The organism is Polyangiaceae bacterium (assembly GCA_020633235.1).
Lineage (GTDB): Bacteria > Myxococcota_A > Polyangia > Polyangiales > Polyangiaceae > JACKEA01.
Genome location: JACKEA010000001.1, coordinates 1,659,959 through 1,717,629 on the forward strand (window position 1 = coordinate 1,659,959; position 57,671 = coordinate 1,717,629).

Here is a 57,671-nt window from a genome sequence, read left to right on the forward strand (position 1 = left end):
CGCCCGGCGGGCGCTTGAGGAACAGCGCCGCGGAGCCGCCGCGGGAGAGGGCGTCGCGTAGCTCGTCGGAGGACGTGATGCCTTTGGGCGGGAGCACGGCATTCAGCCAGCCCTTGCCCATCGGATTCAGGATCCACAGGCCCAGATCGTTGGCAAAGCGGATCTGCGGCAGGCCGTAGCGCTTGGTCAGGTGATCGAGGGCAAAGAAGTCGATGAAGTTCAGGTTGCGCAGGACGTAGACGACGCTGCCTTCAGCAGCGAGACGTCGCACCTCGCGTACCCACGCATCGTCGACTTGGATCCGATCGAAGAACCGGGTGTAGAGCGCGCGTAGCGCGGGGTTCGGTTCGTAGGGCTTGGTGAGCTCGCGCTTGGACATACGGCGGGGCCGGCCATCATAGCTCCCCCTCGAAAGCGGCACCCAGCTGCGCCTGTGGTGAATTTCTACAGGTTGGCAGGAATCGTGGGTGGGCGTCGTACAAGGAGGACCGAGTGAGGGCTCGGCCCCCGCGGAGGGGTTTCCGCGGGATTGGGGACCAGAGGAGAAACTGTATGAATCTCAAGCACTTGATGCCGCTGTGTGCGGCTCTTGGCGCGACCGCCTTGGCAGTCACGCCGCTCGCCTGCAGCGGCAGCAGCGACAGCAACGCCGGCCTGGGGACCGGTGGCAGCACGCAGGATGGGGGCGGGGGCTTCGGCAACGTGTCCGGAACCGGCGGCACCGGCGGCACCGGGGGGCTCGCTGGCACTGGGGGAACCGGCGGCGGGGATCCGTGCCCCGGCGCCACCTTGTGCAACGGCGTCTGCACGCAGACGAGCTTCGACCCGATGAACTGCGGCAGCTGCGGCAACGAGTGTGCGAGCGGTGAGGTGTGCTCGGCGGGCCAGTGCGGGCTCAACTGCTCGGGCGGCACCACCCAGTGCGGCAACCTGTGCGTGAACACCGACAGCGACGCTCAGAACTGCGGCAGCTGCGGCAATGCCTGCGCTGCGGGCGAGGTGTGCTCGGCGGGCCAGTGCGGACTCAGCTGTGTCGGCGGCTCAACGCAGTGCGGAACCTCCTGCGTGGACGTCACTTCGGATCCCGCCAACTGCGGAACCTGCGGCACCGCGTGTGCGACGGGCGAGGTGTGCTCGGCGGGTCAGTGCGGGCTCAACTGCTCGGGCGGCACCACCCAGTGCGGCAGCTTGTGCGTGAACACCGACGGCGATCCGCTGAACTGTGGCGCGTGTGGCAACGCCTGCGCCGCGGGCGAGGTGTGCTCCAGCGGTCAGTGCGGGCTCACCTGCGTGGGCGGCAGCACCAAGTGCGGCACTGCCTGCGTCAACACCCAGAGCGACGCGGCGAACTGCGGCAGCTGCGGAAACGCCTGTGCCGCAGGCGAGGTCTGCTCCGGCGGCAGCTGCGGGCTGGTTTGCTCCGGTGGGACGACCAAGTGCGGCACGGCGTGCGTCAATACCCAGACCGATCCGCAAAACTGCGGCACGTGCGGCAACGCGTGCGCTGCGGGTCAAGCGTGCTCCGGCGGCAGCTGCAGCCTGGTGTGCGGTGGCGGCAGCACGAAGTGTGGCTCCACCTGCGTGGACACCAACACGGATCCTGCGAACTGCGGCAGCTGCGGCAACGCCTGCAACAGCGGCGAGGTGTGCTCCGCCGGCACCTGCACCGGCATCTGCGGGGGCGGCCTGACCAAGTGCGGGAACTCCTGCGTGAACACCCAGACGGATCCCGGAAACTGCGGCAGCTGTGGCAACGCCTGCGCGCCGGGCGCGTTCTGCAGTGCCGGCACCTGTCAGCAGTGCAACAGCGCGACCACGGACTGCGACGGTGACGGCTGGCTCGTCAGTGAAGGCGATTGCTGCGACAAGCCCGGCCTGTGCGGCAACGAGCCGGCGCTGGTGAATCCCGGTGCCATCGAGGTGCTCGGCAACGGCATCGACGACAACTGCAACGGCAAGCCGGACTTGTTCGACACCGAGGACACCGTCGCTTGCGACACCGGTCTTGCGTCTTCCTCCAGCACCGGGGCGGACTACGCCAAGGCCATGGGCATTTGTCGGACCACTCAGGAGAATCCGGCATCCAAGAAGGACAAGACCTGGGGTCTCATCGACGCGGAAATCCTGCGGGCCGACGGTACGGCTCTGGGCGACGCGCGCGCGCGCTCGATCCGCGGTGCCTTCGGCAGCGTGTCGCCGAAGACGACGGAAGGCAGCTCCGTGGCGGTGCTGTCGAGCGGCATCGCTTCGGACGCGACCCAGACCAATCCCGGTCCCAACGGGGGTGCGCCCGGCGGCTCCAACGTCAGCAACTCGCACACGCCCTCGAGCCAGGTGAGCATTTCGAGCTGTACTTCGAGCAAGTGCATCAAGGATTGGTTCGCCGCGGCGAATCCCCCCCTGAAGGCCGCCAACGCGTTGCCGGTAGCGCCCAATTGCGGCTCCGGCACCGCCGGCGGGCCGTCAACCGCGCGAGACTCCGTCATGCTGCGCTTCCGGCTGCGGGCGCCCACCAACGCGCGCGCGTTCTCCTTCAACTCCTACTTCCTCAGCGCGGAGTATCCGGAGTTCGTGTGCTCGAGCTATAACGATCAGTTCGTGGCGCTGGTGGACACGCCGAACGGAACGCCCTCTCCCATCGCCAACCCGGTGGACAAGAACCTGATGACGTTCGTCGACGCCTCCCAGAAGAAGTGGCCCATCGGCATCAACATCGCGAAGGGCACCAACCTGTTCGCGGTGTGCGATCCGGCGGTGAGCCAGTCCGGCAGCAGCTGCTACGACTCTGACGTGAACGCCGCTTCCTGCTCGCTGGGCATCTCCCAGCTCACGGGGACGGGGTTCGAGAAGTCGACGGGTGGGACTTGCGTCATTGGCGGCGGCACCCACTGGCTCACGACGGCGGGCAACGTCATCCCCGGTGACATCGTGGAGCTTCGCATCGTGATCTGGGACGTGGGCGACACCGCCTACGACTCGACGGCGCTGCTCGATGGCTTCAAGTGGCTGTCGAACGCGACGCTGCCGGGAACCGGCTGACCGGAGCCAGCGCACAATCTGCCGCGGGACGCTCGCTTCGGGCGTCCCGCGGCGTTTTTGTCGGTGGCGAGCCGTCGGGGCCCTTGGTATGGCCTGGGTCGTGAGAGCCGCTCCGCTACTGCTCGCGCTGTTCGCCGTCACGGCTGTCGGCTGCAAGAAGGACAAGCCCGCCGCGGCCGACGCGGATGCGGCCCAGAGCTCGGACGCACCCAAGCCTCCGCCTCCACCCCGCTGCGCGGAGGTCACGCCGGGCGCGAGCTTCACCATCGGAAAGCGCTCGGTGAAGAAGGGCGACGACGAAGACGAAGACACGGACGAGCCCGCGCTTCCCTTCGCCGTGGAGATCGGGGGCGCAGTCCCCACACCAACCGGTTTCGCCGTCAGCGCGATGTCCGCGAAGGGGCAGGGGACCACGGTGTTGGTAGCGCTGATCGCCTCCGATGCCGGCAGCGGGCGCATCGTGGAGCTGGGGCAAACACACGGCGACGTGGATCCGCCGCGCCTCGCCGCCCTAGGCGGCCGTGTCTTCGCCGCAGTGCCCGACAGCGACGCCGGGGGCAGCACGTTGCGCCTCGCGCAGATCACGACCGGGTCTTCTCCGGGCGTGACCTGGGGCCCCACCTTCTCGGAGGGGCGCGACGAGTCTCGCGTGTTTGCCATCGAGCTCGGCGACAAGCGCGGCGTCATGGTGTGGGACGAGGTCGACAAGAAGTCGTCGCGGGGTGTGCTGCGGGCCGTGAGCTTTGCAGTCGAGAACATCGCTTCGGCGACCAAGCCGAAGACCATCTCGCGAGAAGACGACGATGCCGAGGCGCCCCACGTGGTGCGCCGGCCCGGCGGATTCTGGATGGCGTGGATCCACCACCCGCCGCGGGGGGACGCCAAGGACAAGAAGGCGCCCGCGCCCACCGCGTCCGCGGAGCCGGTGGACGACCCGTTGGTGGAGCTCGGCAACCGCGTGCTGCGCATCGCGCCGCTGGACGAAAACGGCGTGCTCGCCGGCGAGCCCAAGGACGTGACGGGCAAGTCGTCCCACGTGCTGGTGTTCGATTTGTCCCCCGGCCCCGACGGCAGCGCGTTGCTCTCCTGGAGGGACGACGACACCTCTCCCGGCGTGGAAGGCCGCAGCGTGCACCTGGCCCGGGTCAAGACCGGCGGCTCGGTGGAGGAGAGCGTGATCCAGGACGAGGCCATCGGCGCCGGCGTGCCCACGCTGCTCGAAGACGCGGCGCCCAAGCCCGGGCAGCCGCGCACCTGGCTCGGGCTCAGCGGCGTGACGGACGCCACCCGCATGGGCGTCCTGAAGGACGACGGCACCCTGGCGGATCGCTTGGACGTGGAGCCCGCGATTCGCAGCGCAGAGCTCTTGGCGCTCTCTGGCGGCCGGCTCCTCGTGGCTCATCCGCGGGGTCTCGCCGTGGAGCTGTCGGCGGTGAGCTGCAAGCAAGGTCCGGCACCCGAGCCGGATCAGTGATGGAGGCGAGATGGCGAAGGTGGTCGTAGTGTTGCAGGACGGCTTCGAGGAGATCGAAGCCGTGACCGTGATCGACGTATTGCGCCGCGCCGACGTGAACGTGGTGGTCGCGCGCGCAGCGAGCGAGCCGGCGCTGGGCAGCCACGGGATCCGCATCGCAACGGACGCGAACCTCGACGGCGTCTCCGCCACGGATTTCGACGCTGTCGTGCTGCCCGGCGGCATGCCCGGCGCCGCCAACCTGCGAGACGACGCGCGCGTGCGCGTGCTCTTGCGGGAGGCCCACGACGCCGGCAAGCTGGTCGCCGCCATCTGCGCCGGCCCCATCGCCCTCGAGGCCGCGGGTGTGCTCGAAGGCAAGCGCGCCACCTGCTACCCGGGCTTCGAGCTGCCGAGCGCCACGCAGGTCGAAGAGCCCGTGGTGATCGACGGCAACGTGATCACCAGCCGCGGCGTCGGCAGCGCGCTCTCGTTCGCCCTCGCGTTGGTGTCGCGCCTCGCCGGCCCCGCCAAAGCCGCGGATCTCGCCGAGCGCATGCTGGTTTCCGCTTGATTGTCGGTCCGGCGCGGAAGCGACGGGCATCGCACCGCGAAAACAAGAAGAAACGTCAGGGGGGCAGGATGTCGATGCGGAAACGCTCCGGTGCGCTGCCGGACCACTCGTGACCGAGGGCTTGGGCGACGGCCAGGGCCTGCTTCTCGCCGAGCACGCGGGAGAGCGCCAGCAGACCGACGTCGAGGCTGGCGGCGCCGCTCTGACCCGACACCAGCTTGTCGGCGGAGTGGGCGCGCACGTCGGTGAGCACCCGCGCACCGGGGGCTGCTTCGGCCATGGCCGCGGCGGCTTCCTTCGGCGCCGCGATCTCCAAGCCGTCCGCCAAGCCCGCGCGGGCGGCGAGCAGGGCGCCCCAGCCGAGGGTGAGCACCAGCTCCGCGCGGGTGCCCCGTTCCCGAGCGAAGTCGACCCAACGCGCGTCGTCGGCGGCGCGGCGTGCGCCGTAGCCGCCCGGGATCACGAGCAGCTCGCCTTCGGGACAGCCATCGCGATCGTGGTCCACGGCGATGCCGAGCTGGCTCACGCTGCGGATGGCGCCGCGCGCCGCGCCCACGGTGTCGATCTTGAACGGGCGCCAGTTCCAGTGTCGACCGGCTTGCGTGAGCACCTGCAGCACGGCGGCGAAGTCGAGGGCCTCGACCTCGTCGAACAGCACCAGGGTGACGTTTCGAGCGCTGGTGCGCATCAGACGACGAGCACGCTGCTGCCCGTGGTCTCCCGCGCTTCCAGGGCGCGGTGAGCCTTCTCGGCCTCGGCCAAGGGCCAGCGCTGATTCACTTCGATGCGCACGACGCCCCGGCGCACGACGTCGAACAGGGCATTGGCGCTCGCGAGCAGGTCCTCGCGCTTGGCGGTGTAGGTCATCAGCGTGGGCCGGGTGAGATACAGCGATCCCTTCTGCGCCAGGATGCCCATGTCGAAGGGATCGGGTTTGCCGGACGCGTTGCCGAAGCCCACCATCATGCCCAGGGGCTCGAGGCAATCCAGCGAACCGGCGAAGGTGGAGCGGCCTACGGAATCGAACACCACGGGTACGCCGCGGCCGCCCGTGAGCTCGCGCACGCGCGCCGGAAACTCTTCTTTCGTGTAGACGATCGTGTGCGTCGCGCCGTGCGCGCGCGCCAGCTCGGCCTTTTCGTCGGAGCCCACGGTGCCGATCACCGTGACGCCCAGCGAGGAGAGCCACTGACACGCGATCAACCCCACGCCGCCCGCCGCCGCGTGCCACAGTACGGTCTGCCCGCGTTTCACCGGGAAGCAGCGCTGTATCAGGTACTCCGCCGTCATGCCCTTGAGCATCATCGCGGCTGCCGTCACGTCGTCGATGTCGTCCGGCAGCGGCACCAGGCGATCCGCCGCCATCACCCGCGCCTCGGCGTAGGCGCCGGGTGCGCCGGAGCCATAGGCCACGCGCTGCCCCGCGCGCAGATCCGCCACGCCGCTGCCCACGGCTTCCACGACGCCCGCCGCCTCCATGCCGATGCCGTGGGGCAGGCTGGGCAGCGCGTAGAGCCCACTCCGGTGGTAAGTGTCGATGTAGTTGATGCCGATCGCCGTGTGGCGCACCCGCGCTTGTCCCGGCCCCGGCTCGCCGACCTCCACGGGCTCGTAGCGGAGCTTTTCCGGACCACCGGTTTCGTGCACGAGGATCGCGTTGGGCATGGCCGCAGCGTAGTGCCGCAAAGTGGCGCTGAGAAGGCCGGGCCGGGTTTCGCGTCGTGCCCGCGCCGCCCCGACAAAATCAATCAGGCCATTCGGCTGATGCGGCCGAACCCTGGGCCCGGGCAGAAGTTTGTTGGTCCGCCGCGGAACCTCAAGTGTGCGGGTGCCAGCACGCCACGCGATGGTGACTGCCCTTTTCGAGCTCCTCGAGGGGCGGCGTTTCCACGTCGCATTTGCCCTTCTCGGCGCGGGGACAGCGCGGGTGAAAGCTGCAACCCGAGGGCGGATCGATGGGGCTCGGGACGTCTCCCTCGAGCAGCACGCGCAGGCGGCGGCGCTCGGGATCCGGCACCGGGATCGCGCTGAGCAGAGCGCGCGTGTACGGGTGATGCCGCTTCTCGTAGAGCGATGCGGCGGGTGCCACCTCCACGATCTTGCCGAGGTACATCACCGCTACGCGGTGGCTGACGTACTCGACCACTTTCAAGTCGTGGGAGATGAACAGGTAGGAGAGGTTGTACTCTTCTTGCAGGTCGAGGAGCAGGTTCACGATCTGCGCTTGGATGGATACGTCCAACGCGCTGATGGGCTCGTCGCACACGATGAAATCGGGCTGAACCGCGAGGGCGCGGGCGATGCCGATGCGCTGGCGCTGGCCGCCGCTGAACTCGTGGGGGTAGCGGTGCATCGCTTCTGGCCGGAGGCCCACGCGTTCCAGGAGCGCCTTGACCTTGGCCTCTTCTTCGTCCGCGGAGCTCGCGAGCTTGTGGATGGTGAGCGCCTCTCCCACGATGGCGCGCACGGTCATGCGCGGATTGAGCGACGAATAGGGGTCCTGAAAGATGATCTGCATGCGCCGCCGCAGGGGGCGGAGCTGGCGCTGGCTGAGGGGAGTGATGTCCTTGCCGTCGAACATCACGCGGCCGTAGGTCGGCTCGATGAGCTTGAGGATGGTGCGACCCAGGGTGCTCTTGCCGCAGCCGCTCTCGCCCACCAGGCCCAGCGTTTCCGCGTGACGGACGTACAGCGACACGCCGTCGACGGCGCGCACGAACTTGGTCTTGCCCAGCAAACCCCGGCGAACCGGGAACAGCTTGCTGAGGCGTTCGACCTGGAGCAGCGGGCGGCGCCGCGGATCCGGCGCCTTCTTCTTCTCCTGCGGGGGCCGCTCTGAGGCGGGCGCCGGCTCTTCCGATGGGCGCTCCGAGGCGGGCGCTTCTTCCGAGCGCTGTGAGGACGGCGCCGGCGGGTCCCAATAGGCGGCGCTCTCGTGGTCGTCGCCGTTCGGCTTGTCGCGTGCGTCCTTCATGACACCTGCTCCGCGAAGTGACAGCGGGAACGGTTGCCGTCCCCGAAGTCGCGGAGCTCGGGCTCCTCCTCGGTGCAGCGCTGGTAGCCCTCGGGCCTGGCTGCGTAAAGGGCGCAACGGTCGGCGAAGCGACAGCCCTTGGGCAGGGCCGTGAGGTCCGGCACCACGCCCTCGATGGTGGGCAGCCGGTTGGGGCGCGCGAGATCGCGGGAGGCGTCCATCGGTGGAACGCTGGCCAAGAGCCCCCGGGTGTAGGGGTGGAGCGGCGCATCGAAGATGCGCTTCACGTTGCCCGTTTCCACCACGCGGCCCGCGTACATCACCGCCACGTCGCTCGCGAACTCAGCGACGACACCTAGATCGTGCGTGATGAACAGGATGCTCATACCGAGCTCTTCCTGCAGGCGCCGGAGCAGGTCCAAGATCTGGGCTTGGATGGTGACGTCCAGCGCGGTGGTGGGCTCGTCTGCGATGAGCAACGACGGATCGCACGACAGCGCCATCGCGATCATCACGCGTTGGCGCATGCCGCCGGAAAGCTGGTGGGGATAGGCGTCCACTCGCTCGGCGGGGGAGGGGATGCCCACCAGGCGCAGCATCTCGATGGCGCGGGCGCGCGCTTCCTTGCGGCTCGAATCGCGGTGGATGCGGATAGCCTCGATGATCTGCGACCCCACGCTGTACACGGGATTGAGCGAGGTCATCGGCTCTTGGAAAATCATGGAGATGGCGTCGCCCCGCAAGGCGCGCATCTGCTTTTCCGGCAAGCCGAGGAGGTTCTTGTCCTTGAAACGGATTTCGCCGTTGGTGATCTCCCCAGGGGGGGAGGGGACCAGGCGCATGATGGACAGGGCCGTGACGCTCTTGCCGCAGCCGCTCTCGCCCACCACCGCCAGCGTCTGGCCCTCGGGGACGTCGAAGGACACGTCGTCCACGGCGCGCAGCACACCCCGATCGGTGGAGAAGGCGGTCGTCAGGTGACGCACGCTGAGCAGCGGCTCCGGCATCGGCCGCGACGTTAGCATGTCTAGCGCAGGTAGACCTCGAGGCGCGGGGCGCGTCCGCCCGCGGCGCCGGTGGCGAAACCGACGCCCGGGCCGGCACCGGAGCTGGCGATCAGCGCAAAGCCGCGATCGCTCCCGGGGTGCTTTGCGAGGTATTGCACGATGCGAGTCACGTCGATCCGGAGCGGCAGCGGCGGCGCTCCCCGCGCGATGCCGTCGGCGCTGGGCGGAGCGAGCTCGGGCTGCTCGAGCCAGTGCAGGCGCTCGGGTGACCAGCGCCCGCGCACGCGCCAGGCGGTGACGGTCACGTCCGCGTTCGGAGCGCGACCTTCGGCGGGGTCGAGGAGCAGGAAGGCGCTGTCGATCTTGCCGCCACCGCGCCATATCGGGTTGAAGCGCAGGTACAGCGCGGTCTTGCCCCGCGCGCTGCCTCCGAAGGTGGCGACGGCGGGCAGCTCCCGGCTGGACTGAGCGTGGGCGCTGACGACGGCGATGGCGATGGGCTCGGACACCCGTCGGTTCGAGTCCGACGTCACCGGCTCGCCGCCAGCGGGCACGCAACGATTCGCGAGGCACTCACTGCCCTTGGGACAGGTCCCCGGAGAGCTGCACGGCTCGGGCGACGCACGGCAGGCCGCGAGGGCGAGACACGCCGCTCCGAGAAGATGAGCTCTGATCGCCACGAAGGTCAGGTAGCCGATGTCAGCTCTTACGTCCACGCCGGCGCGCCAGGAGGATCTCCGCTGCGGAGAGCTGGCGCGACGACGGCGGACCTGCGGCAGCGCCGGCCGCGGGAGGCGGAGACGCGGCCGGCGGAGGCGGCTGCCCCGGGGGCGGGACCGGCGCGCGGGCGAAGCGCGGGACGCTCGCGGGAGCGATGTCGTCCCTCACCACGGGCGGGGCGTGGACGGTCGTGCGCTGCTTGGCAGACTGGAGTGCCTCCAGCGTCTGGGTCTGGGCCTCCGCCTCCCGCGCCTGTTCCGCGGCCTTTTGCGCACGGCGTTCCCGCGGTCGGGATAGGCCGCCCGCCACGCGTGCTTTGAGTCGCGACAGCGCTTCGGGCATGGCCAGGCGGCGCGCGGCGACCCCGGAGAGCAGCAAGAACGCTGCCAGGAACAGCAGCGGCACGGTCAGGTTTCGGTAGGAGAAGCGCTTCGCTTCCCGGTCCGTGAAGATGCCCGCCAGCGTATCGCGGACCTTGCCTCCGGTGAGCTCGGAGACGCGGCTGAGCAGCGCGCGGTCCGAGCCCGTGGGGCGCAGCTCCTCACCCGCCGTGAGCACTGCACCCGTGGTGGCGACCGGCTGCTTCGAAAGCTCGTCGAGGGCGGTGGCGACGTAGGCGCCGGGGCGCGAGAGCGGGATCGTGGCCGCGTAGGCCCCGGCTCCTACGGCTTCGAGGGGGACGTCGCGTCGGTATCCATCCGGACCGCCCACGCGCACGGTGAGACGGCGGAAGCTCTCGGTGCGGCCGTCGTCATCCACCACCGTGGCCCGCACATGGAGCTGTCCTCCGGCGGCATCCGCTTCCAGCCGCACCCGCGGGTCGTCGCCTCGGCGCGTGATGTCCCGCGCGAGCTGGGCAAACATGCGCGCGGCGGGAGACCAGCTGGTCCAAGCGGCGCCCCAGCGGTCCTTGTAGTCGCTGGTGAAGGCCGCCGCGCGGCCGATGCCCACCGACCACGTGGCGAGGGTGGGGTCGCCTTCGGGTCCGCGGAGATGCACCTGCGCGCGACCCTTGGGAATGGTGACGACGTAGCCGGTGAGGGCCGGCTCCCCGGAGAAGTCGATGCCTCGAATGGCGGGGCCCATGGTGGAAGGCTGCGGCTTGAAGGTCGTTTCGTTGATGGAGCTTCGAGCCGCGAGGATCGTTTCCTGGGCGAACACGGCGGGAAGGCGCGACGCGTCTTCCACCAGATAGAAACGCCCGCTGCCGAGCTTGCTCATCGTTTCCAGATCCGACACGTCGCTGCCGCGCCCCAGAGCCACCACGCTGGTGGTGATGCCTCGCGCCTTTGCGGCTCGGACCAGCGAGAAGGAGTCCGTTCGCTCTTCTGCGTCGGCGCCATCCGAGAACAGCAGCACGTGCTTGAGATTCACCTTCTCGCGATCGAGGGCCGCGTAGGCGTTCTGAAGCGACAGATCGACGTAGATGCCACCGCCACCGGGGCCGACGCCCCGGATGGCCTTCTGGATCTTCTGCTTGTCGGTGACCGGGCCCAGCGGGACCGTCCACTCCACTCGGGTGTCGACGTGCATCACTCCGAGGCGATCCCCGGAGCCCAAAAGCTCTGCGGAGCGGGCGGCGGCCTCGTTGGCGAGCTCCAGCTTGGTGTTCTTACCCACCCGCATGGCCATGGAGCCGGAGTAGTCGATGGCGATCACCTCGGCGAGGCTTGCGCGACGGCGCTCCTGCTTGAGATCGAAGGAGACGGGGCTGACCTCTTCCACGGGCGTCTTGCCGTAGCCGCCGGGGCCCATGCTCTTGTCGCCACCCATCAGCAGCAGCCCGCCGCCGAGGTCGCGCACGTAGGTGGCCAGGGCATCGAGCTGGGTGGGGGAGAGGTCGCTGGCCGGGATGTCGCTCAGCACGACCACGTCGTAGGCGGCGAAGCCGGCGACGTCCGCTGGGACGCCCGCCGGGCCCGAGACGTCCACTCGGAACGCGCCGCCCTCCAGGGCGCGGCGGAGCGGCTCGGCGAGCTTGGGCTGGCCTTCGAGCACCAAGGCCGCGGCCTGGCCGCGCACCCGCACGAAGGTGGAACCGGCGTTGTCCTCCGGCGCTTCGTCGAGCTTGGGGTCCAAGCTCGAGATCTGGACGTCGTAGCGGTGGAGTCCCGGGCCGGGGGCCTCTTCTCGCAGACGCAGCACGTCTTCCCCTGCGCTGACCTTGGCGTTGCCTTTGCGAAGCAGCTCGCCGTCGCGGTACACGCGCACCTCCACCGGAGCGGGTGACGTGGAGGACGTCACGATGCGCATCTCCAGCGTCTCTTTCTCGCTGGCGCGACTCGGCATACGTACCGCGACCAAGCGCACGTCGGGCAGCTTGGCCTGATCCAGAGGCACCACGTCCACGGGAACGCCGGCGGCGACGGCGGCCGCCGCCGCCTCCACGGCGTCTCCGCGGGTGGAAACGCCGTCGGATAGCAGCACGATGCGCGCGGCGGCGTCCGAGGGCACTTCCGCCAGCGCTCGTCGGATGGCAGCGCCGATGTCGGTGCCGTCGCGGCCGAGCTCCACCTTCTGGGGAGCGGGCAGGCGGGTGCGCGGCCGCAGTGGGTCTTCGATCTGCGCCTCGGCGGCGAAGGCGATGGTGCCGATGCGATCGTCGTCGCGCATACCGAGCTCCGCGACCTGGAGCTCCGCTCGAATGCGCGAGTCGGCGTCCGGAACCAGATCGATGCTGCGACTGCGGTCGATGGCCACCAGGACCGCGAGGCGGTCGAGGGGCTTACCGATCTCGGTGCCGATGGTGGCCAGGGCGGCCGTGATGGCCGCCAGCGTCACCAGCAGCTCCGTGACGGTGCGGCGCAGGCGGCTCTGGCGCCCGGGGAGTCGCAGCAAGCGATGCGCGACGAAAGCGACGGCGATGGCGCAGGGCAGAGCGAGCAGTGGCCGTTCCAGCCGCAGATAACGCTCGGGGATCAGCCGAGTCCAGACCAAGGCCATGTACAGCGCCGGGATCGCTCCCAGGATGGAGGCCGCGAGCAACACCGGGCGCTTCGCGAGGCGCTCCTTTTGGATGGCCCAGGTCAGGTAGCTGAACCAGGCCACGCCGCCGAGCGCGCTGGCCACGATCGGGATGTAGCGTTGGACCTCCGGGCTCATGCCGCTCTCCGGGTCGGCAGCGGTGGACGCGTGTCCGCCGCCGAGGGGGCGCGCACCAAGGGCTTTCGAGTCAGCCACCAGACGTCGAACACCACGAACAACAACGCCAAGGCGGCGAGGAGCCAGGTCCAGTCGGTGTAGGCATCCGCTACGTCCGCGGCGGCGGCCACGTGGACTGGGCCATCGTCCTTCGCCAGCTCCTTCTCTCGCACGTCGCTTTCGAGGTCACTGGTGAGGTTCGCTGGGACCAGCACGCTTCCCGGCCGAGCGCCCTGCCAGCTCACGAAGTAGAAGCCGGCCCGGGCGACCTCCGGCACCACGGCCAGCCCAGCGCGCGCGACGACCTCCGACTTCTTTTCGTCGGGCCCCTCGACCTCGACCTTTTCGGCGCCGGGCGGCACACGCACACGCATCGGCGCGCCGGTTTGTGCGGGACCCGTGACGCCCCGAGCTCGATGGGTGCGGGCCAGCTCCACGATGTTGCGGATGAAGAGCACGAAGGAGGCTCGGAGCGGCCAGTTGCTCTCTCCGACGTCGAACGACACCAGGGTGCCGGTGCGGCCCGGGATGGAGATGTCGCTGACGAGGGTGCCCTCCCGGCTGCGTACCAGGGCGTCGGCGGGGCCTTCGGTCTCGATGTCGTGGGCTTCCGTGATCTGCACGCCATCCAGCGTGAGGAAGCGGAGTCGAGCATCGGCGTCCGCCCACGACGTGATCTGGGGGGTCTTCAGTGATTTGCCGACGACCGCGGTGCGACAGCGTCCCGGCGGCGGGTTGAGGATGAGGACGTCGCCACCCGGCAGGGCGGCGGGACAGGCGCCGTCGACGACCACCAGGGCGTCGGGAGCCACGCCCGCGCTGGGTAGCTCGGCCACGGTGGTTCCCGCCAAGTCGACGTCGGGGTCGGCGGACAGTGCGCGCTTCACCCACGGGTTACCGTCCCCCGGCGCCAGCACCACCGGGAGCCTTCGGCCCACGGGCACCCTGCCGAAAGCGCGGTCATCCGCGGCCAGGGCGTCGGGTGGGGAGACCTCGACGATGAGGCCCATGCCGCGATCGGCTGGGGCGGGTTCGAAGGTCAGCACCACCGGGGCCCGCTCCCCGGGCTTGAGCGTCACCTTGCGGGATGCGAGGGGCTCCTTCACGTTCCGCATTCGCAGGGTGACGAACACGTCCCGGGGCTGGGTCCCGTAGTGAGCCACCAGCGCGAAGGCCTGGACTTGGGGCTGCTTGCTCACGGGATCCCGGCCGTCCCGCACGTCGAGGCGGACCACCGCGGTGTTCTCCACCGGGGTGCCGACCTTTACTACGTCCAAGGGGACCGTGACGCCGAGGAGCGCCTTGGGATCCGCCAGGGCGCCATCAGTAATGACGACGATGCGCTTGTCGCCCGTGAGCTGGCGGAGGCGATCCGCCGCGATGGCGACGGCCCGGCCCAAATGCCCCTCCACGTCCTGCTCTCGGATGCGGTCCACGGCCGCTTCGAGGCGTCGAGCGTCGCGATCCAGGGGGGAGGCGATGTTGGCGTCGCTTCCGGCTTCCACCAGCATCGCGTCGGCTCCGGGACCCAGGGCTGCGATGACGTTCTTGGCCGCGGCACGCGCGGCCTCCATGCGCGTGGTGCCGTCTGCGGTCTTGGCGCCCATCGACGCGCTGGTGTCCACGATGATGGCCACGTGGTCCCCGATGATGGCGCCTCCTCGGGTGGCGGGGCGCGCCAGCGCCAGGGCGAGCAGGATCAGGGCCAGCGCCTGCAGCACGAGGGGTACCTGCATGATGAGCCGCTTGAAGGGGCTCTTCGCCATCAGATCCCGTTGTGCTTGCGCCCACAGCCAGGTGGAGGCCACCCGCAGCCGCTGCCGGCGCACCTTCAGTATGTAGAGGAGCACGAGCGGGACGAGCAGGCCGAGCAGCCATAGGCCCCCGGGGCTCTTGAGCTCGACGGGCATGCGGGGGGCAGCTTAGCTTGGATCCACCGTCAAGTCCCCGCCTGCGAAGGCCATCTTTGGCTGAGCTCCGCGTAGGCCCGGTCTCGGTCCTGGCGGATGTCCGCGAGCAGCGCCTCGACGGCCTCCACCCCCTTCGATTGGACGGTCTCGAGGTTGGTTCGCGCGATCACCACCCGAAGGTCCTCCGGCGCGCTCAAGGCCGCGTCGAGCGCTGCCAGATCCAACTGGCTCACGTCCACGAAGGCAGTGCCTTGCGATCGCCGTCCCCGCACGCGTTCGAGCACGCTGCGCCGCACCAGCTGAATGGTGGGGTCCGGCGTGCGCCGCAGAAACGGGATGAGGCGCTCTGGATCCGCCAGAACTGCCGGGGAATCCGGGTGAAAAGCGGCCATCGCGAAGGGGATTTCGCCGAGGGGATGGCGCTCGCCATCGCGCTCCCGAACGTGGCGCACGAAGCCTTCGAACGCCTTCTGAGCCAAGGCGAGGCGCGGGTAGATGGCGAGGATGATTTCGATCTCCGGACGCTGGTCGAGCTCCTCGATCAAGGCGAGCGTCGCGTCCAAGTCCGTGGCCTCGTGCGTGAGCACCACGCGTTCTGCCACGTGTCCCTCTTGGCGCGCGCGCTCGGCCCAGGGGCACAGCCCCAGTTGCTCCACGACCTCCACCGCGTAGCGTCGGTACACGCGCAACGCCTCGCGGGTGAGCGCCTCCTCGTAAGGGGTCATCGCTTGGAAGGTAGCAGGTCGAATGCAACAGCGTGCTTGACGAGAAGCATGGGTTTGAAAGAAATTGTGTTTCGACATTGCTCTTGGAGCTGTCACGAAGGGAATCAACTAATGGCAGTACGTAAGCGTAAAGCGAAGAAGGCAAAGGCTGCAGCGGCGCCCGAGGCGGCTCCCGCGGCCGAGGCCGCACCGAAGAAGAAGGCGAAGAAGAAGGCAAAGCGCAAGGCCAAGAAGAAGGCCGCTGCGGCTGCGCCCGCTGCGCCGAAGAAGAAGGCAAAGAAGAAGGCGAAGAAGAAGGCAAAGGCTGCCGCAGCTCCTGCGAAGCGCGCTGCCAAGAAGCGTCGTCGTCGCGCCAAGAAGGCGTGAGCCAAGGCGCGTTGAATCGAGAGCGTGTCGGCTATCTTGCCGGCACGCTCTCGCGCGTTTGTGGGCCGCGAAAACCCCTAAAAATCAGTCGATCGTGCGACCTACGAAGCGCCGCACGACGCCTTCGAGGGGCTCGTCCGTGGTGACGCGCAGGTAGCTCGCGCCGTGCTTCTTGGACCACGCGCGAAGCTCTTCGACGAGACCTGCGAATCGCATCACGTACGCTTCCACGGCCGACGCGTCCATGGTCACGTCCACCGTTGCGCCGGTCTCCGCGTCCACCAACGCGTAGTCGCCTTCGAAGTCCGGTTCGACCTCGCTGCGAGTCACGATCTGGATCAGGAATACGTCGTGACCTGCGGCCGCGGCGCGAGTGAGCGCGGCGGTCACGGGACCCGCGTCGAAGAAGTCGCTGAGCACCACGAGCATGCCGGGGCGGGTCGCCCGCTGGACGGTCTGGTCCACGGCCCGGGCCAGGTCCACGCTCCCCCCGGGGCTGGCACTCGTCAGGTCCCGGAGCAGCGCCGCGAGTCCTCCGCGACCTCGACGTGGCGTCGCGATGCGCGTGACCCCGACCGGGTCCGGACGCCCATCGTGACCCTGGGCGAGCAGCACCTGGGCGCGCTGGGACCCGGCGAGGGCCATGTAGCCCAAGGCCGCAGCCAGCCGTCGCGCGACCTCGCTCTTGGGAGGGTCACCGAAGTCCAAGGACGCCGACGAATCCACGAGCAGACGCACGATCACGTCTTCTTCCGCGCGAAACAGCTTGATCACCGGTTCGCCGGTGCGCGCGAAGGCGAGCCAGTCGACGCGACGCATGTCGTCACCCGCGACGTAGCCGCGGTGTTCCGAGAACTCCGCGGAGCCACCGCGGCGTCGCGCGGTGTGCTCGCCAGCGGCGCCAGAGCGCGCTCGGACCTCGAGTCGTCGCCGCAGCGCCTCCAGCTCCCGGACGAAGGCCGGGTCCAAAAGCTGATTGTCTTCAGCCATTTGCGGTCTCGACGGGAGGCTCCTCCTCGGATCGGAGCAGAGCCTCGACGCGCTCCAGGGAGCGCTCGTGGCTGGCGATCACCCGCCGCGATCGAACCCCGGCGGCCGCCATCAGGCCTGCACCCAAGAAGCCCCAGCCGGCGGCGCACACCGCCGCCGCCGTCAGCGCCAATTCACGCTCCGAGCCGCTCTTGCCAATCGCGTTCATGAGCACGAACACGTACGTGGGCGAGGGCGACGCCACGAGCAGTGCTTCGTCGCTCCCATCCGTGAGGATCCCGGCGATGGCCATCGCCAGCCACGGCCCCAACGTGGCCAGGAACAGGACCCCGACCAGGAGCACCCGGGGCACCGTCGCGCTCATGGAGCGGGCTCGGGTCCACGCCACGAAGCCGACGACGAAGACGAGGAAGGCGGCGGCGTAGAGGCCGAAGCTTACGACGCGGGTCGCGTCGTCACCGACGGAGCTGCCGCCCTTGCCCATCACGATCAGCACCCCGGCCACCAGCTGGATGCCGATGGCGCCCAGGCTCAGCATCAGCAAGAGGGAGCTGGCGCGCATCACCCCCGGGCCCAGATAGCGCCGCAGGCGCCCGACGCCGGTGCGATCCCAGTGAACCTGAACCCGCCGCGAGGGCCCCAGAGGCTCTCCCGCGAACACAAAAGCCACGAAGACGGCGAACAGGAACGTGACTCCCATGGACAGCGTGACGGCCGCCCACTCGTCGCTCGGAACCGCGAAGGCTGGGATCAGGCTGGCGAGGGCGAAGGCCGGCAGGCTCACCAGCGCCCAACGGCGGATGCCGGTGGAGCGGTCGTCGCTCATGCTGGCCATGTTGGCGACGGTGACCTCGTAGAAGAACCACGCCGGAATGGTCACGCACAGGAGCGGCGTCACCACCAGGAAAGCCACGTATTCCAGGCCGAAATCCGCGCGGGCGTAGGCCGTGGGGAGCCACACCGGCGGGCCCTTGGGCACTTGCGGCCAGAGCTCGTGGGCCGCGAAGGAAAGCGCCACGCCCCCCAGCAGGTACAAGAGCAACGACAGGGGAATGGCGACCAACAGAGTGACCACGATGGCCACCGCGGAGCTCGAGAACTGGCTGCTGATGCTCAGCCCGAAAGCGACCGAGAGGGCGCCCAACAGGAACAGCAGCGCGAAGGCGGTGATGACCTCCGTGGCCGTCACTCCGCCGAACAAGAAGGGCAGCACCCCGACGGGCGCCAGCATCACGATGTAGAGGGAGATGTAGCTGAGGGACGCCAAAAACTTCCCCCGAGCGATGGTCGGCGCCCCGAGCCCCGTCAGTAGCAGGGCCTCCCAGGTGCGGCCGCTGCGTTCGCTGGCGATGGTGCTCGCCGCGACCGCCGGCGCTACCCAGGTGACCACCGCGAAAGCCAGCGAGAAAAACACGTGGAACAGCACCACGCCGACCTTGGCCGGCTCCGTGCTGACCGAGGCCACGCCGCCGACCGAGCACATGAGCAGGGCCATGACGCCCGTGATCACCGCGAGGATGATGGGGGTGCGGCCGAGGCGGGCAGCCTGACGAAGCTCTCGCATCCACACCGGGTTCGGATCGTTCTGCATCCGCGAGATACCGATGCGAGCGCGATCGAAGCGGCGCGAGGAGGGGGGAGCCGCGGCTACCCCGGGTCGACCCGTCTGTGCGCTCATCCCAGCTCTCCTCGGGTGACCTCGAGGAAGATGCGCTCGAGCTCGTTGCGCTCGGGTTCCACGCCCACCACCCCCACGCCGTGGGCCACCAGGTGCCGCACGACGTCGGCGACGAAGCGCTCGTCCCCCGTGTAGTAGACGGAAAGCTGGCCGCCCGGGCCGGGCTCCACGCCCATCACGCCGGAGCCCCCCGCGATGAGCGGCATGACCGGGCGGGAATCGCCGAGCACGCGGAGCTTGAGGCGCTTGCGCGCCGCTCCGGGGATGGCCGCGCCTCCAGCGGTGATGCTGGGGGCGGCGGGGGCGGGCGCTGGAGTCTCGCTGCCGAGGGGCTGGGTCTTGGGGGCCTCTTCCTCGGCTGCCGTGGGCGGCACGAAAGTGCGCGACGGCGGCGGAGCGTTGGCAGCGTTCGGGTCGACGCCCACTGCCTCCGCCATGCGCTGGGCTTCCAGGCGCTCGGCGATCTCGCCGATGGGTCCCGCCACCACCAGACGCCCGCGCTCGAGGATGCCGATGGACGTGCACACGTCGGACAGCTCCGTGAGGATGTGGCTGGACAAGAAGATGGTCTTGCCGAGCTCGCGAAGCTCCAACAGGAGATCCCGGATCTCGATGCGGGCACGGGGGTCGAGGTCGCTGGCGGGCTCGTCCAGGATCAGCACCTTGGGGTCGTGCAGCAGGATGCGCGCCAGCCCCAAGCGTTGCTTCATGCCCTTGCTCAGGGCCGCGACCAATCGATGCTGCAGGTTTCCGAGGTCCGTGAGCTCGATCACGGCGTCCACCACGCCGATGTTCAAGACTCCGTAGGAATCTGCGAAGAATTCGAGATATTCGCGGACCGTGATGCGCTCGTACACGCCGGCGTGGTCCGGCATGTAGCCGATGATCTTGCGGACGTCGTCCGGATCCACGGCCACGTCGATGCCGTCGATCTCCACGCGGCCGGCCATGGGCTCGAGCAGCGTGGCCATGATGCGGATGGTCGTGGTCTTGCCGGCGCCGTTGGGCCCGATGAAGCCGAAGATCTCGCCGTGGCCGACCTCGAAGCTCACGTCTCGCAGCACGTCCATGTTGCCGTAGCGATGCCACAGGTGCCGCACGCGAATCGCCGGTGCGGGCACCACCTGGGGTGCGGGCACGAACAGGTCCGGAGCTGCAGTCACGGCACGCCTCCGTAGCCCACGACCCGCACCAGCACGCGGTCGATGTCCATTCTCAGGCCCGAGTCGCTGCTGCGGCCCTCGCCGCCTTCCAGCTGTGCGAGCACCACGGGGACGTCGTCGGGCCACCAGTCCGTGTCGTTGTCCGCCACGAAAGAGAGCGCCGTCCAGGCGGCGCCCGCGCCGCGGGCGGCGCTGTCGACCTTCTGGGAGAAGAGCGAGGCGTCCAGCTGATGCGAGCGACCGCCGCCGGCGGTGACCCGCACGCGCCCCAGCTTCTTGCCGAGCTTCTCGCCGGCGGTAGCGCGGACGCTGTCGCCGTCCGCGATACGGGGAAAGAAGTAGGCGTCGCCCGCGGGCACCTTCACCAGCACGGCGACGAGGTCGCGAGCGGCGCGGTTCTTCACTTCCACGTCGCCGCCCTTGTCGACGACGCTGATGCCGCCGCCGAGGCCCACGAAGCCGTCTTCCCTCACGACCACGGTTTGCCAGGGCTTGGACTGCAGCTGCTCGATCCGCGCGCCGTCGCGATCGACGACGATCACCCGCCCGGTGTCGTCGGTGGGACCGGCAACGTCCAAGACGCTGCCTCTCTCGGTGGCCCGCACCAGAAGCTCCCCCGCGCTGGAGGCGTAGAACCCACGGAAGCGCGTGATGGCTCCGCGCGGCATCCCCGCTCCAACCTCTATCATGGAGAGGTGGCGCACGCGTCCGACGAAACCCTTGGCTGCCGCGCCCAGAACCACGATCAACGCCATGGTGCCTCCCGCCCAGATGGGCAGGTGGCGGAGCGCGCGCAGCGGGTGCCCCTTCTTCGTGGCCAGATGGAAGTTCACGGGCCCAGCGAGGACGGCGTACCCGAGCAGAATCAGGAGCGCCACCACGATGGCCCAGCGCGCACCCTCGTTGGGGTCGAGCTCCTTGCGGACGTTGCGCACCTCTGGTTCGTCCAGCGGGACCCGGCCGTGGGGCAGGGCGACGGTGCTATCCCGCGTCCAGCTCTGCCGCACCAGGTCCAACACCTCGAGCTGCACCCACTCGTCGCTGGCCGCCTTCTCCGCGTTGGTGTCGAAGGCGAGCAGGTGTATCTCCCCGAGGCCGTAGCTGGCGCTGGCGCCCCAGGGGCTCGGACGCAGGTTGCCGCCGCGATAGCCGACGAGGCCAGTCACGGTCTCCTCGCTGGGTGCCAGCTCCTTGCCGACGATACGGCCTGCGCCGTAGCTGGGATACGAGCCGCTGCCGCTGGTGGATTCCTCCACGATGGTGAAGACCCGCTTGTTCTTCATCTCGGCGGCGGGGGCTGCCGTCGCGATCTCGCCGCCAACGAACGCCTTCAATGTCGCGTTCCGCAGGTCCTCCGGTCGCGTGATGACGACGCCCAGGGAGCCGCCGGACAGCACCCAGCTCGACAGCGCCTCGAGCTCCGGCCCCTTCAAGCGCGCGATCTGCTCGCTCTTGGCCAGCACCACCGTGGCCGCGGCGTAGCCCGCTGCGCGCTCGGGCAACACGGGCTCTCCCGTGGCGGCGTTGACCGCCGGGGTGGCCACCGTGAGCACCGGCGGGCCGTAGCCGCCTCGGGAATACGACGGGTAGCCCACGGGGACCTTCATGCCTCGGAGCCCGGCACCGACGCGACTGGACACGGACAGATCGAAAAGCAGCGGCTCCGGCGTGCGGGGCTCGCTGAGCTGCAGGTCCGCGAGCTCGGTGCCCGCGGTGTCCACGGCTCGCACCCGCAGCATTGGAGGCGTGCGGCTGAATCCGTGGGTGGGCAAGAGCACGGTGACCTTGCCCTTGCCTGCAACGGCAAAGGGCGCGCGCGTCAGCACCTTGGCTTCTTCCCGCGAGAACGACAGCTCCGCCGTCAGCTCGAGGTTTCCTTCGATCTGCGCGTCGGTGGTGTTGTCCACCCGCACGGAGACCGAAAACCACGCTGCGCCGGAGGGCACCGAGGGGCCGAGGACGGGCGCCGCTTCCAGCAGCAGACCCTTGTCGGCGGCGGCTGGGCGCCCCAAGAGGAGCAGACACGCGAGCGCGACGACGCCGAGGAACAAGCGCTGGAGCATCAGCCCCCTTGTACGGCCCGTTCCACGGTCTCGGGGCGGGTCGGTACGGTGCGCACGAGCTCCTCGACGACCTGGTCCGTGGTCACGCCGTCGGCTTCACCTTCGAAGCTGCGGATCAGACGGTGCCGGAGCACCGGGAGGGCGACGGCCTGGATGTCCGAGAACGCGACCTGGGCGCGGCCCTCCAAGAGCGCCATCGCCTTTGCTGCCAGCACGAGGCTCTGCCCTCCGCGCACGCCGGCGCCGTAGCGGATGGCGCGCTGCACCAGCTCGGGAGCGGTGCCGGCCTCCGGGGCGCTGGCGCTCACCAGACGGGAGGCGTAGCGCACCACGGGTTCCGCGATGGCCACGTCGCGGCACAGCGCTCGGAGCGCGAGCACGTCGTCCCGATGCAGCACCGATTGTGGCGCGCGTTGCTCGTGGCCCGTGGTTCGCGTGATGATTGCGACCATTTCGTCTTCCGAGGGGTTGGGTACGAGCACCTTCAGCAGAAAGCGGTCGAGCTGCGCTTCGGGCAGCGGATAGGTGCCCTCCATCTCGATGGGGTTTTCCGTGGCCAGCACGAAGAACGGCTCTTCCAACACGTGGCGCGTCCCCGCGATGGTCACCGCGTGCTCCTGCATCGCCTCGAGCAACGCGCTCTGGGTCTTGGGCGTGGCGCGGTTGATCTCGTCCGCCAGGATCACCTGGCCGAAGATCGGGCCCCGATGCAGCTCGAAGCGGCCGGTGGAGCCCCCGCTCGCGTCCATCACCAACACGTTGGTGCCCGTGACGTCGCTCGGCATCAGGTCGGGCGTGAACTGGATGCGAGAGAAACGGAGGTCGAGGCTCGAGGCGAGGGTTCGAACCAAGAGCGTCTTGCCCAGCCCCGGCGCGCCCTCCAAAAGAACGTGCCCACCGGCGATCAGGCCCCACAGGACCTGATCCACGACCGCGGTCTGACCCACGATGATGGTGGCGATGGCCTGGCGAAGCCGATCACTGGCCTCGCACGCTTGAGCAAGGCGTGCTGCGAAGGGATTGTCGGTCATGCGTGAAGCCGAGGCAGCCTACACCGCCCGGAGCGGCAATTCATCCGCTCAAGGCTGGAAATAGCGGCCCACCTGCTCGCGATACTCTTCCGGGACTTCCGAGTGCTCCACACCGCCGACCTGGTCCGGGCCGGCCGCGCCCAGGGCACCGGTGCCTGCCTGGTTCGCCGTCTCGCCGGCGCGCGCCGGCGCACGACCTTGGGTGGCGCCGTGCATCGGCGCGCCGGGGTTGATCTTGGCTTGCGCCTTGGAGCGGAGCTCCTTGGCGCGAAGCTCTTCGGTCTTGCCGTCGTGCTTGCCAACGCCCTTGTCGTGTTTGCTTCCGGGACCGCCCTTGCCGTCACCGTCGCTCTTGCCGCCGGGCTTGCCGCCGTTCTGCTCGCCGGGTGCGCCCGGACCGGGGGTGGGCATGGGCACCATGCCACCGAGACCCTTCTCGGCTTCGGCGCCGCCCCGATCCGCGTCGTCCAGGCCCTTCTCCCGGTTTGCGTCGCCGCTCGGGTCCTGTTTGGCGAGCTCCTTGAGCTGCTGCTCGAGCTCTTTCTGGCCCTGAGGGCTGCCCAGGCGCTTGGCCAGCTCCTCGAGCTGCTCTTTGGTCATCGGGTTCGCGCCGGCGCCGTCTTTCTGTTGCTTCTCGATCTGCTTCTTCAGGTTCTCCGCCAGCTTCTTGCGCTCTTCGTCGCTCAAACCTTCGAGCGCTTTCTCCAGCGACTCTGCCAGTCGCTTCTGCGCTTCCGGGCTGCCGGACTGGCCGAACTCTTCCAGGTCTTCCTGGGCTTCCTTGCTCAGTTTGCCCTGGCTCTGGAGCTGCTTGGCGAGCTCCCGCAGCGCCTCGCCTTTGCTCTCGCGCTCCTCGAACTTCTTCTTCTGTTCTTCGAGGGACTTGGCGAGGCCCTCTGCCCCCTTCTCGCGCGCCGCTTTCTCGGCCTCCTCCAGAGCCTTCTTGGCTTCTTCGCGGGACTCCTTCTCCGCGAGGTTCGCGAGCTTTTGCATCTCGCGATCGAACTGCACCAGATCTCCGTTGCCGAGCGCCTTGGCGGCGTCCTTCGTCAGCGGGTTCTTGGCCAGCTTGCCCACGGCCGCTTCGAGACCGGGACGGTTCTTGGAGTCCGAGAAGCGCTGTCGCTCTGCTGCCACCGCGTCCCGGAGCTTTGCGATCTTGGCCTGGGCTTCGCGCTTCTCCATGCCCTTGGCGAGCTGCTCGCGTAGCTTCTTCGCGTCGCGAGCGATGTCCTCGAGCCGCTCTTTCTGAGCTGCGTCACGAGGATCCAGGTTCGCCAGGGCCTCGATCTTGTCGAGTCCTTGGAGATTCGCGATCTGCACCATCTCCGCGCCCGGCGGCGGTGGCGGCGCCGGTGGCGTGGGCGGCAGGGGGATCAAGGATAGCCACGCTACGGCGGCGCCTGCGACGGGACCGAGTCCGTGGAGCGGCTCGAGCACTCGCGGTCGAAGTCGCTTCGGATCTCCGTCCGCCAGCGCCTTGGCTGCGTCGCGCACCACCACCTCGCGGGCGAGGTCCGCGCGTTCCGCCTGTCCCCGGAGCTCGACGGCGGTGCTGATTGCCTCACTCGAGCCAAGGCGCGCATCCAGATACAGAGCCACGTCGGAGTCGGTCCAACGGCGGCGAAACGCGATCAGCGCCGCGACGCCCATGCCGACGACACCGGCGACGGCCGCCCAGGGGCGCAAATGCCCCAGGCGCTGCCACCAGAAGGCGAGGGCGATGGCGGCTCCCAACGCCAGCCCCAGCGCCAGCCCCGTCAGGACCCGACGCAGCAGCAGGCGGCGCCGGACTCGACCGGCCCAACGCTCGAATCCGCGATGAAAGTGCCCAGGGTCTTGCTCGCTCTGGCTGGCCATTGGTCGTCGACACCCTTGATACGCGCGAGGCATCGGAACGATGCCTGCGTTCTGCCCAATAGTAGTGCAAGGTAGGCAGGGCGGCGACAGGCCCTTGAAATTCCGTGCGCACTCGCCGAAGGCGCCTTAAGCTCCAGAAATGCCGCGAGTTCTCGTGATCGAGGACTACCCTCCGCTGGCCAAGGTGCTGGCCATTGCGCTCCGCCGCGCGGGCTTCGAAGCGGTGCGCGTGGGGAGCCTCACGCGGGCGCGGCACGTGGAGGGCATCTTCGACGCCGCCATCGCGGACATCGATCTACCGGACGGTTCAGGGGTGGAAGTGGTTCGCGACCTCCGGTCGTCGGGCCGCGTCGGTGTGGTGGTGTTCTACACGGCCAACCAGGACGACGCCGACCGCGAAGCGGCCCTCGCGATCGGGCCCATCATCGAGAAGGACCGCCCTGCTGACGAAGTCGTGGACGTGGTGATCGACGAGCTCGAAGTGCGGGAAGATCTGGCACGCGCGGTGGGTGCACCCGATCCCGTGAGGCCCACGCAACGCTCGGGAACGCGGCGCCGGATTCGCTGACGCAGTTCCATGTGAGGGGAAAAGCCTCTACGCTCGCGCGGCGTGGACAACGACAAGATCACCGTTCCTCAGATCCGCGGCCGCAAGAACAGCGGTCCGAAGATCGCGATGCTCACGGCCTACGATGCCACCTTCGCTCGTCTGCTGGACGAGGGAGGCGCGGACGTCTTGCTCGTGGGTGATACGCTGGGCATGGTGGTTCAAGGCTTGCCGACCACGCTGCCCGTGACGGTGGACGAGATCTGCTACCACGGCCGCGCGGTGGCCCGTGCCGCGCGCCGCGCGCACATCGTGGGCGACATGCCGTTCATGTCCTTCCAGGTGTCGAGCGAGAAAGCGCTCGAAGCCGCGGGTCACATGATGAAGACCGGGGGTTTCGAGGCCATCAAGCTCGAAGGCGGGCAGACGGTGGCGGAGCACGTGCGCCGCATCGTGGACGCCGGCATTCCGGTGATGGGCCACGTGGGGCTCACGCCCCAGTCCGTGCATGCGATGGGTGGGTTTCGGGTCCAGGGTCGCAAGGAGGAAGCGGCGAATCGCGTGGTCGAGGACGCCAAGGCCTTGGAGCAAGCCGGCGTCTATTCCATCGTGCTGGAGGGGTTGCCGGCGGATCTCGGTCGCCGGATCACCGAGACCGTGGGGGTACCGACCATCGGCATCGGCGCCGGCCCCCACTGTGACGGTCAGGTCTTGGTCTGCTACGACTTCTTGGGCATGTACCGCGCCCTCAAGCCCAAGTTCGTCAAGCGCTTCGACGAGCTGGGGGAGCGCGTGGTGGACGCCACCCGCCGCTATGTGGACGAAGTGCAAGGTGGCGCATTTCCCAGCGCCGAGCACAGCTACGGCATGAAGGAACCGGGCGGTGCACCCACCGCAGCGGAAGCAGTGGTGGAGTCCGCGCCCCCGGTATACGGTCCCAAAGAGGGCTGATGGTGCAGGTCGTTCATACCGTCGCGGAGCTCCGGACGGCGTGTGACGCAGTGCGGGCGAAGGGCGGCCGCGTGGGCCTGGTTCCCACCATGGGGGCGCTGCACGAAGGGCACGTGGCGTTGGTCGAGCAGGCCGCTCGCCGGACGAGCCAGGTGGTGGTCACCGTGTTCGTCAATCCCACGCAGTTCGGTCCCAACGAGGACTTCGACAAGTATCCACGCACCCTCGATGCCGACGTGGCAGCGTCGGCGGCCGCAGGTGCGTCTCTCGTCTTCGCTCCCGCCATCACGGAAATGTATCCCCCCGGAGAGCGCACTCGGGTGATCGTCTCCGGACTCACCGAGCACCTGTGCGGCCGCTCTCGCCCCGGGCATTTCGAGGGCGTGGCGACCGTGGTCACCAAGCTGTTTGCAGCCGTCGGGCCCTGCGTCGCGGTGTTCGGCCGCAAGGACTACCAGCAGCTGAAGGTCATCGAGCGCATGGCTCGGGACCTACTCTTGCCCGTGGAAATCGTCGGCCATCCGACCGTGCGTGAGGCCGATGGCCTCGCGAAGAGCTCCCGCAACGCCTACCTCTCCAAGGAAGATCGCGAGCGAGCGCGAGCGATCCCGCAGGCCTTGGCCCACGCGGTGCAGCGTTTCGGAGCGGGCGAGCGTCGCTCCAGCGCCATTGGCGAGGACGTGCGGGCGCGTCTGACGCAGGCAGGCCTGCGGATCGACTACGTGACGCTCGCGGACCCCGAAACCATCGCCCCCATCGAAGGCGCCAGCGAGGCGCGCGCGCTGTTGGCCGTCGCGGCCTTCGCCGGCGCTACCCGCCTGATCGACAACGTGGTGCTGGGGGAGGATCCTGCCCCCGTGGGGGTGTCGTGAACGAGGTGAAGCATCCCGCTCAGGCTCTGTCGTCGCGGCGGGGTCGGTTCATCGTGGTGGAGGGCATCGACGGCGCCGGGACGACGACCCACAGCAAGCGCTTGTCGAAGGAGCTCCGACGGCGTGGCCACGACGTGCGTCTCACCTGTGAGCCGACCGCCGGCCCCATCGGTGGGCTCATTCGTCAGGTGCTCCAGCGCCGCTTGTTCGTACCGGACGCGACCGGGCCACGGGCGTTCGCGTGGTCCACGATGGCGCTCTTGTTCGCTGCGGATCGTCTCGACCACCTCGACAGCATGATCATCCCGGCGCTCCGGGAAGGGGCCATCGTGATCAGCGATCGCTACGATCTGTCGAGCCTCGCCTACCAGTCCGTGACAGCGCCGGGAGGCCCCGAGGTCGTGCCCTGGATCCGCGAGCTCAACAAGCGGGCGCTACGTCCGGATCTCACCGTCGTGATCGACGTGCCCGCGGAGATCGCTGCCGAGCGTCGGGGCAACCGCGGCGGGAGCGAGGAGCTGTTCGAGAACATGGAAATCCAGCGCCGCCTCGCTACCGTGTACGCCGAGGCCGAGGAGCTGATCCCCGAGGACCGCGTGGTCCACATCTCCGGCGTGGGCAGCGTGGAAGAGGTCGGCGAGCGCCTGGTGGCCGCCGTCGACGCCGGCTGAAGGGTCTTTCTGGTCCGCCGCGGAAACGCCGCGGCGCGACGGGCTTCGCGCCGGACCAAAAAAACTTCGGGCCTGGAGTCGTTGGGCTTCAAATTTTTGCCCGTGTGGGGCGCCCGGCCCATAGTCCAGGCCCTGATGAGACTCGCGTTCTGTGTGCTTTCGGGTTTGCTGCTCGTGGCGTGCGGCGGCTCCAACAACGAAGCCGACTATCCGCTGCCGGATCCGCCGGGGGAGCCGGTGGCGCAGTCCCCGGCGCCGCGCGGGTCGCTGTGGCGCAGAGACGTGGTCCACACCGTGGACCAAGGGCTCGGACGCTTTTTGCAGAAGGTGGAGCTCGAACCGAGCCTGGACGCCGGCAAGTTCCGTGGCTTCCGCATCGTGGAGCTCCGGCCCGAAGGCTTCTGGCGGGGCGTGGACCTGGCCCCCGGCGACGTCGTGATGCGCGTGAACGGCATGCCCATCGAGCGCGAGATGCAGGCGTACTCCGCGTTTCAGTCTCTGAAGACGGCAGACGAGCTTCGTGTCGACTACCTGCGCGGTGGCGTTCGGAAGCAGCTCGTGTATCGCATCGTCGAGCACGGCAAGGACGCCGGCTAGACGGGCCCTGGGTCCCTCAGCTGAAATCGCGCGATCGCGTCCATCAACGACGCGAAGCGCTGGCGGGTGAAGTGCGCGCCGCTGGTCATCCAGTCCAGATGAACGCGCGGCCGCTCGTCGTCCGAGAAGTGTCCGAGGACGTCGAGGTGGTCACCCTCGCCGCACCACAGTAGCTCGCCCCACAGCCCGCTGAGAGTGGGTACCACGCCGTCGTTGCTGCGCTCGCTGACCTCGTGCTGGATGCCGGAACGGAGCATGGCGAGCTCTTCGGTGCTGGGCGTGGCGTAGGGATACATCTCCGGTGCCTGCGCCGTGAATTGGTACAGCGTCGAGTACATGGCCGCCGTGGCTGCCGCGTACGGGGAGCGGATGCGCCGCGCAAAGCGCATCGCCTTGGGAGGCGGAGCCGAGGTGACCACGCAGCCGTAGCGCACGCGGGCGTCGTCTTCCGCCGCCGCGTTGAACAGGTCCATCGCCTCCGGCATGATCTGCACCACGCCGCCCTGGTCCACGCGCACCTTGCTCAGGAACTGGACGATCTCCTCGCGCCCGTCGCGCTCCACGAAGCGCAGCACCAGCTCGGTGCCGCGGCTGAGCAGCCGCGTGTCCGCGGACAGGAGCTGCTCCGCGCCGCCGAGCCCGGCGAGGAGCTTGGCGAACACCGCAAGCGAAGGCTCACCGACGGTGAGGGAGACCACCGTGAGCAGACTCAAGGCGTAGAGTACGCGGGTGCCGCTGACCGTCGCGAAGTAGCCCGCGAGGGGCGTGCCATAGTGCGGCGTGGAGAGGGTCACGGCGCTCTGGACGCGATGCCGCCAGCTGAGACGCTCCGGATCGTCGGTCTTCAGGTCGGTGGTGGGGGAGAGCAGCAAACGGATGTCGAGGCCACCCGTGGAGTGGCCGACTAGATGGATGGGTCCGTCGTCCGCCCCCGCGCTCTTCTGGATGGCCTTGGCCAGCATCCGCGCGCGAAACCTGAGGGACGACGTGGGAGGGGTCGGGACCACCAGGGTCTCCACCCGCTGGCCCGCGTCGGCGAAGCGCCACTCGAGGGCTTCGCGGACGTGGTGGAAGTAGTCGTAGCCGGCGAGGCGTCCGAAGCCGAACATGCCGGGAACGAAGTAGATGCGCGCGACCATGTCACTTTGCCGGGGAGAGCCACGCCTTCGGGAGGATCTCCACCGAGAAGAGCCATAGTACCAGGATCGCCAGCGGCACCAGGTAGCGGAGCGACAGCAGCCACACTTGGTACAGCCCGGCGAAGCGCGAGCCGCGCTTGAACTCGTCCGCTCGCTCGGCTTCGGGCATCACCCAGCCGACGAACAAGGCGATGAACAGACCCCCGAGCGGCAGGAGCCAGTTGGACGCCAGGTAGTCCACGGTGTCGAAGAAGTTCTTGCCGAACAGAGACTCCCACTTCTTGAACATCTGGGCCCCACCGGAGAGGGCCGACGGGATGCCGAACACGAAGATGGCACCTCCAGACACCAGCACCGCTCGGCGCCGGGACCAGCCGAGCTGATCGATGATCGTGGACGCCACCACCTCGAGCAAGGAGATGGCCGAGGTGAGGGCCGCGAAGAAAAGCAGCGCGAAGAACACGATGGTGAGCAGCATGCCGCCGCGCATCTGACTGAACGCGATGGGCATGCTCTTGAATACCAGCCCGGGGCCGGCTTCCGGCGCCATGCCGAAGCTGAAGATGATGGGGAACAGCACCATGCAGGCGACCAGAGCCACCGCCGTGTCCAGCACGCTCACCAACAGCGACGCAGTGACCAGATCCGTGTCCTTCGACAGATAGCTGCCGTAGGTGAGCATGGCGCCCATGCCCAAGCTGAGGGTGAAGAACGAGTGTCCCAGCGCTTCCAGCACGCCGGCGGGATGCAGCTTGTCGGCGTGGGGCGAGAACAAGAACGAGAGCGCCTTGGAGAAGCCGGGTTGAAACGCGGCGTCCACCAACAGCACCAGGAGCATCGCGAACAGCGCCGGCATCAGCACCCGCGACCAAGCTTCGATGCCCTTCTGCACGCCGCCCACCACGATGGCGATGGTCGTGAGCATGAACAGGAAGTGCCAGAACAGGTTGATGTCTCCGGCGCCGTACAGGGTTCCGAAAGCCTGGCCTATCTGGTCGGGGTTCTTGCCGACGAAGAAGCGATTGATGCCCATCAGGGCGTAGTTCATGGTCCAGCCGGCGACCACGCTGTAGTAGCTGAGGATCACGAAGCCGCTCACCACGCCCATCCAGCCGACCATGCGCCAGGCGGTGCCTTCGCCTGCGATCTTGCCGAAGGCGCCCACGGGCGAACGCTGCGCCCGGCGGCCGATGATCACCTCGGCGATCATCACCGGCAGCCCGATGAGGGCGACGCAGCCGAGGTAGATCAGCACGAACAGCCCGCCACCGTTTTCTCCGGTGATGTACGGGAACTTCCAGACGTTGCCCAGGCCGACGGCCGAGCCTGCGGCGGCCAACACGAAACCGAGGCGGCTTGCCCACTGGCCGCGCGACGCTGATTCCTCCGTAGTCACGCCGTCGACCATAGGCGATGGGGGCGTGAGCGAACAGGTTTCAGCGCATCATCGGCTCGGCGATGTCGGTGACGCCGCCGGGGAGCGGGCTTTCCTCGCGGCGCAGGGCGACACTCAGCACCGGCTCCGGGTCGCGCGCCGTCTTGCTGGTGCTGATCAACGCGAACACGAAACGATGACGCTGGTCCGGCTTCTTGGCTGTGATGGCTGCGCCGAGCTGCAGCGTGCTGGTGGTTTCTCCATGGATGCGCAGGGCAGCCACGACCAGGCCGCAGCCGCTGGCGGTGAAGCTGGGGCCGGAGCTGGTGATGGTTCCGACGGAGCGAGCCACGACGTAGAGCGCGTCTCCGTGGGCGTAGGCGTAGACTTCCAGATCCTTGCCGGCGCGCCCGATGGGCGTCAGTGGAACCAGGTGTCGAGCGAGGCGTCGGACTCCTCTCGTGCGCGTGTCGACGGCCAAGTCGAGCACCTCCAAGCTGGTGCGCTTTTCCCGCTCGACCAGCCGTTCCGCCCGCACCGGGAGCACCGCGGCGAGGGGCAGCTCCAGCGTGGAGGCGCTGCCCGTGGAGGCACTGGTGCTCAAGCAGCGGCGACCTGCCGCGCGCAGGGACAAAAAGCCCGGATCCCGCTGAGCCGACGGGAGATCCTGCTGGTAGCTCCGCCCTTGCGCCACGTCGATGCCGTCGACGTGCTCCGATGCGCCGACGTTTTCGGGCATGCTGGCCGGCGGCGGCGGTCGCGTGGCGCGCGCGATGGACGAAACACGAGGTCGCGCTGCGAGCGCCGAGCTGGCACACAGCAGGGCGAGCACGACGGCGCGGGCGCGCATCACAGCGTCCGCAAGTAGGCGGCCAGGGCGGCCAGGTCGCGCTTGGACAGCTGCTTGGTGTGTCCCATTTTGCCGTCGGAGCCACGCAAGAGCTCCTCCAAGCTGGCATAGCGACCGTCGTGGAAGTAGGGCGCCGTGCCGGCGATGAACTTGAGCGACGGCGTGTCGAAATGCGGATCCCGATCCGCGCTCACGCGGCTCTTCACGTCGTGGGTCTTGCCGTCCATGTACAGATCGCTACCGCGATGGCAACCGGCGCAGCCGGTCTCCTTGGCCAAAAACAGGTCGCGACCGCGCTTCACCAGCGCGGGGTCTTCGTCCGTGAGCCGCGGCGGCGGTTCCAGAGTGGCGAGGTAGGCGAGAATGGCGTCCATCTCGCGCCGCTCGAGGCCGCTGCCTCCCAGACGCTGGAAGGTGTGGCCGAGGTGCGCCTCGATGTCCGCGCCCTTGCCGTCCCAGCCGAAGGGTGCGGTTTGTCCCAGTCGGCCGGCGAGCATCGGAGTCTGCCGTGGGCCGTTGGGGGTGGCCCAGGTGATCGAGTCGTCACGGCCTTCTGGATGGCAGCTGGCGCAGGCGCGCCCATCGCGCGAGATCCGGAAGTCTCCCGTGGAATGGAACAGGCGGCGGCCGAGGGCCACGTCGCCCTTGGTCAGCGTGGCCGATTTCGAGAGCGCGAGCTGAGTGACGCTCGAGGCTGCGATGTCATCCGGCGTCCGCATGGGAGCAGCGCCCAGCGCCACGATGCTCACGCGACCGTCGAACTGACCCCACACCACCGCGCGCTGCTTGTCCACGTCCACGGCGAGGCCGAGCGGTCCCGCCGCCACGGGCCAGCGCCGAAGCTCGGCGCGCCGCGGATCCGCCGAGCTCGCGTCGTACTCCACCAGCGCGTCGATACCGAGGCAGGTCACCAGCAGGTGTCCGCTCTTTTCGTTCATCGCTGCGGCCCGGGGCAACAGGCACTCGGGGCGCGCGCGTGCTCCAGGAACCACCGTGGCGGGTGACTCGCGGTTGTCGATCGAGCTCGTCAGCGTGCGCTCCGCGCTCTCGTCGATCACCGCGATGCTGGCGACCTCCGCGTTGGAGAAGCCGTCGCCGTAGCCTTGGGTTTGCTCGGAGGGGTTGCCGGGCTCGACCAGCACCTGGGGCGCGAGGATGCGCCCACCGGGATCCACGGACTTGGCGAGAGCATAGCCTTGGCAGCCGATGCGTGCCGCGTCCCCCGAGCTGCGCTTGCCCAAGAAGCCGAACAGCACCGAGTGCTTGCCCTGCGGGTTGTCCCCCACCAGCACCTCGCGCACCTTGCCGCCAGCGAGGGGGACCACGCTCAATCGCCCACCGACGGCATGCGACACGAAGGCGCGCTTGCCGTCGTCGCTGAGCACCACCGAGCGCGGCTCGCGCGGAACGCTCGTGCTCTTCTTGCGCTTCATGCTGCTCGCGTCGAGCTCCGTGAGCGCGTGACCCCAGCCGCTGGTGACCACCACGGTGGAGCGGTTCGGCGTGAGCGCCATGGCGATGGGCTCCGCCGGGAGATCCACTTGGCAACGATCGTCGAGGGGCTTGTCCCGGTTCGTGGCGGGCTCGAACACCTGTACTCGCGAACGACTGCGCAGGGTGACGAGCACGCGTCCGTCCGGCAAAACCAGCACCTCGCCCGGCTTGCCGGCGAGGCGCGTGGTGGCCAGCTCCTTGCCCGCGTCCACGTCCACGGTGCGCAGCGTGTCGTCGTCCGCGTTGGCGATGTAGGCCAAGGTGCGCTTGCCGTCTCGCGCCAGCGCCACCATCGAGCTCTGGCGGCTCAAGGGCTGCGGTCCGCGATCGGCCCGCACCCGCTCACAGCCCACTTTCTTCGGAGCTTTTGCCTCGCCCTGGGGCGTGGTGCCGCAGGCGGCCAGGGTCACGAGCGAAAGCAGACAGGCGCCACTGAGTCGGTGCATCGAAATATTCCCTCGCGTCAATTACGCCCCAACGCGCGAGGCTCTTCCCGACTTACAGGTTTTGTCGGGGCGGCGCGAAAGCGGCGAGGTCGCTCACGTCGGTGTTGGCATCGGCGCTGGGCGCCGCCCGCGTGGGGAAACGCAGCATCACGCGGCCGCCGCGCTCCACCAAGCTCTCCCCCACGAAGCCGTGGACGCCGCCGGCGCGGTGCAGCGCCGCGAGGGCCTCGAAGAGCTCGCGGCGCTCGTCGTCGGACAGCTCGCGGGACAGCGGCGTCGCGTCCAGCGCTTCGACCCACAGCGTCTGTTCGTCCGCGTGCAGCGCCAATACGGCGGCCAGGTTCGGATGATCCGCACGTGCGAAGGCGAGCGCGCGTTCCATCGTGGTGTCGTCCGCGGCGAGCACGAGCACGGTGCGACCGAGCAGCACGTCGCGAAAGCGTTCGTCACCCAGGGGCTCGAGACGCACGCTGTCGTGGGACTTCTCGGGACGCGGGCGGGCGGGCGTTGCCCGCGCAGCGGGCACCGCCCGCGGCCAGCTCGCGCTGCGCAGCAGCGCCAGGGCCGCCTCGGCGTCGGCTGGTCGCTCCGCTTCCGGAGCGACCAGCCGCTCCGCGATGGAGCGGTGCTCCGGACCCAGCTCGTCGGACAAGAACGAAAGGCCGGCCCCCGGCGGCGCGCCGGTGAGCGCATGCCACAGGAGCGCGCCGGCGCCGTAGATGTCACTCGCGATGTTGGCGGCCTCGCCGGCGCGCTGCTCCGGCGCCATGTACGCCAGAGTTCCGATGATGCCGGCCGTCACCGTGGCGGCCGAGTCGCTGACGTGCGCGGTGCCGAAATCCGCGAGGTACGCCGCGCCCGCTTCGTCGAACAGCACGTTCGCCGGTTTGATGTCGCGGTGCAGGATGCCGCGCCGGTGCGCCGCGGAGAGCGCGCCCAGCACGGCCTGGGTGATCTCCACGGCGCGGGCGGGGGAGAGCGGCTCGGCGGCGAGCTTGTCCGCCAGCGAGCCGCCGCCCATCCACGCCAGCACCACGGCGGGGCCCTCCGCGAGGAACGCCCGGAGCGGTACGATGGCGGGGTGCCGCAGCTTGCCGAGCGCCACCGCCTCGCGCTCGAAGCGGCGCAGGGCGTCGCGTCCGGACTCCTTCAGCGTGGAGGCGGCGAAGATCTTCAGCGCGACGTTCTCTCCCGTGATGCGATCCCGCGCCTCGAGCACCCGCGCCGTGGGAGTGCGCGCGACGTCGCGCAGCACGACGTAGCGGCCGAACAAGATCGTTTCCGGCGTGACGGCGGGTGCGCGCTCGCTCACCGGCGCCGCGCGGGTGTCCGCCGTGGGATCGATGCCCAGCGCGGCGAGCTCTTCGTCCACTTGCCGTACGGCCTCCGACAGGGCCAGCGCTTCCAAGCTGCGTCGGAGCCAGAGCAGCGCTTCGCTCCGCTCCGGCGCATCTTTCGGAACTTGCTGCAGCGTGCGCACCGCCGCTTGGTGGCGACCGTGGCGCGCGAGCAGCGCGCCGAGCTCCACGCGCGCGCGGTGACAGCGCGCATCGCGCGCCAGCGCTGCCTCCAGGCAGCGCGCCGCGCTGCGCGCGTCGTCCGCGCGCTCGAAGCACGCCGCCGCTTCGAGCAGCGCGCCCGCGGCTTCGTAATCCTCGCCGGCACCCGCGGCGTCGCCGGCTTGCTCCCGGAGCAAGCCGGCGGCCCGCGGGCGCCTGGCCGCGCGGGCGGCGGCCGCCGCCCGCGCTACCTCGTCCGCATGGCCGAGCAGCGCTTCCGCCACGCGTCGGATCACGTCCTCGTCATCACTGCGCGCCGCGAGCTCGAAAGCCCGCACCCGTTCGTCCGCTGCGAGCGCTGACCGCGCCGCCCCGACAAAAATACAAGCGCGTTCGTAGAGGCGGGAGGCTTCCGCGTGCGCCCCCAGCTGCTCCGCCAACTGGGCGGCTTCCTCCAATTGGTCGGCGCGCTCGAGCTCGGCGACCCGCTCGAGGGTCACGGCGTGAAGGACACGTTCGCCGCCACCTCGAAGTCGAAGCGCAGCTCGCCGAGATCCACGTCTCCGGCGGAAAACTCGCTGGTGCGGACTCGGTGCAGGGACAGACGCCCGCTGCCGGGTACATCGAAGGTGCCCACCGGAACCGTGCCCGCGCCGGTGTCGTCCCGGAAGCTGCACACGGCCAGAGCGGCGCCGTCCGAGCTCGTGAGCTCCACCACGACCACGTCACCCGGCGCGCCGACGGACCAGGTGAGATCCACCGGCGCCGCCAGCGAGATGTCCGACACCTCCGCCAGCGGCAAACCCCCGAGGGTGACGGCTTCGAGCTCCGGCGGCGCTTGGCGCGAGATGGTGAGGGCGCCGGTCTCGCCGATGCCCGTGGCACGCACCGTGTACGGCTCGTCGGCGGGGAGCGGATCCGAAGACAGATCTCGCGTGGTGTACACGACGCCGCTCACCAGATCCGTGACCGTCGGGAATGCGTGCGGCGCCAGTGACGTTTCGCTGCCATTGGCAGTGACCACCACGTCCCCGGCTTCCACCAGCTCCACGCGTCCGAGGGACGACAGGGGAGGCGACGTCGGCCGCGTCTGAGCGCTGCGACACTGACCGACGGGCGGACGGCCGCGGCGAAGACCGACCACCTCGAGCAACGCGTTCGCGTCCGCCTCGGCGGGGATACGAACGAAGCTGGCGACGGCACCTGCGCGCTCTGCACCATCCACCGTCTTGCTGCGCTCGACGCTCACCAGCGCGTGCGTGCTTCCGGTGTCGGCATCCGTGGTGTAGTGCTCGAGCTCGGCGGAGCAGCCCATGGCGAGCAGCCCGACCGCGCACAGGCACACGCCGAGGCGCCCCTGGTGCAAAGCATTCACGCCTCCAATGTTAGGAGCGCCCCGCGGGTGAGGCAAGCGCCCTAATCCCGGCTGGCTTACGTAAGCCCCGGAAAACGGTCGACAATCCGCTGAGACTCGAACCAGATTTCAGAACCGGGCGACCAGCGCCCCGGCCGGGGCCAGGGTGAACGCCTCGAGATCCGCCACCCGATGGTTGTTGCCGGTGGGGCTCGGGATGTCGATGGAGCCGTCTCCCCGGGTGTAGCCGGCCCCGAGCTCCACGATCACGAACAGCGGCGAAACCCCCACCGCCAGCCCCGCCAGCGCGCTCGCGGTCCAGTGGCTGGCGTCCAGGTCCGCCTCTCGAATGTCGTCGGGGGAGGCGTAGATGCCGAGCTTCACGGTGCCGAAGGCGCGCTCGTAGCTGCCCCGCACGCCCCCGTACACCTGGAACAGGGAGGCGGAGCTGCGCCAGCCGATCAAGATGGGCACGTCCGCACCCCACCCCGTGACGGAGCTGGCGTCCAGGCCCGGGACCGTCTTTTGGGTGCCGTCGGTGGTGTCGCGCAGCAGCAGGCCGCTGCCACCGATGCCAATACTCACGGCGAGCTCACGGTTTTGCCACGCGTGACGTCCATCCAAGCGCACGCTGCGCCCAGTGAAGGTGACCCCCGCGTCGCTGTCGAAGCCCACCCCCGCCCGCGCCCCCACCCAGGGCGCCAAGCCGGGGCTGGTGAGGACCTGAGCGATGGCACCTTCGACGAAACGCGTCTCGTCCTCCGGCCGCGCGATGCCTCCCTGCTGTGCGGTGACGCGCTTGGCTTCGTCGATGCGATCGCGTCCGTCGCCGAGCACGAACTGATTGCTCACGCCGGCGCCCATGGTGACCTCTTCCACGTTCAGCGGATGGGCAGGGTGCAGCAAGGGAGCGCCGCCGCCGCAACCAGCGGCAAGGGAAACCCAACACAGGAACAGAGCTCGGCGAGCCACGTGCATCGACCCTATCACTTGCGGAAACGGGACGGGAATTCGCCGGACTGGATGCGCCCCGCGAGCTCCTGATCGTGGGGGTAGAGCCGCAGCGCTCGGGCGGCCAGGGTGTCTTCCGTCTCCAGATGCCGGGGGTCGGGCAGGCAGCACTTCACCGGACACACGGCCTGACAGGCCTCGTGGTCGAAATAGCCCACGCACTCGGTGCAGCGAGCCGGGTCGATCTCGTAGATCTCCGCGCCCTCGGAAATGGCCTCGTTGGGGCACTCCGGCTCGCAAGCCCCACAGTTGATGCAGTCGTCGGTGATGAAGGTGGCCATCGGACCCTGGACGAATAGCGCGCTTGGCGGCCAGCGTCAGGCCGCCCGGGCGGCCGGCGCGCGTTCTCGGATGACTTTTTCGGCGATGACGCTAAAGTCCGCGCGCTTCCATGGACTTTCGCGATCGCTCCCTACATTGGACCGTAGCCGCAGCAGCGCTGCTGTTCGCCGCCGGCTGCAATCCGCAGATCGGGGACTCGTGCTCGGTGTCCACGGACTGCTCGAACGTCGGGGATCGCCTGTGCGACACCACCCAGCCGGGCGGCTACTGCACGATCTTCAACTGCGAGCCGGGCAGCTGTCCGGACGAAGCCATCTGCATCGCGTTCTCAAGCAGCGTCAGCTTGGCCTGTGAGGACCCGCAGGGTGGCGGCCGATTGCGTCGTACCTTCTGCATGCGCAGTTGCGAAGGAGACAGCGACTGTCGCGGCGGCTACCGCTGCATCGACATGGGCAAGGACAACCCCTGGGGCGCTGGCGTGGTGGAAGGCAGCGTGGGGAACAGCAAGGTGTGCATCGTGCCCTATAGCGGTGCGCCCATGGCCGAGGATCCCAACACCGAGGTGTGCACCGGGACCGACGCCGGCTTCGACGCGTGGACGCCGTGGCAGCCGGACTCCGGCAGCACGACCACGGATGCGGGTACGGATGCCGCGGCGGACGCGGCGGGTGATGCGACGGCGGACGCGGACGCGGATGCGGGCACGGACGCCGCGCCCAGCGACGCGGCCGCCGAATGAAGCGACGGCTTCGGGATCTCTCCGCGGCGGCGCTGCGCATCGCTCGCGCGGTGGCGGTGCGCGGCGGTGGCGCCCTGGTCGTACTCTTGCTGCTGGCGACGCTGGTGTTCCTCGCGCTCCGGGTGCTGCCCGGAGATCCCGCCGCGCTGGTGCTCGGTGATCAGTCTTCCGACGCGGATCGCGCCGTGCTGCGCCACCGGCTCGGTCTCGACCGCTCGCTGGTGCTGCAGTACCTCGACTTCTTGCGGGGCCTTTTCACCCTCGACCTGGGCGACTCCCTGGCGCGTCCGGGTACCAAGGCCTTCGAGGAAGTGGGGCGTGCGCTGGGCCCCACGGCGGCGATGGCGTCGGTGGCGGTGGGCTTCGGCGCCCTCCTGGGGATCTTCGCGGCGCTCCTGTCCGTCGGTCCTTGGCTCGGCCGCCGGCGCGAGTGGGCCCACCGCGGGATCCTGGCGGTGGCCGCCACGCCGCTGCTCGCCTTCGCCCCCATCCTCACGTTCGTCGTCGCGGTGGAGCTTCGTCTGGTGCCGCTGCCGGGGGATCCCGAGAGCGGCGTCGGCGGGCTCTTGTTCGCGTCGGGGCTCTTGGCCTTGCCCCTCGCCGCGCAGGTCGGTCGCATCAGCCGCGCGGCGCTGCTCGATCAATCCCGCGCAAAGTTCCTGGACGTGGCAACGGCCAAGGGCGCTTCCAGCGTGCGCGTGTGGGTGCTGCACGCGCTGCCCGCGGCGTCCGCTCCCATCGCGGTGGTGATCGCCACGCAGCTCGGTGCGTTGCTGGGCGGCGCCGTCGTGCTGGAGCGCCTGTTCGAGCGCCCGGGGCTCGGCACCTTGATGCTCAACGCCTACGCCGCTCGCGACATCCCCGTGCTCGAAGCCAGCGTGATAGCCGCTGGGCTCCTGTTCGTGCTGGCGCAGGCGGCCGCAGCCGCGCTCCACGCCAGCATCGACCCCCGAGGGCAGGAGACATGACCCAGCGGGAGCGCCGACGCCGCGCGCTGGCCGCGCTCGTCCCCGCCATCGTGGTGGCGCTCACGGCGCTCGGCTTCGTGCTGCTGTCGGATCGCTCGCCATCGAGGCTGACGCTGGATCTGTCGTGGGCCGCACCTTCGAGCGCTCGGCCATTGGGCAGCGGCGACGCCGGCGTGGATCTGCTGGCCCTGGGCATGCACGCCACGCTGCGGGCGCTGCTCTTGGCGTTCTCGGTGTCGTGCTTCGGCTTTCTGGTGGGCACGCCCCTCGGGGGCGCCGCGGGGCTTTCCGGCGGGCGCTTCGAGCGCTGGACCCTGCGCGCCTGCGATCTGGTGCAGTCGTTCCCCACGTTCCTCCTGGCTCTGGCGGTGCTGAGCGCGGTGAAGGTTCCCTCGCGGCTGCACATCGGCTTGGTGTTCGCCGTCACCGTGTGGGCGCCCTTCGCTCGCATCGCCGCGGCGCAAGCGCGCACGCTCTCGGACTCGCAGTTCGTGGAAGCCGCGCGCGCGCTGGGCGCCGATCGGCGTCGCATCATCTTCCTGCACGTGCTGCCGAATCTGCTCGGTCCCGTGGCGGTGCAGGTGGGCACCGCTGCGGCCGGCGTGGTGCTCGGAGAAACCGCCCTCGGCTTCGTCGGCCTGGGACCTCCGGACGGTGTGAGCCTGGGCGCGCTGCTCGAGCAGGGCACCCTCGGCATGCTTCGCGCGCCTCACGTCCTGGCCGTGGGCGCCGTGACCGTCGCGCTGGTCAGCGGCTCGCTACAGCTCGCCAGCGAGGGACTGAGACGCTGGGTCCACGTCAGTTAGGGCCGTCGATTTCCGCACCGGCGCTCAGCGACGGGCATCGCGCCGGACCAACAAGATGAGCTCTCCTCACATCTTCGTGGGAGAGGGAGTTGGTGCGCTTGCCTCCTATCGGCAAAAAGTCCGGGCGCAGAGGACTGTCGAGCTTCGCAATTGAGCACGATGCTTCTTTGACGAACGACGCAGAAAGGGTTCAGGAGAGGTCGTCGCCGTTCGGGACCTTCGCCAGCGCACCAGCGAATGGAACGCGGGCAGCGCTGGCGTGAGCTCCCCGAAGAAAATCGCAACCCGAAGTCGAATATAGACCCACTGTTCACCTGGGTTGACCACAACAGACGCCACTCTGGAGAGAACGACTGACGGTCGCGCCGCCGTTGCCGCGCGTCCCTTCGAGGGCGGGCGCGCGCGGCCTTGTGAGCCAAGCGACCGGAAGAGCGCAACACGAGACGAGCGCGAACGGACGACAGAAATCGACACCGCGAAAGCGAATTATGTTGACGAGCTTGCGGACGCTCCGCGCTCTCATTTCGCCGATCTGCTTCGCACAGCGCCTGCACAGCGCATGTGTTCGAAACGAAATCGATCTTCGAAGTGTTCGCGCGCTCGAAAGCGCAGCCAGGGGGCGCTGAAGAAGGCGAAATTTCCCGTGGTATGCCGGAAGGAAACCACGGGGGTTTGTCATGTCATCATCCAAAGCCATTTCCGTAGAGCTGTCTGCCACCGAACGCACTGCGCTCTCCGCACTTCAAGACCTCTCCAATCGCGATCTCTGGTCCAGCGCGGTCGTTGCCAACGCCGGTCGTCGCAGAGCGACTGCGCACTTGGTCGCGCATCTCGCTGAAATCGACCGACGTGGTGTTGGAGGAGGCAACCGGTTGGAATGGTCGCGGCACGGGGTTGGGCCCCCGTGCGGGGTGTGGGGCGCAGCCCCACCGAGAATGCCGGCGGGGCCGGCGCCGACTGGCATCGAATGAGCACAGGCGCGGGGCGCTGTCGGTCTGGACACGTAATTCAAGCCTACTCCTCCATGTACGACTTCTGCGTGCGCGGCCTGGGGATGAGTGAGGGTACGGCGTATCGGAGCATCGCCGGGGCGCGGGCAGCGCTCTCGTTTCCGGTGGTGCTCACGCTGCTCGCTAGCGGAGATCTGCACCTTTCCGGGCTTTCGCTCTTGGCTCCGCGGCTCACGGAGGAAAACCACGCTGCGCTGTTGGAAGAAGCCGCCGGCAAGACCAGCGCGGGGATTCGCGTCGTGCTCGCGCGCTGGTTCCCGAAGCCGGATGTCCCGGACCGGGTCGAGCCCAGAGCAGGCAAGGGGGCGCGGGCCGACGTGCAACCGCTCTCGGAAGGGCGATTCGAGGTGCATTTCAGCGCCGGCGAGAGCCTGAAAGCAAAGCTCGAGCACGCCCAGAATCTGATGAACCACGTGAGCCGGGAGCTGGAGGTCGTGGTCGAGCGGGCGCTCGACGCGCTGATCCGCGAGCTGGAGAAGAAGCGCTGGGGCGTTACGGACAAGCCGCGCCGCTCCCGCGGAACGAAGCCGGGCGAGCCCGGCCGTGCAGCCCGGCGCGAGGTGTACGAGCGCGACGGTGCCCAGTGCTGCTTCGTGTCGGAGTCCGGGGTGCGCTGCACGGCGACGGCGTTTCTGCAGTACGACCACATCGAAGCCACCGGCATCGGTGGTGGCGATGGATCCTCCAATGGTCGGCTGTACTGCGCCAGCCACAATTTGAATGCGGCCAAGAAGACCTTCGGTCGCGAGTACGTCGAAGAGAAGATTCGCCTTCGTCAGCGAAGGCGTTCAGAGGCTGAGGACGCCGAGGCGCGGGAGAAGCAAGACAAGCTCCTCCTGGCGCTCACGAGCCAAGGCTTCAAGAAGGCCGAAGCCAAGAAGGCGACGGAAACGCTCGCTCGAGAAGCGCGCACCCTCTCTCTACAAGAGCTGCTTCGGCGCGCCCTGGCGCTGCTCGTTCCGCGATCGGCGGGCTGATTCCGCGCCGAATCGACAAGCCACCCGACAAAAAGATCGTCGTTGAGCCGCCGCTTTGCGAGAGAGGACCGACCCAGGTGAGCACTGGGGTTAATTCGCGAGGCCCTGCGCATACTCACGCCGCGCTGAGCTCAGCAGCCTTCAACAGCGCACCAGCGAATGTGCCGACCAGGAGGAACGCTTCGGTCCTGTTCCGCGTCGGATCAGAAAACCCCTGGCCAAGGCTAGTGGCAAGGCCCTCTGTGCCCGCCGTCATGAAGGACAGACAGCCGAGAATGTGTGAGGAGAGCCCAAGATCTTCGTTCTCATGTCGGTACGCCGCGAGCCCGTCGCGTCACGTCCGCTCGATGAGACACAGGTCGCAAACGGTGGAGAGCAGTCGCTTGCGATCCCACGGCTTTTCCAGCCGGCGGTCCGCGAAGCGATCGCGCGCGTCGACCGCGGCCGTGAGCAACAAGCGTCCCGCCTTGGGGCATCGCTCCGCGGCGAAGCCGAGCACGTCCTCGCTGGTGCCGTCGCCCAAAGAGCGATCGCTGACGATCGCGGAACAGCAGTGGTCCGAAAGCCATGCGCGCGCCTCGCGCACCGAGCTCAGGGACACCGTGGTGAAGCCGCCCCGGCGCAGGTCCGCAGCGAGGGCGCGCCGTACGGAGCGGTCGTCTTCCACGATGAGCACGGTGTGCTCTTTGGCCGAGAAGCCCGGGAGGCGGATCTCCGCCCGGGTGCCGCCGGCGGCGCGGGGCATCAGCTGCACGCGCCCGCCGTGATCCCTCACGATCTGCTGAGTGATGCTGAGACCGAGCCCGGTGCCGCGGCCGACCGGCTTGGTGGTGGCGAAGGGCTCGAAGAGTCGCGGCGCGATGGCGGGGTCGACGCCGGGGCCCGTGTCGTCGACGATGATCACGACCTCCCGCTCTTCCGTCGATAGGCGCATCGTCACCGCTCGCCCACCATCGGAGGCGGCGTCCACGGCGTTGGACAGCAAGTTCAGCACCGCTTGGGACAGCCGCGGTGCGTCGTGAGGCGCGTGCACCTCTTCGTCCGGTTCCAGCTCGATGGTGACTCCGCGATCCCGCGCTCGCGGCTTCACCAGCCGGAGCGCCACCTCCACGGTACCGAGCAGCGAGGCATCGTGGAGCTCGGGATGACCGCGTCGCGTGAACCCCGACACGTGCTCGACGAAGCCGCGAATGCGCTCCACGGACAGCTCCACGTCGCGCGCCACCTCGGCGAGCTCGGTATCTCCCAGGCGCTGCGCGGCTTCCAAGATCGGCGCCACCGCGGCGGCGACGACGCTCAGGGGGTTATTGATCTCGTGGGCCATGGTCGCCGCCAGGCGGCCGACCTCGCCGAGGCGTTTTTCGTGCTCGAGCTCCCGCGTCAGGCCGAAGCGATCCCGCTCGCCTCGGGCGATCTCCTGCTCCCGCACCAACAGATCCGCGACCTCGGCGGCGTCGAAGGGCTTGCGAATGATCGCCGACGATTCGCTCTCGTCGTCCGCGTCGGTGAGCACGTGGAGGCGAGTCCAGGGCTGGCGGGTCAGGAGCCCGGCGATCCACGAGGAATGGGTGGCTTCCTCGGACTCGCTCACGACCACCAAGAGCTCCGAGGAATCCGAGATGCAGCGCGCGGCATCCTGGCCGTCGAGGGACCAGTGGACCGCTTGTCCCGCGCGCTCGAGCGCACCACGCAGTGACTCGGCGGCCTCGACGTCCTTCGAAACCACCAACACGTTCATCGCTTTGCTCCCTGGATGCGGGCGACGAGATCGTCGCGCCAAGCGTCCTTGGCGCCGCCGAACCAGCTCGCGGCCTGGGTCACGGCCCAGGTCATGCGCTTGGCGTCGTTGTCCGCCAAGTGACCGCCCATCAACTTCAGTCGCTGGAGCAGCGCCTCGATGGACGCTCCCATGGCTTGGGCTCGAGCCTCCGGCGGGGAGGTGGTGGTGTCGACCAATGCCGTGATCAGATCCAACGCGGCAAAGGCGGCGTCCGTGGAGGTCTCCTCGAAGTCGCCGGACGCGCGAGTCTCGGTGACCCGGCCCGAGCGTTCCTTCTGCCCGTCGGCCACGACGACGGTGAGCACCTCGTGGCCGATGGCGATGACGTCGCCCGACATCAGCGACCGAGGCTCGGTCAGGCGCTCACCGTTCACGCGTGTCCCGTTGGTGCTCGACAGGTCCGTGACCGTCACCTCGCGCCCCGATAGCCGGAGGGCGCAGTGCTGGCGGGAGGCCTGCGTGCTGTCGACGACGATGCTGCAGTAGGGGCTCCGGCCCACGATCGTCTCTTCGCGGCGTAGAGGGATCAGCGCCCCTCGGTACTTCAGCCAGAACGTCGACAAATCAACTCACAAAGGTAACACGTCAGCGACAGCTAGAGAATGACTCGCATCACGTCGTCGGCGAACGCGATGGCCACGTAGTAGATGAAAAAGCGTGGCACGCGTAAGAGCGTCACTGGGGCGAAATCCTTGAATCGCATTCCGAACATCCCGGCGATCCAGCAGGTGACGCTGAACGGGATGGGGGTCATCGCTCCCAGGGCCACCGCCCAGCGACCATAGCGGCGCACCAAGGCCTCGTTCTTGCTACGGAAGCGGCCGAACACCAGCTGCACGACGCGCAGGTGCCCGAGCTTCTTGCCGAAGGTCCAGGCCACGCAGCCCGCTACGGCGCTCTGCACGCCGATCAGCAGGATGATGGCAGGCCACTGGGCGGCGAGCTCGCTCTTGCTGATCACCAGCAGGATAGCGTCCGGCGGGATGGGCGTGATGACGGCGTCGCTCAAGAACAGGATGAACAGCAAGCCACCGAAACCGACATGGGCGTACACCCAACCCGTGGCGGCCAAGAGCTGCGGGGCGTACCAGCGGCCAAGGACTCCCACGGCCACGAGCAGCAGCACCAACACCACCACGGCGCGCACGACGCTGCGTCGGGCGTAGGCGCGGACATCGTCGTCGTCACCGCTGGGAGGCACCGGGGGCGGTAATCTACGGCGCTGGCACGGCCGGTGCTAGGCTCCGCCGCCCGTGTTCGGACTCGCGCCGCTTCCCCGTCATCTGCAGGCCGCTCTGGCGGATGCGCGCCATGAAAAACAGAGCGTGCGCCTGTCGGCGGTGCGGGACTTGGCGCGGTTGGCGGCGGACCCCGAGGCGCGAGCGGAGGCCCTCGACGCGCTGTGTCGCGTGCTCGCGAAGGACGAAGCGGCGACGGTGCGGGCCGAGGCCGCCCTGGCGCTCGCAGATGCGGAAGGGTCCGAGGGCGTGGAGTCGCTGCTCGATGCCCTGGAGGACGCGCACCTGGAGGTGCGTCAGATGGCTTGGGTCGCGCTCGGCGAGCTCGGCGCCGAGAGCCCCCGCGCCCGGGACGCGGTCGCCGGAGCCCTTGGGGACGACGCGCCAGCAATTCGGTTTCAGGCGCTGATCGCGGCGCACCGCTTGCTCGGAGATGGAGCAGCGAGCGCGATCGGAGACAAGGTCGGAGATCCCGATCCCCTGGTTCGTGCCATGGCGCTGCGGCTGGCGGAGGAGCGTGAGCTGCACACGGTGGTGCCCGCCGCGAAACGAGCGCTCGACGACGAGGAGCTGTCGGTTCGTCTGGCCGCAGCGATCTTCCTGGCCCGGCTTGGTCACCGCGACGGCGGGAAGGTGATGGTATCCGCCTTGTCCGCGCCCCGCGGCCAGCTGTCCCCGGAGGACGAGCAGGCGGCCATCGAGCTCAGTGCCGAGCTGGGGTTGAAGAAGGCCCGACCGGCGCTGGAGCGTCGAGCCTTCGGCGTCTTCGGCGTTTCTCGCGACCCTTTTGCGTGGCACGCGCGCATCGCCCTGGCCCGGCTCGGGCACCCGCGCGCCAAGGAGGCCATCTTGAAGGGACTCTCGGCTTGGACGCGGGACGCGAGAACGCTGGCGGTCGTGGCCGCCGGGCGCGCCCACCTGAGCGAAGCAAAGGAGACGCTCGCCGCGATGGCAAAGGACACCTCGCGGGCGGATCCAGATGCCGTTCGGGAAGCTCTGGCCCTGGTCGACAAGGGCCTTGCGGCATCCGAATCGCACCGCTAGGTCGCAGACGATGCCCTCCGAAGCCAGTGACCTCGGCCTGTTCCAGGTGGTGGATGAAAGTGGCCGGCCGAACCCCGCGCTGGATCCGAACCTACCCGACGACATGCTGCTCCACATGTTTCGCGAGATGCGGCGGCTTCGCGTGATGGAGGCACGCATGGTAGCGCTGCAGCGACAGGGCCGTGTCGGTTTCTACGGCACCTGCACGGGGCAGGAAGCCCCGCCCATCGCCACGGCTTTCGCCACGGAAAAGCGCGACTGGATTTTCCCCGCGCTCCGCGAGAGCGCAATCATGTTGGTGCGCGGCTTTCCGCTCAGCAAGTATCTGGCGCAGGTGTTCGGCAACGACATGGACGTGCTGAAGGGCCGCAACATGCCGAGTCACATGGCCGCCCGCGAGGTGAACCAGGTGTCGTGGTCGAGCTGCATCGGTCCGCAGATCCCGCAGGCCGTGGGTGCGGCGTGGGCCGCGAAGCAGCGCGGAGACGACGTGGTCACCGTTGGCTTCATGGGGGACGGCGCCACCAGTCAGCCGGACTTTCACAACGCCATGAACTTCGCCGCCGTGTTCAAGACGCCGAGCGTGCTCGTGTGTCAGAACAACGGCTGGTCGATCAGCATCCCCACGGCACGCCAGACGGCGTCGCAAACGATCGCGGTCAAGGCCCGCGCCTACGGCATGCCGGGCGTCCGGGTCGATGGCAACGACGTGCTCGGCTGCTACCGCGTGATCAAGGATGCGGTCGACCGCGCGCGGAGCGGCGGCGGCCCCACCTTCGTGGAGTGCGTCACCTATCGCATGGGCGCCCACTCCACCAGCGACGATCCGACGCGCTACCGCAGCGAAGAAGAGGTGCGCCGCTGGGCGGAGAAGGATCCCGTTCAGCGGCTCGAGACCTATCTGCAGGGGCGAGGGCTGCTCTCGGCCGGTCAGGTGGAGAGCATCGATGCGGAGCTCGGCGACGAGATCAGTCGTGCCATCGCAGAAGTCGAAGCGGCGCCGCCGCCCTCTCGCGACTCCCTGTTCGAGGACGTGTACGCGTCGCTCCCCTGGCACCTGGCCGAGGAGCGGGACGAGCTTCGCCGGTCGCCCAAGGCTCCGTCGCATTGACGCGAGCAGGAGCTTGTGGAGCGTGGGCGTCCGCGTTACACGCTCCGCATGAGTGACTCGGAGTTCGATGCCATCGTGCTGGGCGGCGGCCCCGGCGGGTACGTGTGTGCGATTCGCCTCGGTCAGCTCGGTCTGAAGGTCGCGTGCGTCGAAGAAGAGGAGTACGGCGGCGTCTGCTTGAACTGGGGCTGCATCCCGTCCAAGGCCTTGATCAGCACCGCGCACCTCTACGAGAAGGCGCAGAAGGGCGACGCTCAGGGTTTGAGCTTCGGCAAGGTGGATCTCGACGTCGGCAAGATGCAGGCGTGGAAGGACGGCATCGTCAAGAAGCTCACCGGCGGTGTCCGTACGCTGCTGCGTGGCAACGGCGCCAAGGCCATCGAAGGGCGCGGCACGGTGATCGACGCGCACACGGTGGAGGTGAAGACCAAGGCGGGGGAGACGAAGCGGCTCACGGCCGAGAAGGGCATCGTCGTCGCCACCGGCTCCGCCACCATTCAGATCCCCGGCTTCGAGTTCGACGGCCAGCGGATCATCGGCGCCCGCGAGGCGGTGAGCCTGCCGGAGGTCCCGCGGCGGCTCCTGGTGGTGGGCGGCGGCGTGATCGGTCTGGAGCTGGGCATGGTGTACCAGGCCTTTGGCAGCGAGCTCACGGTGGTGGAGCTGACGGACTCGCTCTTGCCCGGCATCGATCCGGACTGCGTCAAGGTCGTCGAGCGCAACCTGAAGAAGCGGGGAGCGGAGATCCTGAAGGGAGCCAAGGCCGAGGGCGTGGAGAAGGGCGCAAACTCCCTGGTCGTCCGGGTGAGCGTGGGCGGAGAGACGAAGCGCGTGGAGTGCGACGTCGTGCTCGTGGCCGTGGGAATGAAGCCCCGCGCACGGGGCATCGGTCTGGAACAGCTCGGGGTGGAGATCGACCAGCGCGGTTTCATCAAGACGGACGAGCGCTGCGGCACGAGCGTGCCCGGCATCTTCGCCATCGGCGACGTGAGCGGTGCGCCGATGTTGGCGCACAAGGCCAGCAAAGAGGGCGAGGTTTGCGCCGAGGTCATCGCCGGCAAGCCCGCTGCCAAGGACTGGGCCACGATCCCGGGCATCGTCTTCACGGACCCCGAGATCGCCACGGTGGGGCTGACCGAAGCGCAAGCGAAGGCCGAGGGCATCGAGGTGAAGGTGGGGAAGTTCCCCTTCGCGGCGCTGGGTCGCGCCATGAGCATTCGCGAGACCGACGGCTTCGTGAAGGTGCTGACCGACACGCAGAGCAAGCGCATCGTGGGCATTCACATCGCGGGGCCGTCGGCCAGCGATCTCATCAGCGAGGCGGCCCTCGCTCTGGAGATGGTGGCGACGGCGGAAGACATGGCCATGACGGTGCATCCGCACCCGACGCTGGGTGAAGCATTGATGGAGGCGAGCGCCCACTCATTGGGCCACGCCATCCACACGGTGAATCGTTAACGTGAAAGCCGTGCCAATGTCTGAATTGCGCCGTCCACGTGGGCGCTCGCGTTCAGTGCGCTGGAGAAGGCGTGGCGGATCACGCCCTCGCCATCGATGACGAAGGTGACTCGACCGTCGAAGAAGCCCAGGGTCTTCTTCACGCCAAATGCCTCCCGCACGGCGCCATCCGCGTCCGTGAGCAACGTGAACGGCAGATCGTAGCGACCGGCGAAGCTCTGGTGGGACTCCACCGAGTCCCGGCTCACGCCCACGACCTCCGCCCCCCTGCCGGTGAACAGCGCGTGTTGGTCGCGGAAATTGCAGGCTTCGGCGATACACACCGGCGTGTCGTCCTTGGGATAGAAGAACAACACCACGGGCCCGCGCTCGAGGGCGCTCTTCAGGCTCCAGTCGCTCCCGGTGTGTGCACGCAACGTGAAATCCGGAGCGCGGTCACCCTCGCGGAGCTGCCGTCGTGTCATGAGCACGAGAGCTTAGAGCAGAACCGGGAGATGGTGTCGATTTCGACGCGCCGGCGCTGCGGGTCGTGGCCGCGGCGGACCGACAACAAAACCAAGGCATTGGCAGCGGAGCGGGAGCGCCGGGGCTGTGCGAAAATCGGTTGGCCGAGGCGCCCGGGGGCATGGCACAGTTCGGCCATGGGCATCTTCGATCGCATGGGCCGGGTCATTTCGAGCAACTTCAACTCCCTGCTCGACAAGGCCGAGGACCCGAAGAAGAGCATCGAGCTCACGCTGGACGAGATGCGCGCACAGCTGAAGGCGGCGCGCCAAGAAGTGGTCCGCTCCGTGGCCGCCGAGAAACAGCTGCGCAAGAAGGTGGAAGAGCTCGATACCGAAGTGGAGAAGTGGTCGAAGCGCGCCGAGCTGGCCGTCAAACACGATGACGACGACCTCGCGCGGGAGGCGCTGCTGCAGAAGCGGCGGCTCACGGAAGAGCGGGACCGGGCGGAAGCCTTGCGGGGCGAGCAGCGCAGCGCGGCGCTGGAGATGAAGGCAGAGCTCGAGCGCATGGAGGCCAAGCTCGAAGAGCTGCAAGCCAAGAAGAGCACCATCATCACCAAGGCCAAGCAGGCCAAGGCCGGTGGCGGCACGGAAGCTCTCGGCGCCAGCGGAGCGGGACCCACGGCGTTTCAGGAGTTCCGCCGCATGGAGGATCAGATCGAGGGTGTGGAGACCGCGGTGCAGGCTCAGCGCGAGGTCGAAGAGGCCCTCGGCGGCGGTCGCGGCCCCGGCGGCATGTCGCGCGACGAGGTCGAGGCGAAGTTCCGCAGCCTCGAGTACGGCGACTCCAAGGGGGAGCCCGCTGGCAAGGGCGGCAGTGAGATCGACGACGAGCTGGCGGCGCTGAAGAAGAAGGTTCGCATCGGAAGTTGACCGCTTCCACTCCGCCTCCCTCGGGGGATCTTGGCGACGGGCTCGCGCGCGTGGTGGTCTGCTTTCGGTGGCGCGGAGTACTGGCGCGGGGAGATTCTCCAGAAGCTCGAGATGCCCTCGAGGCGCTTTCGGCACGCGCCGAGGCTCTCGGGGGGCGGATCGTGGCGTGGCACGCCGGTTCCGTCGCTTTCGACTTCGCCGTGGACTCGCTCGAAGACGTGGTCGAGCTGGTGCTCGGAGCGGATGCGCACGGGCCCGTGGGCGGCGCGTCGGCGGGGGTTGCCGAGGGCGAGATGGAGAGCGTGGTGGACGCAGGACCCCGCGTGGCGTTGGGCTTCGGGCGGGGGCTCGCCCGCGCCATGGCGCTGGCGCGCATCGCGCGCAAAGGCGAGGTGCTGGTGGACCCGGCGCTGTCCGCAGTCCGCAGTCAGGAGCTGCTCACTCGCGGCTCGCGGCTCGGGATGTTGGGGCGCGAGCGAGTGCGCGGCCTGCGCTTGGATCTCAGAAGCCCACTCCGCCCGCGGCATCTGCCGCATCCGGCGTCGTTGCTGCGGCCGGAATGGGTGGGGCCGCCGCTGGTGGCGGAGCTCGCGCCGAGAACGCTCACCTACGTCGCGGCGCCCAAGGGCGGGGGAGGTAGCCGCGCTCTCGAAGAGATTGCGGGGCGCCACGCGCAGCGGCCACAGCTGTGGATCCGCCCCAGCGTGGGAGAGCCGTTGGGCGCGCTGCGCCACGCGTTCACCCGCGCTCGCGAGGCGATCGTAGACGCATCGGAGATCCTCCCGCCGGAGCTGACGGCCACCCTCGACAGCTTGCTGGATGGCGAGGGGCTGGATCTCGATTCCAGTGAGGCGCTGCTCGGAGGATGGCTCGGAGGCGAGGGCATCGCCGTGGTGGACGACGCCGAACGCGTGGACAGCGACACGCTCGAGGCGCTATCCGCCGCCTGTGAGCGCGGTGGCATTGCGCTGCTTTCGCGGGTGAGCGTGGACGGTGAGCGCGCGGCGTGCTTCGCATCCTTGCAGTCGAGCACGGTGCGGATTCCCCCGCTGGCGCCGCATCACGCGGCGCGCTTGGCGGCTGCCTGTTTGGGGGGCGCCTTGGGAGAGCGTGAAGCGGCGCGCTGGGGCAAGCGGGGCGGCGGCTCTCCCGCCGGGGTGGTCCATGCCGTGGCGGATGCGCTGGAGAGCGGCCTCTTGATTCAGGACGGCGAGACCTGGATTCCGCGGGTGAGCGCCGGTGGGCGCGGGCGAACGGAGCGACCGAGCCACTGGATCCTGCGCCGCCTCACGCTGCTCGATCGCGCCGAGCGGGACGTGCTCGCGGCCATCGCGGTCTTGGGCGGTGAGGTGCCCATGGATGCGGTGACGGAGCTTTCGATGCGGGCTACCGGCGGAGCCCCGCCGCCCCACGCGGTGGGCGGTTTGGCGCGCGCGGGTTGGCTCTCGGTGCACGCCGGCCTGGTGGTGCTGTCGATGGACAGCGTGCGTCAGGTGCTCGCCGAAGCCATGCCGGAGCCCACCCGTGCGCGGGAGAATCGCGTCGCCGCGGCGGTGATCGGCGAGCGCGCGCGGCCCCTGTGCGCGGTCGCAGCGGGCGTGCACTCGCTCTTGGGAGGCGACGTCGACCGCGCGCTGCCGATGCTTCGACGCGGCGCGGCCTCGGCGCGGGCCGCGGGGCTGGCGGTGACGGCGGACGCGCTGGATCGCTTCACGGAGACGGGCGAGCCGGCGCTCATCGCGGGGCGCGGTCTGTTCGGCGGCGCCATCACGGAGCGCGCGGGGCTGCAGCGATCCGACGTCCCTCCGCCGGGGGATCCCGCGCTGTCCCGGGTGGTGATCACCGGCGCGCCGGAGCGCCCGATGTTCGGAACCGAAGAGCCGGTCACGGCGTCGCGCTTCGTGCAGGCCATCCGCGATGGAGATCACGCGGCCGTCAGTGAGCTGGCGTCGGAGGTCCGGGCGGAGGGCGGCGAGCCGCACATCGCGGCGCGCCTCGACGGCATGGCCAGCCTCGCCCGCGGCGAGATCACCGAAGCCCTCGAGCAGCTGCGGGACGCGAAGCAACTGGCCCAGGGCCTGTCGCCTGCCTATCGCAGTCGCGCAGCGCTCGCGCTCTCCGTGGCGCTGGCCGCGGCGGGGCGGCCGCAGGACGCGCTGCTCGAAGCGCTGGAGAGCTTGGCCCGGGCGCGAGAAGCCGACGACCGCCAGGGCGAGCACGCCTGCGCCCGCTTCTTGGCGCGGCTCTGCGAGACGGTCGCGGCGGCGGAAGCCGCCGAGCGCTGGGAGCTCGTAGCGACGGCTACGGCGCCGGGTTAGCGTCGCCTTCCGCCACCTCGGCCCACGCTTCTCGCAGAATTTCCGCGACGGCTTCGTACAGGGCTTCGGGGATCTCGTCGCCGATCTCGAGCTCCGAAAGGGCGCGGGCCACGGGAACGTCGCGCACCACCGGCACGCCGTAGGCGCGCGCCGCGTCCATCATGCGGCGCGCGAGCTCCCCCTCGCCCTTGGCGATCACCCGTGGGGCTTCGTCCTCGTCTTCGCGATACTGCAGCGCCATCGCCAGGTGCGTGGGGTTCACTACGACCACAGTGGCGTTCTTGACGGCGTTGATGGTGGCGCCGGAGAGCATCTCTTGATGGGCGCGCTTACGTGCGGCCTTCATCTCCGGATCGCCTTCGGACTCCTTGTACTCCCGTTTGACCTCGTCCTTGCTCATGCGATGTCGACGCATCCAGGCGTAACGGGTGACGAACACGTCCAGCGCGCCCAGCGACAGGCCGACCAACGCGGCGATCCACGCGAGCTTCCGGGTGAGGGCGCCGGCGACGACTCCGGCTGCGGTGAGGGTGCCGGTGGAGTAGGCCAGGTCCGCTCCGTGATCGAGCAACAGGTCCACCGCCAGGTAGCCGACGACCAGGGCAGCGACCAGGGCGCGGACGATGCCCACGAAGCGCTGCCAGCCGAACAGATTCTTGATGCCGTTGACGGGATTGGCCCGCGACAGATCCGGGCTCACCTTCTTGAAGGCGACGATGCCGCCGGTCTGCACGAAGCCCACGGCCGCGGCTGCCAAGGCTGCGGCCGCCACCAACGGCAGCGAGAGGGTGAGCACGTCCTTGGTCAAAGACCAGGGCGAGAACGCGCGATGGGGATCCTGGATGGCCGCCACGATCAGCTCGCTGGCGCGGGCGGCAAGAGCGGTGACCGCGGCTGGGGCCAAGGCGACCGCGACCAAGAAACCAAACCCCTGGATCAAGGCGGAGGAGACGGGACTGTCGCCGTCTTCTCGGGCCTTCTTCAGCTTTCTTGGGGTGGGTTCCTCGGTCTTTTCGCTCATGGCGAGCCCGGTCGGTCAGGGACCGGGAGAGTTTCGCCTCAGAGCCCGAATCCCGGAAGGGGGATCGTGAACGGATTGCCGCCGCTCGAGCGCCACTGCGAGGCCGCCTGCTGGATCACCGGTGTGCGGATCTGCGGCGGCGGATGGGAGCGCTCGAATCCGAACAGCACGTCCACCGGAGAGAACTGATCCAGCCCGGCGAAGAACCGCATGGTCAGCAGGCCGCCGCCTTCCGTCCAGTGGTAACCCGGGCGCTTCTTGCCAGCGTTGAGGACGTTGTAGGTGCCGTTCACGTCGGCCGCCAGTTCGTTGGGCTGATTGAAGACCGGAACCACGCTGGAGAGCACGGCGTTCACCTCGGACGCCGTGACGCCCACGCCGGTAGCGGTGCAGGGGAGATGCCCGAGGTAGTGATGCGCGAGCTCGTGCCCGAGCACGAACGCGATCTGCTCGTCCAAGATCTCGTGCTGACGGGCGACCTTGCGACCGTCCGTGTCCTGCGTCGGATTGAAGAAGCCGGCGGCGGGCTCCACGATGGGCGCGCCGGGCTTCTGGTACTTGGCGAGGAACTGGATGTACTGATCGGTCTTGTTGCCGCCGAAGATCTCGTCCGTGGCCTTGGCGCGAGCGAGATGCGCTTCGATGTTCAAGAGGCCATCGGTGATGGCCATCATCTTCTTGCCGTCCTTGGTGCAGGAGGCAAACGCGTTGACCTCCCCCGGACGGTCGTCCACCACCAGCGGGATGCCGGCGACGCGAGATTGCTTCTGGCTGTCGAGCGCTCCGATCAGCTCCTGGATGTCCGCCTGGGCGCGCCCGCGCAGGAAGTTGATGTCGGTGGCGTTGATCGGATCGTAGGCGACGGGCGGGAGCGGCGCGGTAGTGGTGGGCGCCGCCGTGGGCTGCGGTGCAGTTTGCGGGGGGTACGGCTGCCCCTGAGGCGGATAGCCCTGCTGGGGCGGGTAGCCCTGCTGCGGGTAGCCCTGCTGACCGCCCGCGTAGTAACCCGGGGGCGGTTGCTGTTGCTGAGGGTAGCGGGGCTGGGAGCTGGAGGACGTTTCGCAGCCGCTCGCGGTCAGACCGAAAGCCAGCAAAAGTCCGAGGCTTCGCACTCGAGACAGGGGGTTCATCATGGCGCGCGCTCCCTCCAATGGACGGACGACGAAGGAGTTTCTTACACGAATGGGAGCATTTTTCACGCGTCAGCCCACGCCCGCCACCAGCAGGGCCAGGAAGCTCACGTAGATCGCCAGAAACACCCCGCCCTCCCAGCGCGGAATGCGGCGTTGGGCCCGCATGCTGATCACGCACAGCACCGTGAGCAGACCCACCACCGCGAGGTCCAGCCGCATGGCGGAGAGGTCGCCGGTGATGGGACGAAGCGCGCTCGCCGTTCCCAGGATCAGAAGCACGTTGAAGATGTTCGAGCCCACCACGTTGCCGACGGCGATCTCCGAGTGCCCGCGCATGGCGGCGACCAAGGACGCTGCCAGCTCTGGAAGCGAGGTGCCGACGGCCACCACCGTGAGGCCCACCACACGCTCCGACATGCCGAGCTGAAGCGCCATTCCGACCGCGCCGGTGACGAACACCTTGCCGCCGACGAGCAGCACGCCGAGGCCCAAGAGCGAGAGCAGCGCCAGGCCTATTTTGCTGCCGCCTGCTTCCGGAACGTCCGGGAGCTCTTCGGATTCCGGGCTCGCGCGTCCGGACCACTTCAAGGTGGCAATCGTGAACAGGAGGGCGCCGAGCACGAGCAGGATGCCTTCCCAGCGATGGATCTCTCCACCCATCAGGAACACCGGGATGGCGGCGGTGGCCAAGAGCAGCACCGGCAGCTCGCGACGAAGCAGCGAGCCTTGCACCAGGGGCGGTGCGATGAGCGCGGTGATGCCGAGGATGAGACCGATGTTGGCGATGTTGGAGCCGACCACGTTGCCCAGGGCGATGTCGCTCTTGCCGTCGAGCGCCGCCACGGTGCTCACCGCCAGCTCCGGAGCGCTGGTGCCGTAGCTCACCACCGTGAGCCCCACGACCAGCGGGCTCACCCCCAGCATGCGGGCCAGGCCTGCCGCACCACGGACGAGCCACTCCGCGCCGAAATACAGCGCGACGACCCCCAACACGAGCAGCCCGACGTTAGCAAGCACCTCGGCCCATATCCTGTGAACGCGGCCTCTTGGCAAGTCCCGTGAAGCGAGCGTCAACGGGCCACCGCGTTTTTTCGACACGTGGCAACGGTGACGGGGCTCATCGGGTCACGAATGAACGAGAAAAGCTGTAGGCTCGCGGCGGTGCCGAAGCTCGCTCTTCACTGGCAAATCCTGATTGCGCTGGCCTTGGCGGTGGGCCTGGGCGCGGCGCTGCCAGCGGACGCGGCGCTCTTCGGTGTGAGCCTCGTCAGCGTGCTCGACTTCGTGGGGGCGCTGTTCTTGCGCGCTCTCAAGATGCTGGTGGTCCCGCTGATCGCCGCGTCCATCATCGCCGGCATCGTGTCCGTGGGCGGGACGCCCCACCTCGGCCGGTTGGGGCTCAAGACCACCGCGTACTACGCGGTCACGTCGCTGGTCGCGATCCTCATCGGCCTCACGTTGGTGGACCTGGTCGAGCCCGGATTCGTGGCGGGTCACCCTGCCAAGGACCTGATCGGCCTGTCCGCGGACACGGCGGCCATCACGCAGAAGGTCAGCGGCCGCTCCGGCAAGGACGTGGTCGAGGTGTTCCTTCGGCTGGTCCCGGAGAATGTGATCCAAGACGCCGCCAAGGGCGACATGCTGGGAGTGATCTTCTTCTCCCTGCTGTTCGGCTACTTCCTGACCAAGATCCCGGAGCGCTACGGGCGCGTAGTGGGCGACTTCTGGCAGGGCTTGTACGAGGTGATGCTGCTCATCACCGACTGGGTCATGCGCTTCGCGCCCATCGGCGTGTTCGCGCTGGTCGCGAAGGTAGTGGTCAGTACCGGTTTTTCGGCGTTCCGGCCGCTGATGACGTTCTTCTTCGTGGTCATCGCGGGGCTCTTCGTCCACGCCTTCGTCGCGTTGCCGCTGCTTCTCAGGTTGGTCGCTCGGGTGAACCCCGTGCGTCACTTCAAGGCCGTGGCCCCTGCGCTGTTGATGGCGTTCTCCACCGCTTCGAGCTCTGCCACGCTGCCGTTGACCATGGAGTGCGTGGAGCAGCGCGCCGGCGTTTCCAAGCGCGTTACCAGCTTCACCCTGCCGCTCGGGGCTACCGTCAACATGGACGGCACCGCGCTCTACGAGTGCGCGGCGGCGCTGTTCATCGCCCAGGCGTATGGCCTTCGGCTCGGCTTCGCCGAACAGTTCACGGTGGTGCTCACCGCGCTGCTCACGTCCATCGGTGTGGCCGGCATTCCCGCCGCGAGCCTGGTCGCCATCACGCTGATCCTCACCACCATCGGATTGCCGCTGGAGGCCGTGGGTCTGATCTTGGCGGTGGACCGCGTGCTCGACATGTGTCGCACCGCCGTCAACGTGCTCGGCGACACCACCGCTGCCGTAGTGGTGGGCAGGAGCGAGGGCGACGTGGGGGTTCTCGGAAGCTGAACATGGCGCCGAACCGCCCGCTGTTCCACCGCCCGGATCGCCACTACGTGGCCGGTCACCGGGTGACGCTGCTCAAGAACGGCCGCGAGGCGTACCCCGCGATGCTGTCTGCCATCAACGCGGCACGCCGGCAGGTGCTGCTCGAGATGTACTGGTTCGACTCCGGGCGCATTGGGCGTCGCATTGCGCTCGCCCTCGCCGCGGCAGCTCGCCGCGGCGTGGAGGTGGCGCTGCTGTACGATTCCCTCGGCTCCGTGGAAGCGGAAGGCGAGATGTTCGCTGCGCTCCGGGCCGCCGGCGTCCACGTGGTGGAGTTCAATCCCATCGCGCCCTGGCGTGAGCGTTTCAACCTGGAAAAGCTCTCGCGCCGGGATCACCGAAAGATCCTGGTCGTGGACGGTCAGGTCGGCTTCACCGGCGGCATCAACATCTCCGACCTGTGGCTGCCGGAAGAAGAGGGCGGCGAAGGTTGGCGCG

50 protein-coding genes (2 of these 50 running past the window's edge) are annotated in these 57,671 nt (G+C 68.9%); 20 read left to right on the forward strand and 30 right to left on the reverse strand.

Annotated elements, in window-relative coordinates; translation table 11 throughout:
- Positions 1–379, reverse strand: the 5' portion of a protein-coding gene (locus tag H6717_07275) for a 1-acyl-sn-glycerol-3-phosphate acyltransferase (protein ID MCB9576810.1). It extends 2,261 nt beyond the left edge of the window; the window shows 379 of its 2,640 coding nt (coding positions 1–379); it begins with the start codon at positions 377–379; its stop codon lies off the left edge, out of view.
- A 173-nt stretch (positions 380–552) separates the two neighbouring features.
- Here H6717_07275 and H6717_07280 point away from each other — a divergent pair, with 173 nt between their 5' ends.
- From H6717_07280 to H6717_07290, 3 genes are all read left to right on the forward strand, one after another.
- A complete protein-coding gene (locus H6717_07280) occupies positions 553–3,039 on the forward strand; it encodes a choice-of-anchor L domain-containing protein (GenBank protein ID MCB9576811.1) in 2,487 nt (828 codons plus the stop codon).
- A 100-nt stretch (positions 3,040–3,139) separates the two neighbouring features.
- On the forward strand, positions 3,140–4,513 hold the full coding sequence (locus H6717_07285) for a hypothetical protein (GenBank protein ID MCB9576812.1): 1,374 nt from the start codon (positions 3,140–3,142) through the stop codon (positions 4,511–4,513).
- A gap of 10 nt (positions 4,514–4,523) precedes the next feature.
- Positions 4,524–5,066, forward strand: coding sequence for a DJ-1/PfpI family protein (locus H6717_07290; GenBank protein ID MCB9576813.1), 543 nt, complete (start codon positions 4,524–4,526; stop codon positions 5,064–5,066).
- A gap of 55 nt (positions 5,067–5,121) precedes the next feature.
- Here the strand turns inward: H6717_07290 and H6717_07295 are convergent, their stop codons facing one another.
- The 8 genes from H6717_07295 to H6717_07330 all read right to left on the reverse strand — a co-directional run bounded on the left by H6717_07295 (position 5,122) and on the right by H6717_07330 (position 15,543).
- A complete protein-coding gene (locus H6717_07295) occupies positions 5,122–5,754 on the reverse strand; it encodes a DJ-1/PfpI family protein (protein ID MCB9576814.1) in 633 nt (210 codons plus the stop codon).
- Complete coding sequence (locus H6717_07300; protein ID MCB9576815.1) at positions 5,754–6,731, reverse strand: quinone oxidoreductase; 978 nt, start codon at positions 6,729–6,731, stop codon at positions 5,754–5,756. Before H6717_07300 ends, H6717_07295 begins: the two co-directional genes overlap by 1 nt.
- A 151-nt stretch (positions 6,732–6,882) precedes the next feature.
- Complete coding sequence (locus tag H6717_07305) at positions 6,883–8,040, reverse strand: dipeptide ABC transporter ATP-binding protein (protein MCB9576816.1); 1,158 nt, start codon at positions 8,038–8,040, stop codon at positions 6,883–6,885.
- Positions 8,037–9,047, reverse strand: coding sequence for an ABC transporter ATP-binding protein (locus H6717_07310; GenBank protein MCB9576817.1), 1,011 nt, complete (start codon positions 9,045–9,047; stop codon positions 8,037–8,039). Before H6717_07310 ends, H6717_07305 begins: the two co-directional genes overlap by 4 nt.
- Before the next feature lie 20 nt (positions 9,048–9,067).
- Complete coding sequence (locus H6717_07315; protein MCB9576818.1) at positions 9,068–9,727, reverse strand: DNRLRE domain-containing protein; 660 nt, start codon at positions 9,725–9,727, stop codon at positions 9,068–9,070.
- A 19-nt stretch (positions 9,728–9,746) separates the two neighbouring features.
- Complete coding sequence (locus tag H6717_07320; protein MCB9576819.1) at positions 9,747–12,710, reverse strand: VWA domain-containing protein; 2,964 nt, start codon at positions 12,708–12,710, stop codon at positions 9,747–9,749.
- Between the two features lie 155 nt (positions 12,711–12,865).
- Complete coding sequence (locus H6717_07325; protein MCB9576820.1) at positions 12,866–14,818, reverse strand: VWA domain-containing protein; 1,953 nt, start codon at positions 14,816–14,818, stop codon at positions 12,866–12,868.
- 29 nt (positions 14,819–14,847) lie between these two features.
- A complete protein-coding gene (locus H6717_07330; protein ID MCB9576821.1) occupies positions 14,848–15,543 on the reverse strand; it encodes a DUF1415 family protein in 696 nt (231 codons plus the stop codon).
- A gap of 111 nt (positions 15,544–15,654) precedes the next feature.
- On the opposite strand from H6717_07330, the gene H6717_07335 reads away from it, so the two are divergent.
- Positions 15,655–15,909 carry a hypothetical protein gene (locus H6717_07335; GenBank protein ID MCB9576822.1) on the forward strand — a complete coding sequence of 85 codons (255 nt, stop codon included), beginning with the start codon at positions 15,655–15,657 and terminating at the stop codon, positions 15,907–15,909.
- A gap of 84 nt (positions 15,910–15,993) precedes the next feature.
- Here the strand turns inward: H6717_07335 and H6717_07340 are convergent, their stop codons facing one another.
- From H6717_07340 to H6717_07365, 6 genes are all read right to left on the reverse strand, one after another.
- A complete protein-coding gene (locus H6717_07340; GenBank protein ID MCB9576823.1) occupies positions 15,994–16,899 on the reverse strand; it encodes a DUF58 domain-containing protein in 906 nt (301 codons plus the stop codon).
- Positions 16,892–18,577, reverse strand: coding sequence for an ABC transporter permease (locus tag H6717_07345; GenBank protein ID MCB9576824.1), 1,686 nt, complete (start codon positions 18,575–18,577; stop codon positions 16,892–16,894). Before H6717_07345 ends, H6717_07340 begins: the two co-directional genes overlap by 8 nt.
- Positions 18,574–19,647: an ABC transporter ATP-binding protein gene (locus H6717_07350; protein ID MCB9576825.1), complete on the reverse strand. Its 1,074-nt coding sequence runs from the start codon at positions 19,645–19,647 to the stop codon at positions 18,574–18,576. The genes H6717_07345 and H6717_07350 overlap by 4 nt, the downstream gene beginning before the upstream one ends.
- Before the next feature lie 89 nt (positions 19,648–19,736).
- Positions 19,737–21,803, reverse strand: a complete 2,067-nt coding sequence (locus tag H6717_07355; protein ID MCB9576826.1) for a hypothetical protein — start codon at positions 21,801–21,803, stop codon at positions 19,737–19,739.
- Positions 21,803–22,834 carry an AAA family ATPase gene (locus H6717_07360; protein ID MCB9576827.1) on the reverse strand — a complete coding sequence of 344 codons (1,032 nt, stop codon included), beginning with the start codon at positions 22,832–22,834 and terminating at the stop codon, positions 21,803–21,805. The genes H6717_07355 and H6717_07360 overlap by 1 nt, the downstream gene beginning before the upstream one ends.
- 48 nt (positions 22,835–22,882) lie before the next feature.
- Positions 22,883–24,694 carry a hypothetical protein gene (locus H6717_07365; GenBank protein MCB9576828.1) on the reverse strand — a complete coding sequence of 604 codons (1,812 nt, stop codon included), beginning with the start codon at positions 24,692–24,694 and terminating at the stop codon, positions 22,883–22,885.
- A 139-nt stretch (positions 24,695–24,833) separates the two neighbouring features.
- On the opposite strand from H6717_07365, the gene H6717_07370 reads away from it, so the two are divergent.
- From H6717_07370 to H6717_07390, 5 genes are all read left to right on the forward strand, one after another.
- Positions 24,834–25,262, forward strand: coding sequence for a response regulator (locus H6717_07370; protein MCB9576829.1), 429 nt, complete (start codon positions 24,834–24,836; stop codon positions 25,260–25,262).
- A gap of 42 nt (positions 25,263–25,304) precedes the next feature.
- The gene (gene panB / locus H6717_07375) at positions 25,305–26,192 is read left to right on the forward strand and encodes a 3-methyl-2-oxobutanoate hydroxymethyltransferase (protein ID MCB9576830.1); all 888 of its coding nucleotides are present in this window, start codon (positions 25,305–25,307) and stop codon (positions 26,190–26,192) included.
- Positions 26,192–27,064 (forward strand): pantoate--beta-alanine ligase, encoded by an 873-nt coding sequence (locus H6717_07380; GenBank protein MCB9576831.1) that lies wholly within the window; start codon positions 26,192–26,194, stop codon positions 27,062–27,064. The genes panB and H6717_07380 overlap by 1 nt, the downstream gene beginning before the upstream one ends.
- Positions 27,065–27,114: 50 nt before the next feature.
- Positions 27,115–27,735 carry a dTMP kinase gene (tmk, locus tag H6717_07385; protein ID MCB9576832.1) on the forward strand — a complete coding sequence of 207 codons (621 nt, stop codon included), beginning with the start codon at positions 27,115–27,117 and terminating at the stop codon, positions 27,733–27,735.
- 135 nt (positions 27,736–27,870) lie between these two features.
- The gene (locus H6717_07390) at positions 27,871–28,332 is read left to right on the forward strand and encodes a hypothetical protein (GenBank protein MCB9576833.1); all 462 of its coding nucleotides are present in this window, start codon (positions 27,871–27,873) and stop codon (positions 28,330–28,332) included.
- On the opposite strand, the gene H6717_07395 is transcribed toward H6717_07390, so the two are convergent.
- The 8 genes from H6717_07395 to H6717_07430 form a co-directional block, all read right to left on the reverse strand.
- Positions 28,329–29,471 (reverse strand): hypothetical protein, encoded by a 1,143-nt coding sequence (locus H6717_07395; protein ID MCB9576834.1) that lies wholly within the window; start codon positions 29,469–29,471, stop codon positions 28,329–28,331. The genes H6717_07390 and H6717_07395 overlap by 4 nt on opposite strands.
- A 1-nt stretch (position 29,472) precedes the next feature.
- A complete protein-coding gene (locus H6717_07400) occupies positions 29,473–30,879 on the reverse strand; it encodes a sodium-dependent transporter (protein ID MCB9576835.1) in 1,407 nt (468 codons plus the stop codon).
- Between the two features lie 28 nt (positions 30,880–30,907).
- Positions 30,908–31,699 (reverse strand): hypothetical protein, encoded by a 792-nt coding sequence (locus tag H6717_07405; GenBank protein MCB9576836.1) that lies wholly within the window; start codon positions 31,697–31,699, stop codon positions 30,908–30,910.
- Entirely contained in the window at positions 31,696–33,636 is a 1,941-nt protein-coding gene (locus H6717_07410) for a c-type cytochrome (protein MCB9576837.1), read from the reverse strand. Before H6717_07410 ends, H6717_07405 begins: the two co-directional genes overlap by 4 nt.
- A 52-nt stretch (positions 33,637–33,688) precedes the next feature.
- Positions 33,689–35,635, reverse strand: a complete 1,947-nt coding sequence (locus H6717_07415) for a protein kinase (protein MCB9576838.1) — start codon at positions 35,633–35,635, stop codon at positions 33,689–33,691.
- A complete protein-coding gene (locus H6717_07420) occupies positions 35,632–36,510 on the reverse strand; it encodes a hypothetical protein (GenBank protein MCB9576839.1) in 879 nt (292 codons plus the stop codon). Before H6717_07420 ends, H6717_07415 begins: the two co-directional genes overlap by 4 nt.
- Before the next feature lie 108 nt (positions 36,511–36,618).
- Positions 36,619–37,461: a hypothetical protein gene (locus H6717_07425; protein ID MCB9576840.1), complete on the reverse strand. Its 843-nt coding sequence runs from the start codon at positions 37,459–37,461 to the stop codon at positions 36,619–36,621.
- A 14-nt stretch (positions 37,462–37,475) separates the two neighbouring features.
- Positions 37,476–37,781 carry a YfhL family 4Fe-4S dicluster ferredoxin gene (locus H6717_07430; GenBank protein ID MCB9576841.1) on the reverse strand — a complete coding sequence of 102 codons (306 nt, stop codon included), beginning with the start codon at positions 37,779–37,781 and terminating at the stop codon, positions 37,476–37,478.
- A 110-nt stretch (positions 37,782–37,891) separates the two neighbouring features.
- Here H6717_07430 and H6717_07435 point away from each other — a divergent pair, with 110 nt between their 5' ends.
- The 4 genes from H6717_07435 (at position 37,892) to H6717_07450 (ending at position 42,282) form a co-directional block, all read left to right on the forward strand.
- Entirely contained in the window at positions 37,892–38,521 is a 630-nt protein-coding gene (locus H6717_07435; GenBank protein MCB9576842.1) for a hypothetical protein, read from the forward strand.
- The gene (locus H6717_07440; GenBank protein ID MCB9576843.1) at positions 38,518–39,489 is read left to right on the forward strand and encodes an ABC transporter permease; all 972 of its coding nucleotides are present in this window, start codon (positions 38,518–38,520) and stop codon (positions 39,487–39,489) included. The genes H6717_07435 and H6717_07440 overlap by 4 nt, the downstream gene beginning before the upstream one ends.
- Positions 39,486–40,295 carry an ABC transporter permease gene (locus tag H6717_07445; GenBank protein ID MCB9576844.1) on the forward strand — a complete coding sequence of 270 codons (810 nt, stop codon included), beginning with the start codon at positions 39,486–39,488 and terminating at the stop codon, positions 40,293–40,295. The genes H6717_07440 and H6717_07445 overlap by 4 nt, the downstream gene beginning before the upstream one ends.
- 1,024 nt (positions 40,296–41,319) lie before the next feature.
- A complete protein-coding gene (locus H6717_07450) occupies positions 41,320–42,282 on the forward strand; it encodes a hypothetical protein (GenBank protein ID MCB9576845.1) in 963 nt (320 codons plus the stop codon).
- A gap of 334 nt (positions 42,283–42,616) precedes the next feature.
- Here H6717_07450 and H6717_07455 read toward each other — a convergent pair whose 3' ends face one another.
- The 3 genes from H6717_07455 to H6717_07465 are packed head-to-tail and all read right to left on the reverse strand — an operon-like array spanning position 42,617 to position 45,263.
- Positions 42,617–44,020, reverse strand: a complete 1,404-nt coding sequence (locus tag H6717_07455) for a hybrid sensor histidine kinase/response regulator (protein MCB9576846.1) — start codon at positions 44,018–44,020, stop codon at positions 42,617–42,619.
- Positions 44,017–44,625, reverse strand: coding sequence for an FHA domain-containing protein (locus H6717_07460; protein MCB9576847.1), 609 nt, complete (start codon positions 44,623–44,625; stop codon positions 44,017–44,019). Before H6717_07460 ends, H6717_07455 begins: the two co-directional genes overlap by 4 nt.
- A 32-nt stretch (positions 44,626–44,657) precedes the next feature.
- Positions 44,658–45,263: a VTT domain-containing protein gene (locus H6717_07465; GenBank protein ID MCB9576848.1), complete on the reverse strand. Its 606-nt coding sequence runs from the start codon at positions 45,261–45,263 to the stop codon at positions 44,658–44,660.
- A gap of 52 nt (positions 45,264–45,315) precedes the next feature.
- Here H6717_07465 and H6717_07470 point away from each other — a divergent pair, with 52 nt between their 5' ends.
- Genes H6717_07470 through lpdA form a run of 3 tightly spaced genes read left to right on the forward strand, consistent with a single transcriptional unit; the run spans position 45,316 to position 48,913 of the window.
- Positions 45,316–46,344, forward strand: a complete 1,029-nt coding sequence (locus H6717_07470) for a HEAT repeat domain-containing protein (GenBank protein MCB9576849.1) — start codon at positions 45,316–45,318, stop codon at positions 46,342–46,344.
- 10 nt (positions 46,345–46,354) lie between these two features.
- Complete coding sequence (locus H6717_07475) at positions 46,355–47,455, forward strand: thiamine pyrophosphate-dependent dehydrogenase E1 component subunit alpha (GenBank protein ID MCB9576850.1); 1,101 nt, start codon at positions 46,355–46,357, stop codon at positions 47,453–47,455.
- Between the two features lie 48 nt (positions 47,456–47,503).
- Positions 47,504–48,913 carry a dihydrolipoyl dehydrogenase gene (lpdA, locus tag H6717_07480; GenBank protein ID MCB9576851.1) on the forward strand — a complete coding sequence of 470 codons (1,410 nt, stop codon included), beginning with the start codon at positions 47,504–47,506 and terminating at the stop codon, positions 48,911–48,913.
- On the opposite strand, the gene H6717_07485 is transcribed toward lpdA, so the two are convergent.
- Positions 48,910–49,377, reverse strand: coding sequence for a peroxiredoxin (locus H6717_07485; GenBank protein MCB9576852.1), 468 nt, complete (start codon positions 49,375–49,377; stop codon positions 48,910–48,912). The two genes, lpdA and H6717_07485, sit on opposite strands and share 4 nt — an antisense overlap.
- A 177-nt stretch (positions 49,378–49,554) precedes the next feature.
- Between H6717_07485 and H6717_07490 the strand changes: the two genes are divergently transcribed.
- Complete coding sequence (locus tag H6717_07490) at positions 49,555–50,292, forward strand: PspA/IM30 family protein (protein MCB9576853.1); 738 nt, start codon at positions 49,555–49,557, stop codon at positions 50,290–50,292.
- Positions 50,289–52,610, forward strand: coding sequence for a hypothetical protein (locus H6717_07495; GenBank protein MCB9576854.1), 2,322 nt, complete (start codon positions 50,289–50,291; stop codon positions 52,608–52,610). The genes H6717_07490 and H6717_07495 overlap by 4 nt, the downstream gene beginning before the upstream one ends.
- Here H6717_07495 and H6717_07500 read toward each other — a convergent pair.
- The 3 genes from H6717_07500 to H6717_07510 form a co-directional block, all read right to left on the reverse strand.
- Complete coding sequence (locus H6717_07500; GenBank protein ID MCB9576855.1) at positions 52,594–53,631, reverse strand: EscU/YscU/HrcU family type III secretion system export apparatus switch protein; 1,038 nt, start codon at positions 53,629–53,631, stop codon at positions 52,594–52,596. The two genes, H6717_07495 and H6717_07500, sit on opposite strands and share 17 nt — an antisense overlap.
- Positions 53,632–53,669: 38 nt before the next feature.
- The gene (locus H6717_07505; protein ID MCB9576856.1) at positions 53,670–54,764 is read right to left on the reverse strand and encodes a M48 family metalloprotease; all 1,095 of its coding nucleotides are present in this window, start codon (positions 54,762–54,764) and stop codon (positions 53,670–53,672) included.
- 69 nt (positions 54,765–54,833) lie between these two features.
- Positions 54,834–55,781 (reverse strand): calcium/sodium antiporter, encoded by a 948-nt coding sequence (locus H6717_07510; protein ID MCB9576857.1) that lies wholly within the window; start codon positions 55,779–55,781, stop codon positions 54,834–54,836.
- A gap of 114 nt (positions 55,782–55,895) precedes the next feature.
- Between H6717_07510 and H6717_07515 the strand changes: the two genes are divergently transcribed.
- A complete protein-coding gene (locus tag H6717_07515) occupies positions 55,896–57,194 on the forward strand; it encodes a dicarboxylate/amino acid:cation symporter (protein MCB9576858.1) in 1,299 nt (432 codons plus the stop codon).
- 2 nt (positions 57,195–57,196) lie between these two features.
- A protein-coding gene (locus H6717_07520) for a cardiolipin synthase B (GenBank protein ID MCB9576859.1) crosses the window boundary here: on the forward strand, positions 57,197–57,671 show its start. It continues 680 nt past the right edge of the window; 475 of the gene's 1,155 nt are visible here — the first part of the coding sequence; it begins with the start codon at positions 57,197–57,199; its stop codon lies off the right edge, out of view.

Coding starts and splice junctions, on each gene's coding strand:
- H6717_07280 (MCB9576811.1), top strand. CDS start 553: ATGAATCTCAAGCACTTGATGCCGCTGTGTGCGGCTCTTGGCGCGACC.
- H6717_07290 (MCB9576813.1), top strand. CDS start 4,524: ATGGCGAAGGTGGTCGTAGTGTTGCAGGACGGCTTCGAGGAGATCGAA.
- H6717_07295 (MCB9576814.1), bottom strand. CDS start 5,754: ATGCGCACCAGCGCTCGAAACGTCACCCTGGTGCTGTTCGACGAGGTC.
- H6717_07300 (MCB9576815.1), bottom strand. CDS start 6,731: ATGCCCAACGCGATCCTCGTGCACGAAACCGGTGGTCCGGAAAAGCTC.
- H6717_07305 (MCB9576816.1), bottom strand. CDS start 8,040: ATGAAGGACGCACGCGACAAGCCGAACGGCGACGACCACGAGAGCGCC.
- H6717_07310 (MCB9576817.1), bottom strand. CDS start 9,047: ATGCCGGAGCCGCTGCTCAGCGTGCGTCACCTGACGACCGCCTTCTCC.
- H6717_07320 (MCB9576819.1), bottom strand. CDS start 12,710: ATGGCCTTGGTCTGGACTCGGCTGATCCCCGAGCGTTATCTGCGGCTG.
- H6717_07325 (MCB9576820.1), bottom strand. CDS start 14,818: ATGCCCGTCGAGCTCAAGAGCCCCGGGGGCCTATGGCTGCTCGGCCTG.
- H6717_07330 (MCB9576821.1), bottom strand. CDS start 15,543: ATGACCCCTTACGAGGAGGCGCTCACCCGCGAGGCGTTGCGCGTGTAC.
- H6717_07335 (MCB9576822.1), top strand. CDS start 15,655: ATGGCAGTACGTAAGCGTAAAGCGAAGAAGGCAAAGGCTGCAGCGGCG.
- H6717_07340 (MCB9576823.1), bottom strand. CDS start 16,899: ATGGCTGAAGACAATCAGCTTTTGGACCCGGCCTTCGTCCGGGAGCTG.
- H6717_07345 (MCB9576824.1), bottom strand. CDS start 18,577: ATGAGCGCACAGACGGGTCGACCCGGGGTAGCCGCGGCTCCCCCCTCC.
- H6717_07350 (MCB9576825.1), bottom strand. CDS start 19,647: ATGGACGTGCTGCGAGACGTGAGCTTCGAGGTCGGCCACGGCGAGATC.
- H6717_07355 (MCB9576826.1), bottom strand. CDS start 21,803: ATGCTCCAGCGCTTGTTCCTCGGCGTCGTCGCGCTCGCGTGTCTGCTC.
- H6717_07360 (MCB9576827.1), bottom strand. CDS start 22,834: ATGACCGACAATCCCTTCGCAGCACGCCTTGCTCAAGCGTGCGAGGCC.
- H6717_07365 (MCB9576828.1), bottom strand. CDS start 24,694: ATGGCCAGCCAGAGCGAGCAAGACCCTGGGCACTTTCATCGCGGATTC.
- H6717_07370 (MCB9576829.1), top strand. CDS start 24,834: ATGCCGCGAGTTCTCGTGATCGAGGACTACCCTCCGCTGGCCAAGGTG.
- H6717_07380 (MCB9576831.1), top strand. CDS start 26,192: ATGGTGCAGGTCGTTCATACCGTCGCGGAGCTCCGGACGGCGTGTGAC.
- H6717_07390 (MCB9576833.1), top strand. CDS start 27,871: ATGAGACTCGCGTTCTGTGTGCTTTCGGGTTTGCTGCTCGTGGCGTGC.
- H6717_07395 (MCB9576834.1), bottom strand. CDS start 29,471: ATGGTCGCGCGCATCTACTTCGTTCCCGGCATGTTCGGCTTCGGACGC.
- H6717_07400 (MCB9576835.1), bottom strand. CDS start 30,879: ATGGTCGACGGCGTGACTACGGAGGAATCAGCGTCGCGCGGCCAGTGG.
- H6717_07410 (MCB9576837.1), bottom strand. CDS start 33,636: ATGCACCGACTCAGTGGCGCCTGTCTGCTTTCGCTCGTGACCCTGGCC.
- H6717_07430 (MCB9576841.1), bottom strand. CDS start 37,781: ATGGCCACCTTCATCACCGACGACTGCATCAACTGTGGGGCTTGCGAG.
- H6717_07435 (MCB9576842.1), top strand. CDS start 37,892: ATGGACTTTCGCGATCGCTCCCTACATTGGACCGTAGCCGCAGCAGCG.
- H6717_07440 (MCB9576843.1), top strand. CDS start 38,518: ATGAAGCGACGGCTTCGGGATCTCTCCGCGGCGGCGCTGCGCATCGCT.
- H6717_07445 (MCB9576844.1), top strand. CDS start 39,486: ATGACCCAGCGGGAGCGCCGACGCCGCGCGCTGGCCGCGCTCGTCCCC.
- H6717_07450 (MCB9576845.1), top strand. CDS start 41,320: ATGTACGACTTCTGCGTGCGCGGCCTGGGGATGAGTGAGGGTACGGCG.
- H6717_07455 (MCB9576846.1), bottom strand. CDS start 44,020: ATGAACGTGTTGGTGGTTTCGAAGGACGTCGAGGCCGCCGAGTCACTG.
- H6717_07475 (MCB9576850.1), top strand. CDS start 46,355: ATGCCCTCCGAAGCCAGTGACCTCGGCCTGTTCCAGGTGGTGGATGAA.
- lpdA (MCB9576851.1), top strand. CDS start 47,504: ATGAGTGACTCGGAGTTCGATGCCATCGTGCTGGGCGGCGGCCCCGGC.
- H6717_07485 (MCB9576852.1), bottom strand. CDS start 49,377: ATGACACGACGGCAGCTCCGCGAGGGTGACCGCGCTCCGGATTTCACG.
- H6717_07490 (MCB9576853.1), top strand. CDS start 49,555: ATGGGCATCTTCGATCGCATGGGCCGGGTCATTTCGAGCAACTTCAAC.
- H6717_07500 (MCB9576855.1), bottom strand. CDS start 53,631: ATGAGCGAAAAGACCGAGGAACCCACCCCAAGAAAGCTGAAGAAGGCC.
- H6717_07505 (MCB9576856.1), bottom strand. CDS start 54,764: ATGATGAACCCCCTGTCTCGAGTGCGAAGCCTCGGACTTTTGCTGGCT.
- H6717_07515 (MCB9576858.1), top strand. CDS start 55,896: ATGAACGAGAAAAGCTGTAGGCTCGCGGCGGTGCCGAAGCTCGCTCTT.